Source organism: Pseudomonas frederiksbergensis, from assembly GCF_017114915.1.
Taxonomy (GTDB): Bacteria; Pseudomonadota; Gammaproteobacteria; order Pseudomonadales; family Pseudomonadaceae; genus Aquipseudomonas; species Aquipseudomonas frederiksbergensis_I.
This window is the reverse complement of sequence record NZ_JAAUOE010000036.1, coordinates 1-56604: the sequence shown is the minus strand read 5'-3', so window position 1 is coordinate 56604 and position 56604 is coordinate 1. Positions and strand designations below refer to the sequence as shown.

General features: G+C 59.9%; 52 protein-coding genes, 1 other RNA gene and 2 pseudogenes (1 of these 55 only partly in view). 36 read left to right on the top strand and 19 right to left on the bottom strand.

The window, feature by feature from the left end; all coding sequences use genetic code 11:
- The 3 genes in view from HCU66_RS21705 to HCU66_RS21695 are tightly spaced (at most 22 nt apart) and all read right to left on the bottom strand, a layout consistent with a single transcriptional unit that may run on beyond the window.
- Positions 1-356, bottom strand: the 5' portion of a protein-coding gene (locus tag HCU66_RS21705) for an amino acid ABC transporter permease (protein WP_205890501.1). It extends 295 nt beyond the left edge of the window; the window shows 356 of its 651 coding nt (coding positions 1-356); the start codon lies at positions 354-356; the stop codon falls past the left edge of the window.
- Positions 353-1021 (bottom strand): amino acid ABC transporter permease, encoded by a 669-nt coding sequence (locus HCU66_RS21700; RefSeq protein WP_205890500.1) that lies wholly within the window; start codon positions 1019-1021, stop codon positions 353-355. The genes HCU66_RS21705 and HCU66_RS21700 overlap by 4 nt, the downstream gene beginning before the upstream one ends.
- Positions 1022-1043: 22 nt before the next feature.
- Positions 1044-1829, bottom strand: a complete 786-nt coding sequence (locus HCU66_RS21695; RefSeq protein WP_205890499.1) for a transporter substrate-binding domain-containing protein — start codon at positions 1827-1829, stop codon at positions 1044-1046.
- A gap of 256 nt (positions 1830-2085) precedes the next feature.
- Here HCU66_RS21695 and HCU66_RS21690 point away from each other — a divergent pair, with 256 nt between their 5' ends.
- From HCU66_RS21690 to HCU66_RS21665, 6 genes are all read left to right on the top strand, one after another.
- Positions 2086-2793 carry a FadR/GntR family transcriptional regulator gene (locus HCU66_RS21690; protein WP_205890498.1) on the top strand — a complete coding sequence of 236 codons (708 nt, stop codon included), beginning with the start codon at positions 2086-2088 and terminating at the stop codon, positions 2791-2793.
- Positions 2794-2913: 120 nt separating this feature from the next.
- Positions 2914-3243, top strand: coding sequence for a thioredoxin TrxA (trxA, locus tag HCU66_RS21685; RefSeq protein WP_003206727.1), 330 nt, complete (start codon positions 2914-2916; stop codon positions 3241-3243).
- A gap of 247 nt (positions 3244-3490) precedes the next feature.
- The gene (gene rho / locus HCU66_RS21680) at positions 3491-4750 is read left to right on the top strand and encodes a transcription termination factor Rho (RefSeq protein WP_205890497.1); all 1260 of its coding nucleotides are present in this window, start codon (positions 3491-3493) and stop codon (positions 4748-4750) included.
- A 142-nt stretch (positions 4751-4892) separates the two neighbouring features.
- Entirely contained in the window at positions 4893-6359 is a 1467-nt protein-coding gene (ubiD, locus tag HCU66_RS21675; protein WP_205890496.1) for a 4-hydroxy-3-polyprenylbenzoate decarboxylase, read from the top strand.
- On the top strand, positions 6359-7327 hold the full coding sequence (locus HCU66_RS21670) for a CDP-6-deoxy-delta-3,4-glucoseen reductase (RefSeq protein WP_205890495.1): 969 nt from the start codon (positions 6359-6361) through the stop codon (positions 7325-7327). The genes ubiD and HCU66_RS21670 overlap by 1 nt, the downstream gene beginning before the upstream one ends.
- Before the next feature lie 185 nt (positions 7328-7512).
- On the top strand, positions 7513-8181 hold the full coding sequence (locus HCU66_RS21665) for a gamma-glutamylcyclotransferase (RefSeq protein ID WP_205890494.1): 669 nt from the start codon (positions 7513-7515) through the stop codon (positions 8179-8181).
- Here HCU66_RS21665 and glpT read toward each other — a convergent pair.
- A complete protein-coding gene (gene glpT, locus HCU66_RS21660) occupies positions 8157-9506 on the bottom strand; it encodes a glycerol-3-phosphate transporter (RefSeq protein ID WP_205890493.1) in 1350 nt (449 codons plus the stop codon). The genes HCU66_RS21665 and glpT overlap by 25 nt on opposite strands.
- Positions 9507-9710: 204 nt before the next feature.
- On the bottom strand, positions 9711-10688 hold the full coding sequence (locus HCU66_RS21655) for an NADPH:quinone oxidoreductase family protein (RefSeq protein WP_205890492.1): 978 nt from the start codon (positions 10686-10688) through the stop codon (positions 9711-9713).
- A gap of 150 nt (positions 10689-10838) precedes the next feature.
- On the opposite strand from HCU66_RS21655, the gene HCU66_RS21650 reads away from it, so the two are divergent.
- Positions 10839-11246, top strand: coding sequence for a flagellar basal body-associated FliL family protein (locus HCU66_RS21650; protein ID WP_205890491.1), 408 nt, complete (start codon positions 10839-10841; stop codon positions 11244-11246).
- 62 nt (positions 11247-11308) lie between these two features.
- Here HCU66_RS21650 and HCU66_RS21645 read toward each other — a convergent pair whose 3' ends face one another.
- The 4 genes from HCU66_RS21645 to HCU66_RS21630 form a co-directional block, all read right to left on the bottom strand.
- Complete coding sequence (locus HCU66_RS21645) at positions 11309-12427, bottom strand: ABC transporter permease (protein ID WP_205890490.1); 1119 nt, start codon at positions 12425-12427, stop codon at positions 11309-11311.
- Complete coding sequence (gene rbbA / locus HCU66_RS21640) at positions 12427-15150, bottom strand: ribosome-associated ATPase/putative transporter RbbA (RefSeq protein WP_205890489.1); 2724 nt, start codon at positions 15148-15150, stop codon at positions 12427-12429. The genes HCU66_RS21645 and rbbA overlap by 1 nt, the downstream gene beginning before the upstream one ends.
- On the bottom strand, positions 15147-16112 hold the full coding sequence (locus tag HCU66_RS21635; RefSeq protein WP_205890488.1) for an HlyD family secretion protein: 966 nt from the start codon (positions 16110-16112) through the stop codon (positions 15147-15149). Before HCU66_RS21635 ends, rbbA begins: the two co-directional genes overlap by 4 nt.
- Positions 16113-16241: 129 nt before the next feature.
- Entirely contained in the window at positions 16242-16691 is a 450-nt protein-coding gene (locus HCU66_RS21630; protein WP_205890487.1) for an EVE domain-containing protein, read from the bottom strand.
- Positions 16692-16891: 200 nt separating this feature from the next.
- Here HCU66_RS21630 and HCU66_RS21625 point away from each other — a divergent pair, with 200 nt between their 5' ends.
- A complete protein-coding gene (locus HCU66_RS21625; RefSeq protein ID WP_018927582.1) occupies positions 16892-17041 on the top strand; it encodes a hypothetical protein in 150 nt (49 codons plus the stop codon).
- Positions 17042-17076: 35 nt separating this feature from the next.
- On the opposite strand, the gene HCU66_RS21620 is transcribed toward HCU66_RS21625, so the two are convergent.
- The 4 genes from HCU66_RS21620 to HCU66_RS21605 all read right to left on the bottom strand — a co-directional run bounded on the left by HCU66_RS21620 (position 17077) and on the right by HCU66_RS21605 (position 18501).
- A complete protein-coding gene (locus tag HCU66_RS21620) occupies positions 17077-17682 on the bottom strand; it encodes a 5-formyltetrahydrofolate cyclo-ligase (RefSeq protein ID WP_205890486.1) in 606 nt (201 codons plus the stop codon).
- Between the two features lie 86 nt (positions 17683-17768).
- Positions 17769-17947, bottom strand: a non-coding RNA gene (gene ssrS / locus HCU66_RS21615) — 6S RNA.
- Between the two features lie 30 nt (positions 17948-17977).
- Entirely contained in the window at positions 17978-18295 is a 318-nt protein-coding gene (locus HCU66_RS21610; protein WP_090326411.1) for a cell division protein ZapA, read from the bottom strand.
- The gene (locus HCU66_RS21605) at positions 18292-18501 is read right to left on the bottom strand and encodes a TIGR02449 family protein (RefSeq protein ID WP_007940359.1); all 210 of its coding nucleotides are present in this window, start codon (positions 18499-18501) and stop codon (positions 18292-18294) included. The genes HCU66_RS21610 and HCU66_RS21605 overlap by 4 nt, the downstream gene beginning before the upstream one ends.
- A 128-nt stretch (positions 18502-18629) precedes the next feature.
- Between HCU66_RS21605 and HCU66_RS21600 the strand changes: the two genes are divergently transcribed.
- From HCU66_RS21600 to gcvP, 10 genes and pseudogenes are all read left to right on the top strand, one after another.
- A complete protein-coding gene (locus HCU66_RS21600) occupies positions 18630-19184 on the top strand; it encodes a YecA/YgfB family protein (protein WP_205890485.1) in 555 nt (184 codons plus the stop codon).
- A gap of 27 nt (positions 19185-19211) precedes the next feature.
- Positions 19212-20546 carry a Xaa-Pro aminopeptidase gene (gene pepP / locus HCU66_RS21595; RefSeq protein WP_030129073.1) on the top strand — a complete coding sequence of 445 codons (1335 nt, stop codon included), beginning with the start codon at positions 19212-19214 and terminating at the stop codon, positions 20544-20546.
- A complete protein-coding gene (gene ubiH / locus HCU66_RS21590) occupies positions 20543-21730 on the top strand; it encodes a 2-octaprenyl-6-methoxyphenyl hydroxylase (RefSeq protein ID WP_205890484.1) in 1188 nt (395 codons plus the stop codon). Before pepP ends, ubiH begins: the two co-directional genes overlap by 4 nt.
- A 10-nt stretch (positions 21731-21740) precedes the next feature.
- Positions 21741-21836: pseudogene (locus tag HCU66_RS27190) on the top strand (tetrameric acyl-CoA thioesterase); the annotation flags it as partial.
- Positions 21837-21845: 9 nt separating this feature from the next.
- The gene (locus HCU66_RS21585; RefSeq protein WP_205890505.1) at positions 21846-23063 is read left to right on the top strand and encodes a 2-octaprenyl-3-methyl-6-methoxy-1,4-benzoquinol hydroxylase; all 1218 of its coding nucleotides are present in this window, start codon (positions 21846-21848) and stop codon (positions 23061-23063) included.
- A 164-nt stretch (positions 23064-23227) separates the two neighbouring features.
- The gene (locus HCU66_RS21580; protein WP_123360961.1) at positions 23228-24232 is read left to right on the top strand and encodes an extracellular solute-binding protein; all 1005 of its coding nucleotides are present in this window, start codon (positions 23228-23230) and stop codon (positions 24230-24232) included.
- Positions 24233-24379: 147 nt separating this feature from the next.
- The gene (locus HCU66_RS21575; RefSeq protein ID WP_205890483.1) at positions 24380-25996 is read left to right on the top strand and encodes an ABC transporter permease; all 1617 of its coding nucleotides are present in this window, start codon (positions 24380-24382) and stop codon (positions 25994-25996) included.
- A 316-nt stretch (positions 25997-26312) separates the two neighbouring features.
- Entirely contained in the window at positions 26313-27413 is a 1101-nt protein-coding gene (gene gcvT, locus HCU66_RS21570; RefSeq protein WP_205890482.1) for a glycine cleavage system aminomethyltransferase GcvT, read from the top strand.
- Positions 27414-27463: 50 nt separating this feature from the next.
- Positions 27464-27847: a glycine cleavage system protein GcvH gene (gcvH, locus tag HCU66_RS21565; protein ID WP_205890481.1), complete on the top strand. Its 384-nt coding sequence runs from the start codon at positions 27464-27466 to the stop codon at positions 27845-27847.
- Positions 27848-27985: 138 nt separating this feature from the next.
- Positions 27986-30859 (top strand): aminomethyl-transferring glycine dehydrogenase, encoded by a 2874-nt coding sequence (gcvP, locus tag HCU66_RS21560; protein WP_205890480.1) that lies wholly within the window; start codon positions 27986-27988, stop codon positions 30857-30859.
- A gap of 182 nt (positions 30860-31041) precedes the next feature.
- Here gcvP and HCU66_RS21555 read toward each other — a convergent pair whose 3' ends face one another.
- From HCU66_RS21555 to HCU66_RS21545, 3 genes are all read right to left on the bottom strand, one after another.
- Positions 31042-31362 carry a DUF2388 domain-containing protein gene (locus HCU66_RS21555; protein ID WP_205890479.1) on the bottom strand — a complete coding sequence of 107 codons (321 nt, stop codon included), beginning with the start codon at positions 31360-31362 and terminating at the stop codon, positions 31042-31044.
- Between the two features lie 84 nt (positions 31363-31446).
- The gene (tfpB, locus tag HCU66_RS21550; protein WP_205890478.1) at positions 31447-33231 is read right to left on the bottom strand and encodes a type IV pilus assembly ATPase TfpB; all 1785 of its coding nucleotides are present in this window, start codon (positions 33229-33231) and stop codon (positions 31447-31449) included.
- Positions 33232-33321: 90 nt separating this feature from the next.
- Positions 33322-33660, bottom strand: coding sequence for a hypothetical protein (locus HCU66_RS21545; RefSeq protein WP_205890477.1), 339 nt, complete (start codon positions 33658-33660; stop codon positions 33322-33324).
- Positions 33661-33786: 126 nt separating this feature from the next.
- Between HCU66_RS21545 and HCU66_RS21540 the strand changes: the two genes are divergently transcribed.
- Positions 33787-34257 (top strand): Lrp/AsnC family transcriptional regulator, encoded by a 471-nt coding sequence (locus HCU66_RS21540; protein WP_018927598.1) that lies wholly within the window; start codon positions 33787-33789, stop codon positions 34255-34257.
- Between the two features lie 48 nt (positions 34258-34305).
- On the opposite strand, the gene HCU66_RS21535 is transcribed toward HCU66_RS21540, so the two are convergent.
- Positions 34306-35673, bottom strand: a complete 1368-nt coding sequence (locus tag HCU66_RS21535; protein ID WP_205890476.1) for a CYTH domain-containing protein — start codon at positions 35671-35673, stop codon at positions 34306-34308.
- 157 nt (positions 35674-35830) lie between these two features.
- On the opposite strand from HCU66_RS21535, the gene argE reads away from it, so the two are divergent.
- The 10 genes from argE (at position 35831) to HCU66_RS21485 (ending at position 46233) form a co-directional block, all read left to right on the top strand.
- The gene (gene argE / locus HCU66_RS21530) at positions 35831-36988 is read left to right on the top strand and encodes an acetylornithine deacetylase (protein WP_205890475.1); all 1158 of its coding nucleotides are present in this window, start codon (positions 35831-35833) and stop codon (positions 36986-36988) included.
- 136 nt (positions 36989-37124) lie between these two features.
- Positions 37125-38423, top strand: coding sequence for an amino-acid N-acetyltransferase (gene argA, locus HCU66_RS21525; RefSeq protein WP_205890474.1), 1299 nt, complete (start codon positions 37125-37127; stop codon positions 38421-38423).
- Positions 38424-39005: 582 nt separating this feature from the next.
- Positions 39006-40337 carry an OprD family porin gene (locus tag HCU66_RS21520; protein WP_205890473.1) on the top strand — a complete coding sequence of 444 codons (1332 nt, stop codon included), beginning with the start codon at positions 39006-39008 and terminating at the stop codon, positions 40335-40337.
- A 293-nt stretch (positions 40338-40630) separates the two neighbouring features.
- The gene (locus tag HCU66_RS21515) at positions 40631-41269 is read left to right on the top strand and encodes a peroxiredoxin (RefSeq protein WP_205890472.1); all 639 of its coding nucleotides are present in this window, start codon (positions 40631-40633) and stop codon (positions 41267-41269) included.
- A gap of 212 nt (positions 41270-41481) precedes the next feature.
- The gene (ssuE, locus tag HCU66_RS21510; RefSeq protein ID WP_205890471.1) at positions 41482-42075 is read left to right on the top strand and encodes an NADPH-dependent FMN reductase; all 594 of its coding nucleotides are present in this window, start codon (positions 41482-41484) and stop codon (positions 42073-42075) included.
- 101 nt (positions 42076-42176) lie between these two features.
- Positions 42177-43142 (top strand): sulfonate ABC transporter substrate-binding protein, encoded by a 966-nt coding sequence (locus HCU66_RS21505; RefSeq protein ID WP_205890470.1) that lies wholly within the window; start codon positions 42177-42179, stop codon positions 43140-43142.
- A gap of 25 nt (positions 43143-43167) precedes the next feature.
- A complete protein-coding gene (gene ssuD / locus HCU66_RS21500) occupies positions 43168-44316 on the top strand; it encodes an FMNH2-dependent alkanesulfonate monooxygenase (RefSeq protein ID WP_205890469.1) in 1149 nt (382 codons plus the stop codon).
- Positions 44317-44325: 9 nt separating this feature from the next.
- Positions 44326-45108, top strand: a complete 783-nt coding sequence (gene ssuC, locus HCU66_RS21495) for an aliphatic sulfonate ABC transporter permease SsuC (protein WP_205890468.1) — start codon at positions 44326-44328, stop codon at positions 45106-45108.
- Positions 45105-45911 (top strand): aliphatic sulfonates ABC transporter ATP-binding protein, encoded by an 807-nt coding sequence (gene ssuB / locus HCU66_RS21490; protein WP_205890467.1) that lies wholly within the window; start codon positions 45105-45107, stop codon positions 45909-45911. Before ssuC ends, ssuB begins: the two co-directional genes overlap by 4 nt.
- 106 nt (positions 45912-46017) lie before the next feature.
- Positions 46018-46233, top strand: coding sequence for a TOBE domain-containing protein (locus HCU66_RS21485; RefSeq protein WP_205890466.1), 216 nt, complete (start codon positions 46018-46020; stop codon positions 46231-46233).
- A gap of 153 nt (positions 46234-46386) precedes the next feature.
- On the opposite strand, the gene HCU66_RS21480 is transcribed toward HCU66_RS21485, so the two are convergent.
- Both HCU66_RS21480 and HCU66_RS21475 read right to left on the bottom strand, forming a co-directional pair.
- Positions 46387-47022 (bottom strand): TetR/AcrR family transcriptional regulator, encoded by a 636-nt coding sequence (locus HCU66_RS21480; protein ID WP_205890465.1) that lies wholly within the window; start codon positions 47020-47022, stop codon positions 46387-46389.
- 133 nt (positions 47023-47155) lie between these two features.
- Positions 47156-48532, bottom strand: a complete 1377-nt coding sequence (locus HCU66_RS21475) for a glutamine synthetase family protein (protein WP_205890464.1) — start codon at positions 48530-48532, stop codon at positions 47156-47158.
- A 278-nt stretch (positions 48533-48810) separates the two neighbouring features.
- Between HCU66_RS21475 and HCU66_RS21470 the strand changes: the two are divergent.
- From HCU66_RS21470 to HCU66_RS21440, 7 genes and pseudogenes are all read left to right on the top strand, one after another.
- A pseudogene (locus HCU66_RS21470) lies at positions 48811-49068 on the top strand (gamma-glutamyl-gamma-aminobutyrate hydrolase family protein); the annotation flags it as partial.
- Positions 49069-49162: 94 nt separating this feature from the next.
- Positions 49163-50521 (top strand): glutamine synthetase family protein, encoded by a 1359-nt coding sequence (locus HCU66_RS21465; protein WP_018928632.1) that lies wholly within the window; start codon positions 49163-49165, stop codon positions 50519-50521.
- Positions 50522-50553: 32 nt separating this feature from the next.
- Complete coding sequence (locus tag HCU66_RS21460) at positions 50554-51918, top strand: aspartate aminotransferase family protein (protein ID WP_205890462.1); 1365 nt, start codon at positions 50554-50556, stop codon at positions 51916-51918.
- 168 nt (positions 51919-52086) lie between these two features.
- The gene (locus HCU66_RS21455) at positions 52087-53196 is read left to right on the top strand and encodes a polyamine ABC transporter substrate-binding protein (RefSeq protein WP_205890461.1); all 1110 of its coding nucleotides are present in this window, start codon (positions 52087-52089) and stop codon (positions 53194-53196) included.
- A gap of 238 nt (positions 53197-53434) precedes the next feature.
- Positions 53435-54532, top strand: coding sequence for a polyamine ABC transporter substrate-binding protein (locus HCU66_RS21450; protein ID WP_205890460.1), 1098 nt, complete (start codon positions 53435-53437; stop codon positions 54530-54532).
- 61 nt (positions 54533-54593) lie between these two features.
- Positions 54594-55736, top strand: coding sequence for an ABC transporter ATP-binding protein (locus tag HCU66_RS21445; protein WP_205890459.1), 1143 nt, complete (start codon positions 54594-54596; stop codon positions 55734-55736).
- Between the two features lie 35 nt (positions 55737-55771).
- Positions 55772-56604 (top strand): ABC transporter permease subunit (locus HCU66_RS21440; RefSeq protein ID WP_205890504.1); only part of this gene is annotated, 833 nt, incomplete at its 3' end.

The window sequence follows — 56604 nt, the reverse complement described above, 5'->3', positions numbered from 1 at the left end:
GCTTCCCACTGGCCGTGGGGGATCGAGTCGACGCAACCGCGCCAGATCTCCGCCAGGTAGGCGCTGGTGAACAGCGTCAGGGCAATCGCCGCCGCCATCCAGGGTGAAATTTCCACGCCGGCCAGCGCCACGCCGAAGAACACCAGAAACAGCTGCATCAACAGCGGCGTGCCCTGGAACAGTTCGATGTAGGTGCGGGCGAAGTGGCTGGGCAGGGATTTTTTTGAAATCCGCATCACCATGATCAGCAAACCGATCACCCCGCCGCCGATAAACGCCACCAGCGACAACGCCAGGGTCCACTGCAGGCCGGTGAGCAGGTTGCGCAGGATGTCCCAGAAGGTGAAATCGCTCATTGGCTGCTCCTTACCAGGTAGCGCCGGCCTATCCAGTTCAGCAACTGGCGGATCAGCAGCGCCATGCACAGGTAGATCAGTGTGGTCAGGGCATAGGTTTCAAAGGCGCGGAAGTTGCGCGATTGAATGAAGTTGGCGGCGAAACTCAACTCTTCGGTGGCGATCTGCGAACAGACCGCCGAGCCAAGCATGACGATGATGATCTGGCTGCTCAGGGCCGGCCAGACCTTGCCCAGCGCCGGCAGCAGAACCACATGGCGGAACGCTTCGAAGCGGGACATCGCCAGGGCGGCCGCGGCTTCCAGCTGCCCGCGGGGGATCGCTTGAATGCCGGCGCGGATGATCTCGGTCGAATAGGCACCCAGGTTGATCACCATCGCCAGCACCGCCGCCTGCCATTCGGAAATCTGCAGGCCCAGCGACGGCAAACCGAAGAAGATGAAAAACAGCTGCACCAGAAAGGGCGTGTTGCGGATCAACTCCACGTAAACCCCGAAAATGCCGGCGAACGGGCGGATGTTCCACGCCCGCACCAGCGCCCCGACGATGCCTACGCCCACCCCGAGCAGCGCGCCGATGGCCGTCAGTTCAAGGGTGAACAGCGCACCGCGCAGCAGCAGATCGGTGTTTTCCACCACCGGCAAGAAATCGAACTGATAAGCCATGAGTCGTCTCCCGCGCGACCGATCAGAGATCGGCCGGCAGCGGTTCTTTGAGCCAGGTCCGGGAGTTCTTCTCCAGGGCGCCATCGGCCTTGGCGGTGGTAAGGATCTGGTTGACCTTGTCCAGTAACGCCGGCTCGTTCTTGTTCACGCCGACGTACACCGGCGAATCCTTGAGCTTCACTTTCAGGGCTGGCACGCGTTTCGGGTTTTTCTCACTGATGGCCACCATCACCACGTTGCCGCTGGCGATCAGGTCGACTTGCCCCGCGAGGTAGGCGGCAATGGTCGAGTTATTGTCTTCAAAGCGTTTGATGGTCGTGCCTTCGGGGGCGACTTTGGTCAACTCGATGTCTTCAATGGCGCCACGGGTGACGCTGATGGTTTTGCCCTTGAGATCATCCAGACCGCTGATGGCGGCCTCTGGCGGGCCGAACACGGCGAGGTAGAACGGCGCGTAGGCACGGGAAAAGTCGATGACTTTCTCGCGCTCGGGGTTCTTGCCGAGGCTGGAAATCACCAGGTCGACCTTGCCGGTGGTCAGGAACGGGATGCGGTTGGTGCTGTTGACCGGGGTCAGTTCGAGTTTGACCTTGAGTTGGTCGGCGAGCAGTTTGGCGGTGTCGATGTCCAGGCCGCGAGGTTTCATGTCCGGGCCGACCGAACCGAACGGCGGGAAGTCCTGGGGCACGGCAACTTTGAGGGTGCCGCGTTTGACCACATCCTCCAGACCGTCGGCGTGGGCGGGTGCCTGGCTCAGCATCAGGCTGGCAAACAGGGCGGCGAGGAGGGCGCTGTAACGCTGGGTCATGGCAAATCTCCGGATCGGCGGGAAGTGATTTCTGCGGATCGACACAGCACGGGCCATGCCAAGATTCGGTTTTGGGGGGCGCAGGCCACGGTTTTACTGGTGTCGTTCGGTCTTACTGGTCTGAACAGTCGGGTAGCATTTCGCACTCCGATGGCGCATCCGGGAAAATTGCCGAACCCCCATGGGGCACGACTTGCCGGACGTCGCGAATAGCTTTACAACTAGCCGCTCATTGGCCTGGTTCGTCTGAAAAACCATGAACTCGATCTCCCGCGCAGTACCCGAAGTGGCGCTGCAAGCCATCCGCAAACTGATCACCGAACAAGGTTTCGGGCCGGGGGATGCCTTGCCATCGCAACGGGACCTGGCGGTGCAATTGGGGGTCAGTCGGGCGTCGCTGCGCGAGGCGTTGTCATCCCTGAGTGCGTTGGGCGTGATCAGTATCCAGCCAGGCAAGGGCGTGTTCGTGCAGTCACCGGTCGATCTGCCCCGGGGCGATGCGGCGCCGGGCTGGCCGTTCGCGGCCCAGGCATCGCCGTTGGACATCTTTCAGTTGCGCTACGCGCTGGAGGGTTTTGCCGCCGGGCTGGCGGCCGTGACCCTGAGCACCGAGGATCTCGATGCCCTGGAAGACAACGTCGCCGCCATGCGCAACGAACTGCGTGCAGCCAACTTCGATGGGGCGGCGCGACTGGACTTCGAGTTTCACCGGCGCATCCTCCTGGCCAGCGGCAATCAGGCGATGCTGAGTATCCTGACGGCCAGCGCCGACATCTTTCTGGAGAGCCAGAAGCTACCGTTCATCCGGGCCGAACGGGCCATGGAAACCTGGCAGGAACACCGTAAAATCCTCCGCGCGCTGGCCCGCCGGGCCTCTGGTGCCGCGCAGAAGGCGATGCAGGAGCATGTGCGCAACGCCGCCCTGCGCACCGGAATTGCGTTCGTCGCTCCCGCCACCTCGTGACTTGAGCTATACCCAAATTCATGGGGCACCATAGCGAGACTCAATCATCTGCGGCTTCCTGAACGGGGGAAGGGCGGCTATGATGGGCCACGTTTTTTTGCTTACAACCTGGAGACTTCCATGAGCAGCGATCTTATCAAACACGTTAGCGACGCTAGCTTCGAGGCCGACGTACTCAAGGCCGAAGGCGCTGTACTGGTCGACTACTGGGCTGAATGGTGCGGCCCTTGCAAAATGATCGCTCCTGTTCTGGACGAAATTGCCGAGACCTACAAAGGCAAACTGACCGTTGCCAAGCTGAACATCGACGAGAACCAGGAAACCCCGGCCAAGCACGGCGTGCGTGGTATCCCGACGCTGATGCTGTTCAAGAACGGCAACGTCGAAGCCACCAAGGTCGGCGCGCTGTCGAAGTCGCAACTGGCCGCTTTCCTCGACGCCAACATCTAAGCGTTGTTATAAAGCGTCATGAAAAGGCCCCGCATATTGCGGGGCCTTTTCGTTATTGAGGGCTAGACGCTCTGAAACTCAGGTGGTACATTCGGCCCCGCACTGGTTTCTCCACTGCCCCCTGCTAGCCGTCGCCGACGCACTCCTTTTCGAATAAGTACGCGATCCTGTCGCCTTCTCCGCGGCGCGGCCTCATTAAGCCAAAAGCTTAATTTCCCCCCTCCATAAATGATTACGTCATTCCTATATGAATCTGACTGAACTCAAGCAAAAGCCGATCACCGAACTGCTCGAATTGGCCGAACAGATGGGCATAGAAAATATGGCCCGTTCGCGCAAGCAGGACGTGATTTTCTCCCTGCTCAAAAAGCACGCTAAAAGCGGCGAGGAAATCTCCGGTGATGGCGTGCTGGAGATTCTCCAGGACGGCTTCGGCTTCCTGCGCTCCGCTGATGCTTCCTATCTCGCCGGCCCGGACGACATCTACGTCTCGCCGAGCCAGATCCGCCGCTTCAACTTGCGCACCGGTGACACCATCGTCGGCAAGATCCGCCCTCCAAAGGAAGGCGAGCGGTATTTCGCGCTGCTCAAGGTCGACACGATCAACTTCGATCGTCCCGAGAACGCGAAAAACAAGATTCTCTTCGAGAACCTGACCCCGCTGTTCCCGACCGTGCGCATGAAGATGGAAGCCGGCAACGGTTCCACCGAAGACTTGACCGGTCGTGTCATCGACCTGTGCGCCCCGATCGGCAAAGGCCAGCGCGGCCTGATCGTTGCACCGCCGAAAGCCGGTAAAACGATCATGCTGCAGAACATTGCAGCGAACATCGCGCGTAACAACCCTGAAGTTCATCTGATCGTGCTGCTGATCGACGAACGTCCGGAAGAAGTGACCGAAATGCAGCGCACCGTGCGCGGTGAAGTGGTTGCCTCGACGTTCGACGAGCCGCCAACCCGCCACGTGCAGGTTGCCGAAATGGTGATCGAGAAGGCCAAGCGCCTGGTCGAACACAAGAAGGACGTGGTGATTCTGCTCGACTCCATCACCCGTCTGGCGCGTGCCTACAACACCGTGATCCCGAGCTCCGGCAAAGTGCTTACCGGTGGTGTCGATGCTCATGCCCTGGAGAAACCGAAGCGTTTCTTTGGCGCTGCGCGGAACATCGAGGAAGGCGGTTCGCTGACCATTATCGCTACCGCGCTGGTTGAAACCGGCTCGAAGATGGACGAAGTGATCTACGAAGAGTTCAAAGGCACCGGCAACATGGAACTGCCTCTGGATCGCAAGATCGCTGAAAAACGTGTGTTCCCGGCCATCAACATCAACCGTTCCGGTACTCGCCGCGAAGAGTTGCTGACCGCCGACGACGAACTGCAGCGTATGTGGATCCTGCGCAAGCTGCTGCACCCGATGGACGAAGTCTCTGCCATCGAGTTCCTGGTCGACAAGCTGAAACAGACCAAGACCAACGACGAGTTCTTCCTGTCGATGAAGCGCAAGTAAATCGCAGAAAGTCAGCAAAAGCCGGGGAAACCCGGCTTTTTGCTATCTGATTTTTGATCAACGGCAGTTCGTTGTTCTGAATAGAGGGGTTCGGCGCTAAACTGCCTGCCCCCGAACGCCACGGCCAATACGAGGCTCACGCATGCAGTATCGCGACTTGCGCGACTTTATCAGCGGCCTGGAAAAGCGCGGTGAACTCAAGCGCATCCAGGTTCCGGTGTCCCCAGTGCTCGAAATGACCGAGGTCTGCGATCGCACATTGCGCGCCAAGGGCCCGGCCCTGCTGTTCGAAAAACCTACCGGTTATGACATCCCTGTACTCGGCAATCTGTTCGGTACGCCTGAGCGCGTGGCGCTGGGCATGGGCGCGGAAGCGGTCAGCGAGCTGCGCGAAATCGGCAAGTTGCTGGCGTTCCTCAAAGAGCCCGAGCCGCCAAAGGGCCTGAAGGATGCCTGGTCCAAGCTGCCGATCTTTCGCAAGATCATCTCGATGGCGCCGAAAGTCGTCAAAGACGCGGTGTGCCAGGAAGTGGTCATCGAAGGCGACGATGTCGACCTCGCGATGTTACCGGTGCAGACCTGCTGGCCGGGAGACGTCGGCCCGCTGATCACCTGGGGTCTGACCGTCACCAAAGGTCCGAACAAGGATCGCCAGAACCTCGGCATTTACCGTCAACAGGTGATCGGCCGCAACAAGGTGATCATGCGCTGGTTGAGTCACCGTGGCGGCGCGCTGGATTACCGTGAGTGGTGCGAGAAACACCCCGGCCAGCCGTTCCCGGTGTCTGTGGCCCTGGGCGCTGATCCGGCCACCATCCTTGGTGCCGTGACGCCGGTGCCGGACAGTCTCTCCGAATACGCGTTTGCCGGTCTGTTGCGGGGCAACCGCACTGAGCTGGTGAAGTGCCGCGGCAATGACCTGCAAGTGCCGGCCACTGCCGAAATCATCCTCGAAGGCGTGATCCATCCGGGCGAAATGGCCGATGAAGGTCCGTACGGCGACCACACCGGTTACTACAATGAAGTCGACAGCTTCCCGGTGTTCACCGTCGAGCGCATCACCCATCGGATCAAGCCGATCTACCACAGCACCTACACCGGCCGTCCGCCGGATGAGCCGGCGATTCTCGGTGTGGCGCTGAATGAAGTGTTCGTGCCGATCCTGCAAAAGCAGTTCCCGGAGATCACTGACTTCTACCTGCCGCCCGAAGGCTGCTCGTACCGCATGGCCATCGTGACCATGAAGAAGTCGTATCCTGGGCATGCCAAGCGGGTAATGCTCGGTGTCTGGTCGTTTTTGCGACAGTTCATGTACACCAAGTTCGTTATCGTCACCGACGACGATATCAACGCACGGGACTGGAACGACGTGATCTGGGCCATCACCACGCGCATGGACCCCAAGCGTGACACGGTGATGATCGACAACACGCCGATCGACTACCTGGACTTCGCCTCGCCGGTCTCCGGCCTGGGTTCGAAGATGGGGCTCGATGCCACGCATAAATGGCCAGGCGAAACCACCCGTGAGTGGGGCCGGGTCATCGTCAAGGATGAAGCCGTTACCCAACGGATCGATGCCATCTGGAATCAGTTAGGAATAGATTGATGCGTGTAACCTTGCAGCCTTCCGGAGCAGTGCTTGAGATTCTGCCCGGCGAGCGGATTCTCGATGGCGCGCGGCGCCTGGGCTATGAATGCCCGCAAAGCTGTCGCAACGGCAATTGCCATGTGTGCGGCGCGCTGCTGGTGGAAGGGCGGGTCGAACAGGCTGGCGATGTGCGCGACCATGGCGAGTTCTACACTTGCATTGCAGAGCCGCTGGAAGACTGCATCGTGCTGTGGGATGGCGTGCTCGCGCTGGGAGAACTGCCGGTGCGCGGCATGTCGTGTCAGGTCATTGAATGCAGGGGCGTCGGCGGCGACACCTGGCGCGTGCGTCTGCGTGCGCCAGCGGGCAAACCGCCGCGCTACCACGCCGGCCAGTACCTGATGATCGAGCGTGAGAACGGCGAGAAGTCCGCTTTCTCCCTGGCCTCTGCTCCGCATTCCGGCCGCGACCTGGAAATTCATGTATTGGCGCGCGAAAGCAGTGCACTTAACCTGATTGAACAGCTTCAGCGCAACTCGATGGTGCGAATTGAAATGCCGTTCGGTGACACCCATCTGGCGGAACTGCCGAACGGTCCGCTGGTACTGATTGCCGCCGGTACCGGCATGGGCCAGATCCATAGCCTGATCGAACATTGCCGCGCCACGGGTTTCAAGCATCCAGTGCATCTGTATTGGGGCGTGCGCCGACCTGAAGACTTTTACGACATCGAACATTGGGATGAATGGGAGAAACTGCCCAATCTGTTCCTGCATAAAGTCGTCAGCGATCAATGCGGCTGGCAGGGGCGCTGCGGCATGTTGCATGAGGCGGTGTGTGAAGATTTCCCTGATCTGAAAGCGCTGCACGTCTATGCCAGCGGTTCTCCGGCCATGGTCTATGGCACGCTGGATGCGTTGGTTGAAGCGGGAATGGATGCCCATCAAATGCGCGCGGATGTATTCGCCTACGCGCCGCGATCTTGATCCGCGATCCTGATCGTTATAACTCTCTATATAGCCTATCGGTATTTATGAATTTATATAAATGCCGGTAGGTTATATCTCATGCCATGGCACTTAAATTGCCTTAAACGTTATGTGCCTTATTGTTACAGCGGTGCGTTCTATTAAGTAATTCTTCACTCGCGGGGAGCTGAACGCTATTCGCCATGAGCGCCATTGAATCTGCTTTTTTGAATCTGGCTTACCCTCCGCGGCTCGATCTGGGGCCGCAGCTTACGCACGAACAATTGCTCAGCTCGATGCAGTCGACCATGGCGCGCCACAAGGGTGGGCCGGTCTGGTTGTTCGCTTATGGTTCGCTGATCTGGCGCCCTGAATGTGCGGCGGTTGAGCGCGTGCGCGGTCGCGTGCATGGTTACCATCGCGGTTTGTACCTGTGGTCCCACGAGCATCGCGGCACGCCGGAAGTGCCGGGGCTGGTATTTGGCCTGGATCGCGGCGGCTCGTGCAGCGGCTTCGCTTATCGCTTGCCCGAAGAACAACTCGACGCTTCGCTTTATGCGCTGTGGCAGCGTGAAATGCCATTCCCGTCCTATCGTCCACACTGGCTCAACTGCCGTCTTGAAGACGGAAACCAGGTTCAGGCGTTGGGATTCGTGTTGGAGCGGCACCTGCCCAGCTATGCCGGCAACTTGCCGGATCATGTGCTGAGCCAGGTGTTCGAAAACGCTTGCGGGCGTTACGGCACCACTCGCGAATATGTCGAGCAGACCGCCCACGCCCTGCGTAGCCACGCCATGCCAGACCGGAATCTGGAGGCGCGGCTCAAACGCTGCAAATCAAAGGCTGATCAGGCGAGCGCTTCGCGGCCCTGACTGGCGACTTGCTTGTGCCACAGAGTCGGCGCAAGGAAGGCCATTGCCAGCAGGCATGCGCCCACCAACAGCACGAAACCGCCATCCCAGCCGAAATGGTCCACGGTGTAGCCCATTGCTGCACTGGCAGCGACTGAACCACCCAGATAACCGAACAGACCCGTGAAGCCCGCTGCAGTACCGGCGGCTTTTTTCGGCGCCAGTTCCAGCGCTTGCAGGCCGATCAGCATCACCGGGCCGTAGATCAGGAAGCCGATGGAGAACAGCGCGATCATGTCGACAGTCGGGTTGCCGGCCGGGTTGAGCCAGTACACGAGGGTCGCCACCGTCACCAAGGCCATGAACACCATGCCGGTCAGGCCACGGTTGCCCCGGAAGATCTTGTCCGACATCCAGCCGCACAGCAGCGTGCCCGGGATCCCTGCCCATTCGTAGAAGAAATAGGCCCACGAGGTTTTATCCACGGTGAAGCCTTTGGCTTCCTTGAGGTAGGTCGGTGCCCAGTCCAGCACGCCATAACGCAATAGATAGACGAACACGTTGGCCATGGCGATGTACCAGAGCATCTTGTTGCGCAACACATACTTGACGAAGATGTCCTTGGCGCTGAATTCCTCTTCGTGGCTGGCGTCGTAGCCTTCCGGGTAATCGTTCTTGTACTTTTCAATCGGCGGCAGGCCTACCGATTGCGGGGTGTCGCGCATGGTGACGAAGGCAAACGCCGCCACCGCCAGAGCCACCGCCGCTGGCACGTAGAACGCGGCGTGCCAGTCGTTGAACAGCCCCATGCCGAGCAGGAACAACGGGCCGATCAGCCCGCCGCCGACGTTGTGTGCCACGTTCCACACGGACACCACGCCACCGCGCTCTTTCTGCGACCACCAGTGCACCATGGTCCGGCCACTCGGCGGCCAGCCCATGCCCTGGGCCCAGCCGTTGATGAACAGCAGGATGAACATCATGGTCACGCTGGACGTTGCCCACGGCGCGAAACCGAATATGAACATCACGCCGGCCGACACCAGCAGGCCGAAGGGCAGGAAGTAGCGCGGGTTGGAGCGGTCGGACACCAGGCCCATGAGGAACTTCGACAGGCCGTAGGCAATCGCGATCGCCGACATCGCCAGGCCCAGCTGACCACGGGTGTAACCCTCTTCGATCAGGTACGGCATGGCCAGGGAGAAGTTCTTGCGCAGCAGGTAGTAACCCGCATAGCCAATGAAAATCCCGGCGAAGATCTGCCAGCGAAGGCGTCGATAGGTACTGTCTATTTTTTCTTCAGGCAATGGAGCCTGATGTGCGGCAGGACGAAAGAAAGCAAACATTCAAGAGCTCCAGATTTCTTGTTTTGACTGCGGATGCGAATGTTACAGTTTCGTTACCGAAAATAGCACCGCTTCACATCGGCAAAACAGCGGAAATGTTGGAGATTGCATGTTCCTTTATGAACATGTCGCTCAGATATAAATGAAGGTCGGTATAGAGATGACGGAGCCGGGTCGCAGGATCGCGACCCGACTGGAAAACCATCAGCGAACCTGCACAACAACCTTCCCGACCGCCTTGCGCTGGCCGAGATCATTGATCGCCTGTGCCGCATTGCTCAGCGGATAAACCTGCGATACCAGCGGCTTCAACTTGCCCTCGGCAAACCAGCCAAACAGTTGTTGGAAGTTCGCCGCGTTGTCCTGTGGCTGGCGTTGGGCGAAGGAGCCCCAGAACACGCCGATCACCGCTGCACCTTTGAGCAGCGCCAGGTTCACTGGCAATTCTGGAATGCGTCCACTGGCGAAACCGACCACCAGAAGACGACCGTTCCAGGCGATGGCGCGGATGGCCTGGTCGAACAGGTCGCCACCCACCGGGTCGTAGATCACATCGGCGCCCTGGCCGTCGGTCAGGCGTTTGATTTCGTCCTTGAGGCTGGTTTCGCTGTAGTTGATCAGCTCATCGGCGCCGGCAGCCTTGGCCACCGCGAGTTTTTCCGCGCTACTGGCGGCAGCGATCACCCGGGCGCCCATGGCTTTGCCGATTTCCACTGCAGCGAGGCCGACGCCGCCGGACGCGCCGAGTACCAGCAAGGTTTCGCCGGGCTGCAGGTTGCCCCGTTGCTTGAGGGCGTGCATCGAAGTGCCATAGGTCATGCTGAAGGCGGCGGCGGTGTTGAAGTCCATCGATGGCGGGATCGGCAGCACGTTGTAGCCCGGCACCGCGACCTGTTCGGCGAAACTGCCCCAGCCCGTCAGGGCCATGACCCGGTCACCGACCTTGAGGTGGCTGACCTTTTCGCCCACCGCGCTGACCACGCCGGCCGCTTCACCACCCGGTGAAAACGGGAAGGGCGGTTTGAACTGGTATTTACCCTCGATGATCAGTGTGTCCGGGAAATTCACCCCAGCCGCGTGCACGTCCAGCAGGATTTCATTCTTCTTCGCGACAGGACTGGCGACGTCTTCCAGCACCAGCGATTCGGCAGGGCCGAAGGCTTTGCACAGCACGGCTTTCATCAGGGCTATTCCTTTGGGAGTGATGGCCGATAAGTGTAGGTGTGTGAGTCAACGGGTCAACGAGCATGCCCGGCCCTGATAGTCAGCCATAAGCTTGTGCTTGAGCGGCGGGTCGTTATGCTAGGCCGCAAACCGGATAAGGAGCGAATTGTGAAAGCGTGGATCATGTTGTTGCTGGCCCTGTCTCTGCCTGTGGCAGCGATGGCCGAAGAAGCTAAAGAAGGTGAAGCCCCGAAGGTCAACTACATCACCCTGAGCCCGCCGTTCGTGGGCAACTATGGGCTCGACGGCACGCCGAAGTTCAAAGTCTACAAGGCCGATGTGGCGTTGCGGGTGACCGGTGACGAGGCGACCAAGGCGGTCAAGGCCAATGAGCCATTGATCCGTAATCAACTGGTTGCGTTGTTTGCCCAGCAGACCACTGAAACCATGAACAACGTCGAAGCCAAGGAAAAGCTGCGTCAGGAAGCCTTGAAGCAGACCCAGCAAGTGATGAATGACGAAACCGGCAAACCGGTGGTTGAGGATCTGTTGTTCAACAACCTGATCATTCAATAAGCCTTTTGCTGTCCGGGCGGGCCTCATTGCGGGCTGGCCCGCGAAGGGCGCGACTCGGTCCTTCAGGACGCCAGGCTCTTGCGAAACCGCATCAGCGCAACGGTGAAGAACAGCAGGCCAATGGCGCTTAAGGCCAGCAAGTCTGGCCAGACCACACTGATGCCGGCGTCGCGAAACAATATCGCGGCGCTGAGGCTGACGAAGTGCGTTGATGGCGAGCCCTGCATCACCCATTGCAGCCATTGCGGCATGCTGTCCAGGGGCGTACTGCCCCCGGAAAGCAGCAACATCGGGATAATCACCGGAATCGCCAACAAGCCGAACTGCGGTGTCGAGCGGGCGAGGGTCGCGAGGAATATTCCCAGCGCCGTGCTGGCGAACAGATAAACCGCCGTTACCAGCAAGAAAAAGCTCAGGGAACCGGCCAGCGGTACGCCGAGGGCGCCTTTGACAATCACTTCCAGCGACACCCAGGTGCACAGCACCACCACCAGCATGTTGCTCCAGACTTTCGCCAACATGATTTCCAGTGCCGTCAGCGGCAGTACCAGCAAATGGTCGAGGGTGCCGTGCTCGCGTTCACGCAGTAGCGCTGTGCCCGTCAGGATGATGGCCAGGATCGTGATGTTGTTGACGATCTGAATAACCGCCAGGAACCAGCCACCCTCCAGGTTGGTATTGAACAGCGCTCGTGTCGTCAGCAGCACGGGTGTCTGGCTCGCCGCATCGCCCTGGCCACTGTAGGTCAGCAGCTCGCGCTGGAAAATCCGCCCGATATAGCCTGCGCCCATGAACGCCTGGCTCATGGCGGTGGCGTCAACGTTGACCTGCACCGCTGGCTGGTGGCCGCCCAGCAGATCGGCCTGAAAATTGGCTGGAACATTGATCACGAAGGTGTACCGCCCGCTGTCCAGCACCTCGTCCAGTTGGCCATAAGGCAGCGGCACCGGCGGTTGAAATTCCGGCGGCCGCAGGACTTGGGCCAGTTGGCGTGACATGGGGCTGTGATCTTCGTCGACCATGGCCACGCTGGCGTTGTGCACACCGATCACTGAGCCTGCGGCCGGCATGTAGATCGCCACTGTAAAGGCGTAGAACAGGAACAGCAGCAATACACTGTCATGTTGCAGGCTCGTGAGTTCCTTGAGGCCAAGACGCAGGATGTGCGCAAGCTTATGCATCAGACCTCCTGCTTTTTCAGCATGGCCAGGCTGAGCCCGGTGAACCCGAGAAAGAACCCGAACAGCGCCAGGCATTGCGGCCACAACTGCCGGATATCCAGCGCCTTGGTAAAGGTGCCGACAGCGATATCGAGAAAGTAGCCCGCCGGAAACAGCATCCCCATGACCGCGGCCGCACCGTCAAGGGACGACCGTGGCACGATCAAACCGGAAAACTGGATGGTCGGCAAACTGGTGATGATCATGGTGCCGAGAATGGCGGCGATCTGGGTTCGGGTGAACGCCGAAATCAACATCCCCATGCTGGTGGTCGCCAGCACGTAGAGCAGCCCGCCGAAGGCCAGGGTCAATGCGCTGCCCTTGAAGGGTACGCCGAACAGCCAGCGGTTCATGGCCGCCAGCACGGCGAGATTGATCAGACTGACGGCCAGATACGGCACCTGTTTACCTAACAGGAACTCCAGGCGGGTCAGCGGTGTGGCGTAGAAGTTGGTGATCGAGCCCAGTTCCTTCTCCCGCACGATGCCCAGCGCAGTCAGCATGGCCGGGATGAACGCCAGGACCAGTGCCATCACTCCGGGGCCGATGGCATTGACGCTGACGACATCCTGGTTGTAGCGGAAACGAGTTTCCAGTTTGGCTGGCGCTTGCCGGGGCGGCGCGGGACTGGACTGATCCGCCAATTGCTCCAGGTTGGCCTGGTGTACCGCTTCCACATAATTGCGGCTGGTTTCGGCGCGAAACGGCATACCGCCGTCGAACCAGGCCGCCACCGTGGGTTGGCGACCGGCGAACAGATCTCGACCGAATCCAGGGGGAATCTCCAGCGCCAGTTTGATTTCCGAGCGCTGCAATCGTCGATGCAACTGCGCCGGATCGCCTATCGGGGCCTGCTCCTCGAAGTAGCGGGAGCCGCGGAAGGCCTCCAGATAAGCCCGGCTCTGCGCGGTCTGGTCCTGGTCGTAAACCGCGAAGGCGAGTTTCTCCACATCCAGGGAAATGCCGTAGCCGAAAATCACCATCATGAGCATTGCCCCGAGCAGAGCGAAGGCCAGGCGTACTCTATCGCGCAGCAGTTCCTTGCCTTCACGACTCGCCAGTGCCCGCAGCCGCCCAAAACTGAAGCGGCGGTCTTTCATCGATGTGGCGGGTGCGAGCGTTGTGTCGCCGGGCACTGGTGGCGCTGCTGTTGCGACCGGGCTCTGGGCCTGTTCCAGGCAGGTGACGAATGCGGCCTCAAGTGTCTGGCCATTGAACTGTTGTTGCAGTGCTGCCGGCGTGTCACAGGCCAGTACCTTGCCTGCGTGCATCAATGAGATGCGGTCGCAGCGCTGGGCTTCGTTCATGAAATGGGTGGACAGGAAGATTGTCACGTCCTGTTCGCGGGACAGTTCGATCAGCAGTCGCCAGAAATCGTCCCGCGCCGCCGGGTCAACGCCGGAGGTGGGTTCGTCGAGGATCAGCACTTCCGGGCGGTGCAACACGGCTACCGCCAGGGATAGCCGCTGACGCAGACCCAGCGGCAATGCACCGGACGGCTGATGGGCGACGCTGGCCAGGTTGAAACGCTGGATCAGTTCGTCGATGCGCTGAGCGCTGTCGGCTTTGGGCAGATCGAACAGTCGCGCGTGCAAGTCCAGGTTCTGCCGCACGCTGAGTTCGCCATAGAGCGAGAAACTCTGAGACATGAAACCGACGCGCTTGCGGGTGGCCAGATCCTTGGCGTTCACCGGGTTGCCCAGCAGCGTGGCACTGCCTTCGCTGGCCGGGATCAGCCCGGTGAGCACTTTCATGGTGGTGGTTTTGCCGCACCCATTGGAGCCTAGAAACCCGAAGATCTCGCCGCGGCCAATGGCGAAGCTGACCTTGTCCACCGCCGTGAAGTCGCCGAAACGCAGGGTCAGATCATGGGCTTGGATGGCGATATTGGCCGTAGCGTTGGTTCGGGGAGGGATCACTAGCGGCTGGTTGTCGTGGCCGGTGTCGCCCTGAAAGTGGGTGAAGGCTTCGTCGAGTTTGCCGCTGGGGATTGCCGCCCCCAGATCGCGGCTCAAGCCGGCGGCGATCAGTTTGCCGCCGTCGAGCATCAGGCAGTGTTCGAACTGCTCGGCCTCTTCCATATACGCGGTGGCGACCAGTAGCGTCAGTTGCGGGCGTTGGTGCCGAACGTCATCAATCAACTCCCAGAAATGCCGTCGGGACAAGGGATCGACGCCCGTGGTCGGCTCATCGAGGATCAACAAATCCGGTTCATGGATTAACGCGCAACAGAGGCCGAGCTTTTGTTTCATTCCGCCCGACAGCTTGCCGGCCGGGCGCTCGGCAAACCGCAGTAGATCGGTGGCCAGCAGCAGGCTGTGCATGCGCTGATCGCTTTCGGCCCCGGACAGCCCGAACAGTGTGGCGAAGAAGTGAATGTTCTCGCGGATCGACAGATCAGGGTACAGGTTGCCGCCCAGGCCTTGAGGCATGAACGCGATGCGCGAGTAGAGGCTGTTGCGGTGGCGCCGGTCCTGGATCGAGCCACCAAGCACTTCCAGTTGACCCTCCTGTAGCGTCTTCACACCGGCGATCAATCCCAGCAGGCTGGATTTACCGGCGCCATCCGGGCCAATCAATCCGCACCGGGTACCGGTGGGCAGACTGAACGTGATGTCGGTCAGCGCATGCTGTTCGCCGTAGCGGTGCTGAAGACGGGTGGCGTGCAGTGCCAGGCCGGTCATTGAAGATTGGCCGGCCAGTCAATGGGAGCGGTGCGCACGTAGCCATTGCCGGGCATCCCCGGTTTGGCCTGGGGCACGGCGCTGGGGTGGGTCAAGTGTAGCTTGACCCGAAACACCAGTTTCTGACGTTCGTCGCGGGTCTCGACTTCTTTGGGTGTGAACTGCGATTTGGCCGCCACGAAGCTGATTTTTGCCGGCAATGGCTGGTCGGGCAGGGCGTCCAGCAGGATCCGCGCTTCATCGCCGACCGCCAGGCGTCCGGCGACGGACGCTGCAAGGTAGAGATTCATGTATTGGTCGTTCGGGTCAATCAGCAGCAACACTCGCCCACCGGCGCCGAGCACTTCTCCGGGTTCGGCCATGCGAAGCTGAATGATCCCGTCGATGGGAGCCCGCAAGCTGCTGTCGTCGATTTCGCTGGTTAACTGAGCCACTTGCGCCTGTGCCGCGCCAATGGCTGCGCCGACGGCGGACACCTGAGCGCGGGCCGCAGTAACAGCTGCGTTGGCGGTGTCGAAGCGTGACTGCTGTTGGTCGATGATCTGGCCGCTGGCGAAACCGCGATTGAACAACGCCTGGGAGCGTTTGAGCTCTTGCTGGGCAAGCAGTTGCTCGCTCTGGCGCAGTTTCACATTGGCCTGGGCGGCGGAAAGATTTTCCCGGACGCGTATCACTTCGGCTTCAGCCTGGTTGCGCTGGGCTTCGAGGGTTCGGGTGTCCATGCGGGCCAACAGTTGACCCTGGGTGACCTTGTCGCCTTCGTTCACCAGCACTTCAGCCAATCGACCGGGTGTTTTGCTGGCGATCTGCACTTCTGTGGCTTCAAGTCGACCATTGCCCACATACAACCCTTCGGGCAGTCGGTTAACGGTCGACCGCCAATAACCAAACCCCCCGGCGGTCAGTAGCAAAGCCCCCAGTAAAAAAACGAAGAAAAGCGAAGAACGGCTGTGCGTCGACATGTCGGCATCCTGCGTCTATTGCGTCCCAGTCTGACAGGAAAGCGCTTGAGCACTTTGATGTCAGTCAACTGAGTGGCAAGCCTGACCGGTTGGCAAGGTAAGCCAGAGTGACCGGCGGTTGTGCACTATTTAACGCAAATCAAGCACCGCTGCCCATTGTTCGGCTGTCACCGGCATCACCGACAGCCGCGAGCCCTTCTGGACCAGTGGCATTTCGGCCAGCACTGTTTGCTGTTTCAGATAATCGAGCTTCAGCACCCTGGAAAACGTCTCGACGTGAGCGACATCGATCGCGCTCCAGGCGTTTTTCTCGGCGGTGGCCTTCGGGTCGAAGTAATGACTCTCGGGCTCCAGCGCCGTCGGGTCCGGATACGCCGCCTCGACAATCTTGCCGATTCCGGCAATTCCCGGCTCCGGGCAACTGGAGTGATAGAAGAAAAACTCGTCGCCCACCGCCATCGCCCGTAAAAAGTTGCGCGCCTGATAGTTGCGAACCCCGTCCCAGCGCGCTCGGCCAAGCTTCTCCAGGTCTCTGATCGAGAGCTCGTCAGGTTCGGATTTCATCAGCCAATAGGCCATGGTTTTGCTCCTTGCGAGGTGAGTGGGCAAGCGGTCGGGCAATTTTATGACAAACCGACAGTCGGTTGACGCCAGCGTTTGCGTGTCGGTTCACGTTGTCGCAAAATGCCGGCCTTCTTAGCTTGACGCTGCTGCACGGCCTACACCTACAACGGAAACCGCTGCTGTCATCGTGTTGATGTGCCTTTGGGGGGCAATCGATGAAACGCAAACCGGATTTACTATGGATTTTGGTTATTTTATTCGGCCTTGGTGTCGTGACCACCGGCTATGCCCAAAGCCTGTGGAACAACAAACCCGATGCTCCCGTCGAGATCGCGCAGCAACAGCCGTCAGCCTTCAAGCGCTGAACCTGTCGCTTGGACGCCGCTGATGTCAGTGGCGTCTAGCCCGCGAAATACCACGCCTTGTCCGTGACCGTTCCCTGCAGCGGTACATCCCAGCTCGCCTGAGCCAATCGTTGAACCTTCTGACATTCGTGGGCCAGGCCCAGCAGGGTCGGCTTACGCCAGTTATTGCGGCGCGCCAGATACGCCAGGCTTCGGTCGTAGAAGCCGCCGCCCATCCCCAGGCGTCCGCCGACATCGTCGAATCCCACCAACGGCAACAACACCAGATCCAGCGCCCAGACCTTGCGTTGCCGGGCAACGTTGTAGCGGGGTTCAGGAATACGGAAACGGTTGGGTTTGAATCTTTCGCCGGGACGGATCCGCTGGAACACCATTTTGGTTTGCGGCCAGGCACTGAGCACCGGCAAATACGTCGCCTTGCCCCGACGTTGCGCGGCACGCATCAGCAGGCGCGGATCGATTTCACCGTCGGCGGGCAGGTACAGGGAGATGTGTTTCGCGCGGCGGAACTGCGGGTGTTGGGCCAATTGCTTATACAGCCCGCGAGCCGCCTCGCGCTGCTGACTGGGCGTCAGTGCGCGGCGGGCCTTGCGCAGCATGCGTCGAAGTTGCGGTCGGGGCAGCAGCGCAGGTTCGGTCATGGATTCAGGCTTCGGAAGTGCGAGTACTGAAAGCGTACCCGTAAAAACACCGATGCCGGTATAAAAACCGGCATCGGATTGAAATCAGGCTCCCCGGATGAACCGCTGTCGACTTAGCCCTTGAACCCGAAAGTTCAAGGTGGAAGATGCAGTAGGCTTTAAGGCTTTCCGTCTAGCGGACATGCACACCAGCCCAACGTGCAACCTCCAGGGTAGTGCGAATCGGCTCAGGGACGTCGTCAACTGGCAAGCACCCCAGGGAGTGATGCGAGTATAACTCAAGCGGCCCGGCGAATCAGCCCTTGGTGACATCCGGATCGGTCGACAGCACCAGATCGACGCGGTCCAGCAGGTCGCGAACCTGCTCTCGGGTCGAGCTGCTGGCCTGCACATCCGGGCGTTCTTCCTTGTGCAGAAGATCGTGCGTGATATTCAGCGCGGCCATCACGGCAATTCGATCGGCGCCGATGACTTTGCCGCTGCTGCGGATTTCGCGCATCTTGCCGTCCAGGTAACGGGCAGCGCTCACCAGGTTGCTGCGCTCTTCCTGGGGGCAGATGATCGAATATTCTTTGTCGAGGATCTGCACGGTAACGCTATTGCTTGAACTCATGAGTCTTGCTCCAGGGCCTTGAGGCGCGAAATCATCGATTCGACCTTACGCCGGGCGATTTCATTTTTTTCAATGAGGTGCGCGCGTTCCTCGCGCCAGGTTTTTTCTTGAGCTAGTAAGAGTGCGTTTTGACTCTTTAGTTGCTCGACTCGGGTAATCAGCAGCTCGAGTCTGGCCATCAGCGCTTGCAGGTCGGTGTCTTCCATTGTGTCCACTGAATTTGTGACTGATGGGTGGTAACAGCCGGACAGCCTTTAATAGTCTTGGCGAGTCTGTCGATGTAGGATACAAGGCCTTCATTCTAGACATAGCGCCGTCTGGCGCCTAGCTGCCCATGCCCATTAAGAATTCTCCGTACCAAGCTTTTGCCACCCTGTTGAGCACCAGCGGCCATCCCGTCTCGCCTGCCGAACTGCACGGCCTGTTGCTCGGTCGCAGTTGCGCCGGTGCCGGCTTCGAAGCCGACAGCTGGTTGGCAGACGCCGCCGAGCTACTCGAAGGCGAGCCGCAAGACAACGTTCGCAACGCCTTGATCGGCCTGCAAGAGATGGTCAAGGGCGAGCTCACCAGCGACGACATGACCGTTGTTCTGCTGCTGCCGAGCGACGACGCGCCGCTCACCGAGCGTGCGGCTGCACTGGGCCAGTGGTGCCAGGGCTTCCTCACCGGCTTCGGTTTGACCCGCCGCGAGTATGCCTTGAGCTCTGAAGCCACCGAAGTGCTGCAGGATCTGGCCGCCATTTCTCAGGTGCAAGACGCCCTGGAAGAGTCCGACGACGGCGAAAGCGACTACATGGAAGTCATGGAGTACCTGCGGGTCGCGCCGCTGCTGCTGTTCACCGAAACCAAGAAAACCGACGAAGCAGCCGCCAAACCGTCGTTGCATTAATCGCGAGCCAGGAAAAGCCATCTGCCCATGATTCATATCCCGAAATCGGAATACAGCCGTCGCCGCAAGGCGCTGATGGCGCAGATGGAACCCAACAGCATCGCCATTCTGCCCGCCGCTGCGGTTGCCATTCGCAACCGTGACGTCGAGCACGTTTACCGTCAGGACAGCGACTTCCAGTACCTCAGCGGCTTTCCCGAACCTCAGGCCGTCATCGTTTTGATGCCCGGCCGTGAGCACGGTGAATACGTGCTGTTTTGCCGGGAACGTAATGCCGAACGGGAATTGTGGGACGGCTTGCGCGCTGGCCAGGAAGGCGCTATCCGTGACTTTGGCGCCGACGACGCATTCCCCATCACCGATATCGACGACATCCTGCCGGGCCTGATCGAAGGCCGCGACCGGGTGTATTCGGCCATGGGCAGCAACCCGGAGTTCGATCGGCATCTGATGGACTGGATCAACGTGATCCGCTCCAAAGCGCACCTCGGCGCCCAGCCGCCGAATGAATTCGTTGCCCTGGATCATCTGCTTCACGACATGCGCCTGTATAAATCGGCGGCAGAAGTGAAAGTGATGCGCGAAGCCGCACGGATTTCCGCCCAGGCCCATATTCGGGCGATGCAGGCCAGCCGTGCCGGTTTGCATGAATTCAGCCTCGAAGCCGAACTCGATTACGAGTTCCGCAAGGGCGGGGCGAAGATGCCGGCCTACGGTTCGATCGTCGCCGCCGGGCGCAACAGCTGCATCCTGCATTACCAGCAGAATGATGCGGTGCTCAAGGACGGCGATCTGGTGCTGATCGACGCCGGATGCGAGATCGACTGCTACGCCAGCGATATCACCCGCACCTGGCCGGTCAACGGCAAATATTCACCGGAACAGAAGGCGATCTACGAGCTGGTGCTGGCTTCCCAGGAAGCGGCGTTTGCCGAGATCGCGCCGAACAAACACTGGAACCAGGCGCACGAGGCCACGGTTCGGGTCATTACCGCGGGCCTTGTGAAGTTGGGTCTGTTGCAGGGTGATGTCGACGAACTGATCGCCAGCGAAGCCTACAAGGCGTTTTACATGCACCGCGCCGGCCACTGGCTGGGCATGGATGTGCATGACGTCGGCGAGTACAAGGTCGGCGGCGAATGGCGCGTGCTGGAGGTCGGCATGGCGCTGACGGTCGAGCCGGGCATTTACATTGCCGCGGACAACCAGAGCGTGGCGAAGAAATGGCGCGGCATTGGCGTGCGCATCGAGGACGACGTGGTGGTGACCAAAACCGGTTGTGAAATCCTGACCAACGGCGTGCCGAAAACGGTCGCCGAGATCGAGGCCTTGATGGCCGCCGCGCGGACACAAGCGGCATGAGTCGAGTCAATCTGGCAATCATCGGCGGTGGCCTGGTCGGCGCCAGCCTGGCGTTGGCTTTACAGGCCGGGGCCAAGGCCCGTGGCTGGAAGATCGTGCTGATCGAACCGTTTGCCCCCGGCCACACGTACCAACCGAGCTATGACGCCCGTTCTTCGGCGCTGTCGTTCGGCGCCCGGCAGATTTATCAGCGGTTGGGCGTGTGGCAGGCAATCTCCCGCCGCGCCGAGCCGATCAAGCAGATTCATGTCTCCGACCGTGGACGTTTTTCCACCGCGCGGTTGTCGGCGATGGAAGAGGGCGTTCCGGCGTTGGGTTATGTGGTGGAAAACGCCTGGCTCGGCCAATGCCTCTGGCAAAGTCTGGACACGGACGTGGTCAGTTGGCGGTGCCCGGCGCAAGTCACCGGCATGGAACCGTTGACCGACGGCTATCGCCTGACGCTCGACGATGAAACCCTGCTGGATTGCGACCTCGCAGTGTTGGCTGATGGTGGTCGTTCGGGCCTGCGTGAACAACTGGGGGTCGGCATCAAGAAACGCCCGTACAACCAGAGCGCGCTGATCGCCAACATCACCCCGAGCGAAGCGCACAACGGCATGGCCTTCGAACGCTTCACCGACGACGGCCCGATGGCCTTGTTGCCGCTGCCGGAAAACCGCTGCGCTCTGGTCTGGACCCGTCTTGGCCTGGATGCGCAACGGCTGGCGGCCCTTGATGAACGCAGCTTTCTCAGCGAGTTGCAGGGTGTGTTCGGTTATCGCCTCGGCACATTGAAACAAGTCGGCGTGCGGAACTTGTATCCGCTGTCGCTGATTGAAGCCGAGGAGCAAGTTCGTCCGCATCTGGTGATCCTCGGCAACGCCGCCCACAGTCTGCACCCGATTGCCGGGCAAGGGTTCAATCTGTCCCTGCGCGATGCCCAGGCCTTGGCCGACACGTTGTTGGGCAGCGAGGCCGCGCTCGGTGACTTCACTACCTTGCAGGCTTACCGCGAGCATCAGCGAATGGATCAGAACCTGACCGTGGGTTTCTCCGATCAGGTCACCCGGTTGTTCGGCAGCACCCAGCCACTGGTTTCCCTGGGCCGCAACATCGGTCTGCTCGGCCTTGATCTGCTGCCCCCGGCCAAGCGCTGGTTTGCCCGGCAGGCCATGGGGTTGGGGACGCGTCCCGATGTTTAAGCGAGCGCACCTGCAAGTTGTTATTCACGACGGCGCGGGCACTTTGGTGGCGCGGGTCGAAAAAAACCTTTATGTGCGGCTCAGGCCGCAAGCGAGACAGGCTTAAAGCATGGAAATGCGCGCAGATCTGCTGATTGTCGGGGCCGGAATGGTCGGCAGCGCCCTGGCGCTGGCGTTACAGAACAGCGGGCTCGAAGTCCTGCTGCTGGATGGCAGCCCCCTGAGCGTCAAACCCTTCGATGGGCAGGCACCGTTCGAACCACGGGTGAGCGCCTTGTCGGCGGCCAGTCAGCGCATACTCGAACGCCTGGGCGTCTGGGACGGCATCGTCAGCCGGCGCAACAGCCCCTACACCGACATGCACGTCTGGGACGGCAGCGGCACCGGGCAGATCCATTTCTCGGCGACCAGTGTGCATGCCGACGTGCTTGGGCATATCGTCGAGAATCGCGTGGTTCAGGACGCCTTGCTCGACCGGCTGCACGACTGCGACCTCGGGATGCTGGCCAATGCACGGCTGGAGCAGATGCGCCGCTCTGGTGACGACTGGCTGCTGACTCTGGCCGATGGCCGCACGTTGCGGGCGCCTTTGGTGATCGCGGCGGATGGCGCCAACTCGGCGGTGCGGCGTCTGACCGGCGTTGCGACCCGCGAGTGGGATTACATGCACCACGCAATCGTCACCAGTGTGCGCAGCTCAAAACCTCATCAAATGACTGCCTGGCAGCGCTTTACCGACAATGGTCCACTGGCGTTTCTGCCGCTGGAACGCAATGGCGAGCACGATTGGTGTTCGATCGTCTGGTCGACCACCCCAAGCGAAGCCGAACGCCTGATGGCGCTGGACGACGAAGGCTTCTGCAAGGAGCTGGAACGGGCCTTCGAAGGCTGCCTCGGCACGGTCCTCAGCGCCGACCCGCGTTTGTGCGTGCCGCTGCGTCAACGCCATGCCAAGCGTTATGTGGCTGAAGGCCTGGCGCTGATCGGCGATGCGGCCCACACGATCCATCCGTTGGCCGGGCAGGGCGTAAACCTCGGTTTCCTCGATGCCGCGGTGTTGGCCGAAGTGCTGCTGCAAGCGGCCGCGCGCGGCGAGCGGTTGGCGGACGTGAAAGTGCTCAGTCGTTACGAGCGTCGGCGCATGCCCCACAATCTGGCGTTGATGGCGGCGATGGAAGGGTTCGAGCGTTTGTTCCAGGCCGACCCGTTGCCGGTGCGCTGGTTGCGCAATACAGGGTTGAAGATGGTTGACCAGATGCCTGAAGCCAAAGCGTTGTTCGTGCGCGAAGCGCTTGGGTTGATCGGGGATCTGCCGGCATTGGCCAAGGCCTGAGGTATTCATTGACGCTGATGGCCTCATCGCGAGCAGGCCGGCACATTCACCGCAAATGTCCATCGTGCAACATCTGGTAACGCCTCCACCCACTGTTCGATTGAGAAGCTAAATGTGAGTCCTTATCATTTGTCCTCACTTCCCTGATTCGAGAGACCGCTTCCATGTTGGCACCCAAGCGTCTACTGACTGCACTGGCCCTGACCCTGATCGGCAGTACTGCCGCCCAGGCCGCCGACGAGGTGGTGGTTTACTCCTCGCGGATCGATGAGCTGATCAAACCGGTCTTCGATGCCTACACCCAGAAAACCGGCGTGCAGGTGAAGTTCATCACCGACAAGGAAGCGCCGCTGATGCAGCGGATCAAGGCCGAGGGCGAAAACGCCACTGCCGACCTGCTGCTGACCGTCGATGCCGGCAACCTCTGGCAGGCCGAGCAGATGGGCATCCTCCAGCCGTTCACGTCCAAGGTGATCGACGCCAACATCCCGCTGCAATACCGCGCGTCCTCCCATGCCTGGACCGGCCTGAGCCTGCGGGCGCGGACCATCGCCTACTCCACCGACCGGGTAAAACCCGGTGAGCTGACCACCTACGAGGCGCTGGCCGACAAACAGTGGGAAGGCCGCCTGTGCCTGCGCACGGCGAAGAAGGTCTACAACCAGTCGCTGACCGCTACCATGATCGAAGTCCATGGCGCCGAGAAAACCGAGAAGATCCTCAAGGGCTGGGTCAACAATCTGTCCACCGATGTGTTCTCCGACGACATCGCCGTGCTCGAGGCAATCAACGCCGGTCAGTGCGACGTCGGCATCGTCAACACTTACTACTACGGTCGTCTGCACAAGCAGAAGCCGGACCTGCCAGTAAAACTGTTCTGGCCGAATCAGGGCGACCGTGGCGTGCACGTCAACCTGTCGGGCATTGGCCTGACCAAACATGCGCCGCACCCGGAAGCCGCCAAGGCGCTGGTGGAGTGGATGACCACGCCTGAAGCGCAGAAGATTTTCGCCGACGTGAACCAGGAGTTCCCGGCCAACCCTGCTGTCCAGCCTTCAGCTGAAGTCGCGAGCTGGGGCAAGTTTGTCGCCGATACCTTGCCGGTGGAGATCGCGGGCAAGCGTCAGGCTGAAGCGATCCGGATGATGGATCGGGCTGGCTGGAACTGAGTCTGTCGATATACTGCGCTGGCCCGATCGTTCCCACGCACTGTGGGAATGCATCCACCGACGCTCCGCGTCGAGGCGTGACGCAGAGCGTCACAAGAGGTGTGCCCACGCAGAGCGTGGGCACAATCATTTAAACGAGAACTTTCCTTGGCCCACCCCGCCCAACGCCGCTGGTATCCCCTGGTCTTCGCCATTGCTGCGCTGGTCCTGCTGCCGCTGAGCGTCCTGCTTCTTTCCTGGCAAACCATCGATCAGCAGATCTGGTCCCACCTGTGGGATACACAGATGCCGCGGCTGCTGGGCAATACCCTCACTCTGGTCATCGGCGTTGGCATCGGCGTAACGCTGCTGGGCGTCAGCCTGGCCTGGCTCACCAGCCTCTGCGAATTCCCCGGGCGGCGTTGGCTGGATTGGGCGTTGATGCTGCCGTTCGCGATTCCTGCCTACGTGCTGGCGTTCGTCTTCGTCGGCCTGCTGGATTTCGCCGGCCCGGTGCAAACCTTCCTGCGCGAGTGGTTTGGCAACGGTCTGAGGCTGCCGCGAGTGCGCTCCACCGGCGGCGTGATTCTGGTGTTGGTGCTGGTCTTCTATCCCTACGTTTACCTGTTGGCGCGCACCGCATTCCTGGCCCAGGGCAAAGGCCTGATGGAAGCGGCGCGAGTCCTCGGGCAATCCCCGTGGCAGGCGTTCTGGCGGGTTGCGTTGCCCATGGCGCGTCCGGCGATCGGCGCGGGGGTGGCGTTGGCGCTGATGGAGACCCTGGCGGATTTCGGTGCGGTGTCGGTGTTCAACTTCGATACGTTCACCACCGCTATCTACAAGACCTGGTATGGCTTTTTCAGTCTCTCCACTGCCGCGCAACTGGCCAGCCTGTTGCTGTTGGTGGTGATGGTCGTGTTGTATGGCGAGCGCCGCGCTCGGGGAGCCAATCGGGCGAGCAATGAACGGCCACGGGTCAAGGCGTTGTATCACCTGCGCGGGATTAAGGCGCTGGCGGCCATGAGCTGGTGTGGTCTGGTGTTCGCCTGCGCTTTCGTCATTCCCGTGCTGCAACTGGTGGTGTGGTTCTGGCAACGCGGGCGCTTCGATCTGGACGAGCGTTATGCCGGGTTGATCGTGCACACCCTGTACCTGGGCGGCATGGCGGCACTGATCACCGTCAGCGTCGCGCTGGTACTGGCCTTTGCCCGTCGATTGGCTCCGACCCGGGCCATCCGTTCCGGCATCAGCCTGGCTAACCTCGGCTATGCCTTGCCGGGCTCGGTATTGGCGGTGTCGATCATGCTGGCGTTCAGTTACCTGGATCGCGAACTGGTGATTCCGCTGTCGGGCTGGCTTGGCGGCGCGGGCAAACCATTACTGCTGGGCAGTCTGTCGGCGTTGTTGCTGGCCTATCTGGTGCGATTCATTGCCGTGGCTTATGGGCCGCTGGAAAGCAGCCTGGCGCGAATACGGCCTTCTTTGCCCGAAGCGGCACGTAGCCTTGGCGTCAGTGGGCCACGACTGTTTTTCAAAGTGTATCTGCCGCTGCTGCTGCCGGGCACGTTGAGCGCTGCGTTGCTGGTGTTCGTCGACGTGCTCAAGGAAATGCCCGCGACCCTGCTGATGCGCCCGTTCGGATGGGACACGCTGGCAGTGCGGATCTTTGAAATGACCAGCGAAGGCGAGTGGGCCAGAGCCTCGTTACCGGCATTGACCCTGGTGTTGGTCGGGCTGTTACCGGTCATCGGATTGATCAGAAGGTCGGCACATCGAAACACTTAGGCGTCCTGTCTCACGAATCACTGTCCCGTTTTGACAGCGCCTATTATTGCCATGCTGCGTTGCCGCTCCTCGCCATAGCGAGCTATGACTCGTCGCGGCGCCTTGCCTGACAATAACAGTCACTCGTCAAACGCGGGACGGATTCGCGAGACAGGACGCTGTGCCAGTCCTACACCTTGCGGCTACAATGCGCGGCATTCGGTGCGGTCCGTCTTCGAGACCGGGTTGCTGAAATCGGCTGAAAGCCTTTGTTTCAAGGCATTTCACCCCGTTCAACGCCTGTCCGCACCTTCGCCACGCCCGGAAGGAGAAACCCATGGGACAGCGTACGCCTCTGTATGACCTTCATCTCGCCCTCGGCGCGAAGATGGTCGATTTTGGCGGTTGGGATATGCCCTTGCATTACGGCTCGCAGGTCGAGGAACACCATCAGGTGCGCCGCGATTGCGGGGTTTTCGATGTATCCCACATGACCGTGATTGATGTTGGCGGCCCCCAAGCCAAGGCCTGGCTTCAATATTTACTGGCCAATGACGTCGAACGTCTGCACAGCCCCGGCCGTGCCTTGTACAGCGCCATGCTCAACAAGCACGGCGGCATCGTCGACGACATGATCGTCTACCGTCTCGAGGACGGCTATCGGCTGGTGGTCAACGCCTCCACCCGCAATCAGGATCTGGCCTGGATGCAGGCTCATCTCGCCGACTTCAATGCGCAGCTCAACGAGAATGTGCAGCTCAACGAGCGCTCCGAGCTGGCGATGCTGGCCATTCAAGGGCCTCATGCCCGGCACAAGATTGCCGAACTGGTGACCCAGTCCCGCGGCACGCTGATCCAGCAACTCAAACCTTTCGAAGGTCAGGCCGACGGTGACTGGTTCATCGCGCGCACCGGTTATACCGGCGAGGACGGTCTTGAGATCGTGCTGCCGGCCGAGCAGGCGCCGGGCTTCTTCAACGATCTGGTGGGCGCTGGTATTTCCCCGATTGGCCTCGGGGCGCGCGATACCTTGCGGGTTGAAGCCGGCATGAACCTCTATGGTCAGGACATCGATCAAGACGTTTCGCCATTGGCCTCCAACATGGCCTGGAGCATTGCCTGGGAACCGGCTACGCGCCAGTTCATCGGCCGCACGGCCCTGGAAGCCGAGCAGGCCGCTGGCGTGCAGCACAAACTGGTCGGTCTGGTCCTTGAAGAGCGTGGTGTTTTGCGTGCTCATCAGGTGGTCCGCATCGCTGATGTTGGCGAAGGGGAGATCACCAGTGGTAGTTTCTCTCCTACGCTTAGCAAGTCGATTGCACTGGCGCGCGTACCGGCGGCCACCGCCGACCGCGCCGAAGTGGAAATCCGTGGCAAGTGGTACCCGGTTCGAGTGGTCAAACCGACCTTCGTACGCCACGGCAAAACCTTGATCTAACCTTTTTTGGCGGGCAATGACCGCCGACATTTTTCTTGAGGACACAGAACATGAGCGAAATCCCTGTCGACCTGCGTTATGCCGAAAGTCACGAATGGGCCCGTCTAGACCATGATGGCGGCGTGAAAGTGGGTATTTCAGACCATGCTCAGGAAGCCTTGGGTGACGTAGTGTTCGTTGAGCTGCCGGAAATCGGCAAAGTGTTCGCTGCCGGCGAGGCGGCGGGTGTCGTCGAGTCAGTCAAGGCCGCGTCCGATATCTACTCGCCCGTCTCCGGTACAGTCATTGCCGTCAACGAAGAGTTGGCCAATAGCCCGGAACTGGTCAACAGTGCGCCCTATGACAGCTGGTTCTTCAAACTCGAGCCAAGCGATACCTCGGAACTGAACAACCTGCTCGACCCGGTGGGCTACAAGGCCGCCATCGGCGAGTAATCCTCGCCAGGCAGGAGCTGCCTTCGGCAGCTCCTGCCTCGTTTACCGACTCCTTCTTCATGGCTCCCCGACATCGACTGCTATGCTGGTTTGACCGCATTGCATCGACGCCGAGCGCCAGTCAAGAGAGAGCCCGTCATGTCCCAGTTGCCGTCCTTGAGCCAGTTACGCGACCCCAATACCTTCCTGCGCCGCCACTTGGGCCCCGATGCCGCCGAGCAGCAGGCAATGCTCGACAGCCTCGGCCTTGGCAGCCGCGTCGAGTTGATCGAGCAGACGGTGCCGCCGGGAATCCGCCTCAACCGGCCGCTGGACTTGCCGCCGGCCCTCGACGAAGAAGCCGCGCTGGCCAAACTGCGCAGCTATGCCGAGCAGAACCAGGTCTGGACCAGCCTCATCGGCATGGGCTATCACGGCACCCTCACGCCGGCCGTCATCCTGCGCAACGTGCTGGAAAATCCCGGTTGGTACACCGCCTACACGCCTTATCAACCGGAGATTGCCCAAGGTCGGCTCGAAGCGTTGCTGAATTTCCAGCAGATGACCATCGACCTGACCGGCCTGGAACTGGCCAACGCTTCGTTGCTGGATGAAGCCACGGCAGCAGCCGAGGCCATGGCGCTGGCCAAGCGCGTGGCAAAGTCCAAAAGCAATCTGTTCTTCATCGACGAAAACTGCCATCCGCAGACGATTTCCGTGGTGCAGACCCGGGCCGAAGGGTTCGGTTTCGAGCTGATCGTCGACGCTGTGGATAACTTGAAACAGCACCAGGTGTTCGGCGCGTTGCTGCAATATCCCGACACCCATGGCGAAATTCGCGATCTGCGTCCTCTGATCGATCACTTGCATGCCCAACAAGCTCTGGCTTGCGTCGCCACCGACCTGCTCAGCCTGTTGTTGCTGACTCCGCCGGGAGAGTTGGGCGCCGATGTGGTGTTCGGTTCATCCCAGCGCTTCGGCGTGCCCATGGGTTACGGTGGCCCCCACGCAGCGTTTTTTGCCAGCCGCGATGAATACAAGCGGGCGATTCCCGGGCGGATCATCGGCGTATCGAAAGATGCTCGCGGCAACGTGGCCTTGCGCATGGCCCTGCAAACCCGCGAGCAACATATTCGCCGGGAGAAGGCCAACTCCAATATCTGCACCGCCCAGGTGTTGCTGGCCAATATCGCCAGTTTCTATGCGGTCTATCACGGTCCGGAAGGGCTCAAAAATATTGCCCAGCGTGTCCATCGGCTGACCTGCATCCTCGCCGCCGGCCTGGAGCGCCACGGCATTACACGTGTGAACCCACACTTCTTCGACACCCTGACCCTGGAGGTCGGTGGCACTCAGACCGCGATCATCGAAAGTGCCCAGGCGGCGCAGATCAACTTGCGCATTCTCGGGCGCGGGCGGTTGGGCCTGAGCCTCGACGAAACCAGTGACGAAACCACCGTGGCGAAGCTGTTCGATGTGTTTCTCGGTGCCGACCATGGGCTCAACGTCGACGAACTGGACGCTGAAGCCTTGGTATCCGGTATTCCTGCAGGGTTGCAGCGCAGTACGCCCTATCTGCGTCATCCGGTGTTCAACGCTCATCACAGCGAAACCGAAATGCTGCGTTACTTGAAGCAGCTGGAAAACAAAGACCTGGCGCTCAATCAGTCGATGATCCCGCTGGGCTCTTGCACCATGAAGCTCAACGCCACCAGCGAGATGATCCCCATCACCTGGCCGCAGTTCGCCAACCTGCACCCGTTCGTGCCGAAAGAGCAGGTGGTGGGTTATTCGTTGATGATCGAGGAGCTGGAACGCTGGCTCTGCGCGATCACCGGTTTCGATGCGATCTGCATGCAGCCCAACTCGGGCGCTCAAGGCGAGTACGCCGGGTTGCTGGCGATCCGCAAATATCACGCGAGCCGCCATCAGGGCGCGCGGGATATCTGTCTGATCCCGTCTTCGGCCCACGGCACCAATCCGGCCTCGGCGCAAATGGCCGGGATGCGAGTGGTGATCGTCGAGTGCGACGAGGCGGGTAACGTTGATCTGGATGACCTGAAAGCCAAAGCCGCAGAGGCGGGGGACCATCTCGCCTGCCTGATGGCGACGTATCCTTCGACCCACGGGGTCTACGAAGAGGGCATCAGCCAGATCTGTGAAGTTATCCACAGCCATGGCGGTCAGGTGTACATGGATGGCGCCAACCTCAACGCGCAGGTCGGATTGGCGCGCCCGGCAGACATCGGTGCCGACGTGTCGCACATGAACCTGCACAAAACCTTCTGCATTCCCCATGGAGGAGGCGGGCCGGGGATGGGGCCAATCGGGGTTCGGGCGCACCTGGCGCCGTTTGTCGCCAATCACCCGGTGGTGCCGATCGAAGGTCCGCTGCCGGAGAACGGCGCAGTGAGCGCGGCCCCTTGGGGCAGTGCAAGCATTCTGCCCATCAGCTGGATGTACATCGCCATGATGGGACCGCAACTGGCGGATGCGAGTGAGGTGGCGATCCTTGCCGCGAATTACCTGGCGCAGCATTTGTCCGGGGCGTTTCCGGTGCTCTACACCGGGCGCAACGATCGGGTAGCCCACGAATGCATCCTCGACTTGCGACCTCTCAAGACGCTGACCGGGATCAGCGAAGAAGACGTGGCCAAACGGCTGATGGACTACGGTTTCCATGCGCCGACCATGTCGTTCCCGGTACCGGGAACATTGATGGTCGAGCCGACCGAGAGCGAGTCGAAGGCGGAGCTGGACCGTTTTATCGACGCGATGCTGAGCATTCGCGCGGAAATCAACGAAGTGCAGAACGGCAACTGGCCGGCGGAGGACAACCCGCTGAAGCGCTCGCCGCACACCCTGGCCGACATCACTGGCGTCTGGGAGCGACCGTACAGCATCGAGCAGGCGGTGACGCCGGATGCCCACACCAAGGCCCATAAGTACTGGCCGGTGGTAAACCGTGTGGACAATGTCTATGGCGACCGCAACCTGTTTTGCGCGTGTGTGCCGGTGGACGAATACCGCTGATAGGGGCGCGCTGATCGTTCCCACGCTTTGCGTGGGAATGCGTCCCGGGACGCTTCGCGTCCCAAGAGCGGGCGCAGAGCGTCCATGGCGGCGCTACCACGCGGAGCGTGGGAGCGATCATCGACAAATACGGGGCAAAAAAATGCCGCTCATGTGAGCGGCATTCAGTTAAGCAACGAACCTTATTTCGAGGCGATGGCATTCTTCGCCAGGATAGCGTTCGCCAACTCCATGTCCGTGGCTTGCAGGCCAGGGTTGTTGGCGCGGACTTTCTGCATCGCAGCTTCCAGGTACGGCCCGCGAATGGCGCCGTCACTGGCGACAAAGCTGCCGGCGTCGTCCTGGGCGGCGACGACCAGCTTGTGATCCCTGGAGGTCAGGTAGGACGAACCGGTGGTGGCACCGGAAGTAAGGACGCTCTGCCAAAAGCTGTCATCAGCCATCGCCGAACCGACTGGAAGGGACAACACGGCGAAGGTAGCGACAGCAAGTTTGAGACGCATAAAAGGTGACTCCACTGGGTTTTAACTGCGGGCTTTGATTGCCAATAACCCAATCGAGTTCCGTGACGTTAGTCGGCATCAGGTCTACTTCTGCTCACTCTGCGGCGTCACTCGCAACACCTCTTCGATCGTGGTCAACCCCGCCGCCACTTTCTGCGCCCCCGACAACCGCAAACTGCGCATGCCTTCCTTGAAGGCCTGACGCCGGACTGCCAGCAAATCGGTGTCGGGGTTGATCAGGGTTTTGATGCCGTCAGTCAGCTGCATGATTTCGTAAACCCCGGCGCGGCCGCGATAGCCGGTTTCGCGACATTCCAGGCAACCGATGGCGCGCTGGGCATTGCCCGGCAGTGGCGCTTGCCAGGGTCGAGTCAGGGTTTGCCAGTCGTCCTCGCCCAAGGTCAGCGGCGCCTTGCAATGCGGGCACAGGGTTCGGACCAGACGCTGAGCCATGACCCCGAGCACCGTGGCCTTGATCAGGTAATGCGGCACGCCGAGTTCCAGCAGGCGGCTGATAGCGCTCGGGGCATCGTTGGTGTGCAACGTCGACAACACCAGGTGGCCGGTGAGTGCCGCCTGAATCGCCATCTCGGCGGTTTCGAGGTCGCGGATCTCGCCGATCATGATGATGTCCGGGTCTTGCCGCATCAGCGCACGCACGCCGGCAGCGAAGGTCAGGTCGATGTTGTGCTGGACCTGCATCTGATTGAACGCCGGCTCAACCATTTCGATCGGGTCTTCAATGGTGCAGAGGTTGACCTCCGGCGTCGCCAGTTTCTTGAGGGTGGTGTACAGCGTGGTGGTCTTGCCCGAACCGGTCGGCCCGGTCACCAGAATGATGCCATTGGGTTGGCGGGTCATGTCTTGCCAGCGGCGCAGGTCATCGGCGGAAAATCCCAACTGATCGAAGTCCTTGAGCAGCACTTCCGGGTCGAAGATCCGCATGACCATTTTTTCGCCGAACGCCGTCGGTAATGTCGACAACCGCAACTCGACTTCGCCGCCATCCGGGGTTTTGGTTTTGACTCGACCGTCCTGGGGTTTGCGCTTTTCCGCGACGTTCATCCGCCCCAGGCTTTTCAGGCGGCTGACGATGGCCATGGTCACCTGCGGCGGGAATTGATAGACGTTGTGCAGCACGCCGTCGATGCGAAAGCGCACCGTGCCTTGCTCGCGCCGGGGTTCGATGTGGATATCGCTGGCCCGTTGCTGGAACGCGTACTGGAACAACCAATCGACGATGTTGACGATGTGCGCATCGTTGGCGTCTGGCTCCTGGTCGCTGGCGCCGAGGTTGAGCAACTGTTCGAAGTTGCCCAGGGTGCTTATTTGCTGATCGGCGTTGGTGGCGCCAGTGACCGATTTGGCCAGGCGGAAAAACTCCACGCTGAAGCGCTGGATGTCCACCGGGTTGGCCACCACGCGCTTGATAGGTAGCTTCAGCACGTGGGTCAGGTCGGCCTCCCAACTGCTGACGAAGGGCTGGGCGCTGGCCACGGTGACGGCGTCGCGGTCGATGGACACCGCCAGAATCTTGTGGCGTTGGGCGAAGGCATAGGACATCAACGGCGTAATGGCCGCGACATTGATTTTCAGCGGGTCGATGCGCAAATAAGGCTGGCCGGCCTGCTGAGACATCCAGAGCGTCAGGCTTTCCAGATCGAGGTGTTTGCCGGGACGGCTGAGGTCGTCCAGGTGCTGGCTGGCGATGAATTCCAGCGGGTGCTGTTGACCATTTATGGCGTGACGGCGGCGGGCGTTGAGTGCGTGTTCGGCTGAATCCTGGCTGATAAAGCCTTGGGCGACCAGTTCACGCAGCAAATCGTTAAGGTCCAGCCAGCGGTCCTGAGTGGCGAGTTGAACGGACATGCGGGCTCCTTATGAACAACCGTTCGCAAAGGATAGCCGCGCACCCGCAGACCGTTGGGCCACTACCCGACCAACACGTGTCGGGTTTTTTCAGCCTGTCGCGTGAGCAGGCTCTTGCCACGCAGAATCAGCCGCTTGCAGGTTCACCGAGCAGACGCTGATCAGGTTACGTAATTTTTCCGCGATCACTTGAGCACGGTGCCAGCTCAGGCCGTCCATGACGATATCGACCGACAGCAGATCGTCCATACGCTGCACGTTGACCTGCTGCGGCGTCAGAAACTGCAAGGCGAACAGGTTGAGCGCGCGGCACAGCAGATCCGGCTCGGCCTCGGCCAGCAGTTGGTATTGAACGCGGCAGTGGGCGTTGCCGACGTTCCAGACATCGGCGCGGGCGGGTGGGGTGTTCACGGCTTCTAAATGCGGCATGGTCGGTCTCCAAAATCACTGGAGGAATTTTTACATTCGGTGCCGGGTATTTCTTATCTATGATTGGGCTTATTGACCATTTATCGAATTGATCAATTCGATCTAGTACCCACAATAGGTTTTTCTATGCACAGCGAGCTGGATGGCTACGACCGCAAGATTCTCGCGTTGCTGCAAGAGGACGCTTCGCTCTCCAGCGCGCAGATCGCCGAACAGGTGGGGCTCTCGCAGTCGCCCTGCTGGCGGCGGATTCAGCGGATGAAGGAGGAGGGGATCATTCGTGGTCAGGTGACGTTGCTTGACCGCAAGAAAATCGGCCTCAACACGCAAATCTTCGCCGAGATCAAACTCAACGCCCACGGGCGCTCGAACTTCACCGAGTTCACCGAGGCGATCCGCGGCTTTCCCGAAGTGCTGGAATGTTATGTGCTGATGGGATCGGTGGATTTCCTGTTGCGGATCGTCACGGCGGACATCGAGGCTTATGAGCGCTTCTTCTTCGAGAAGCTGTCGATGGTGCCGGGGATACAGGAGGTCAACTCGATCGTGGCGTTGTCGGAAATCAAATCCACCACGAGTTTACCGGTGTTGCGCTGACACTGATCGTTCCCACGCGGGAGCGTGGGAACGATCATCATCGCGGTATTACATGCGCAATAGCATTTTCCAGGCACGGTTCTGATACACCGCAATCGCCTGCTGCTTACGCGCATCCAGCGACTCATCGGTAATCGGCTCGTTAGCTAGCAGGGCAAGCTGTTTCAGCTCACCGTACAGGCGATCCATTTCCGGGATGTCCAGCACGCCACGGGCATGGTGCAGCCAGACCTGGATGCGCTCGATGCGCGGCAGTTGCTCGGCCAGGTCTTCCGGCTGTTGCTGGTAACGCTGTAATTGCAGCGAGTTGGCTTCTTCGCCCAGCAGGCGTGGCAGCCAGCTACTCAGTTGGGCGGCGCCCTGACGATTGCCGCGGGTGTTGCGATCGGCAGCCCAGGTGCGGGCCAGCAACCAGCGCGAAGTGTTCAGCGAGAACAGGCCCCAGCGCGGGTCTTCCAGCTCTTCGAGGAACTGCTCCGGCGCGGCTTTGCGCACGTCTTCGTCGTCCAGGCCGGCTTGTACCAGCGGACGCCAGTCTTCCAGCAAGGCATCCAGCGCGACCCGCAGATCGTGAGTCGACTGACGCGGTGCGGCCTGACCGAGGCTGCTGATCAGCGCACGCATTTCAGCGAGGTTTTCGACCCAGTCCTGCAGCAGGCGCCAGTGGCCATTGAAGCGATATTGCTCGGCCAGGCGCTGGCTGCTGCCCAGCAAATGCCAGCACAGGGCGGCGAACGCATCGTCCAGTGGCATTTCGGCGCTGATCTGCGGTGCCGGCAAGCTCAGCGAGTAGCTGTTGGCATCGAACAAGCGATAACCGCGCTCGGCCTTGCTGATGTCACACGGCATTAGCGCCAGGGTCGCAGCCAGTTCGGCGGCCAGTTCCAGCAGCGCGGCCGGTTCGCCTTCGTGCAGTTCCAGTTCCAGCTCGCAGATTTCTTCTTTCTGTTTGCCGACTACCACGTGGCCCAGGTCCAGCGCGGCTTCGATGACCACTTTGGTCTTGCCACGACCCCAGGCGATTTCCGCGCGTTCACGCACGAAATCGGTGGTGAAGATGGCTTTCAGGGTTTTCTTGTCCAGCTCGGCCAGCTGCTCGGGCCAGCATTCGCCGTCGAGCTTCTTCACATCGAGTTTGGCTTTGGGCAGGGGCCAGTCGTACTCGTGACGCTCGGACAGACCGGCGACGCTCTGTCCACGGGTCTTGAGGGTCTGAATCACTTCGTCGCCATCGCGGCGCAGGCGCAGGGCAACCTTGGCGCGGGCCAGGTCGCGCTCGGGCGTGTCGAAGTACTGGTTCATCAACTCACGGCGTTCCCAGCCACTTTTGTTGCGTTTTTTCAGTAACGGGTGCTCGCGCAGGGCGGCGAGGGTTTCGCGGCTGACGCGGAGTTTGATTTCGGTTTCTTTCTGCATGGCCGGAAAATCCAGGATCGGGAGCGCAGCCGGGGGAATGTGTGGCTGCCAAGGTCGTGCAGTGTACAGGACTCATACGTCCTACGTGCCGCGACGGTTTATTCCTGTCGCCGGATGGTTCTATGATGGACTTCAATTCGGGAGTTGGGAGTCAGCGATGCCTTTGCCGTCCATGAAAGATCAGTTCGCTGCGCTGATCGCCGCGCCGTCTGTCAGCTGTACCCAACCTCGCCTGGATCAAACCAATCGACCGGTCATCGACTTGCTGGCGACCTGGCTCGGGGATCTGGGTTTTGCCTGCGACATCCAGCAGGTCAGCCCCGGCAAATTCAACCTGCTGGCCAGTTTTGGCTCTGGCCCCGGTGGTCTGGTGCTGGCCGGTCACAGCGATACGGTGCCGTACGACGAGGCGCTGTGGCAGACCGACCCGTTGAAGTTGACGGAGGTGGACGGCCGCTGGGTCGGCTTGGGCAGTTGTGACATGAAGGGCTTTTTCGCCCTGGTCATCGAAGCCGTCAAACCCTTGCTCGATCAACCGTTCAAGCAGCCATTACTGATCCTCGCCACCTGCGATGAAGAAAGCTCGATGTCTGGTGCTCGCGCGCTGGCCGAAGCCGGGCGGCCATTGGGTCGCGCGGCGATAATCGGCGAGCCGACCGGGTTGAAACCGATCCGGATGCACAAAGGCGTGATGATGGAGCGCATCGACATCCTCGGCCAGAGCGGCCACTCCTCGGACCCGAGCCTGGGCCACAGCGCCCTCGAAGCCATGCACGATGCCATCGGCGAACTGCGCGGCTTGCGTCTGGCGTGGCAGCGGGAATTTCGTAATCCGCAGTTCAGCGTACCGCAGCCGACGATGAACTTCGGCTGCATTCACGGTGGCGACAACCCCAATCGCATCTGCGGCCAGTGCTCCCTGGAGTTTGACTTGCGTCCGCTGCCGGGCATGGATCCCAACGCCCTGCGCGCGGCGATTTTGCAGAAGCTCAACCCCATTGCCGAGCGGCATCAGGTGAAGATCGATTACGCGCCGCTGTTCCCCGAAGTGCCGCCGTTCGAGCAGGCCGAGGACTCGGAGTTGGTGAGAGTCGCCGAAAAGCTCACCGGCCATCGCGCCGAAGCAGTGGCGTTCGGCACAGAAGCGCCTTATCTTCAGCGTCTTGGCTGCGAAACATTGGTATTGGGCCCCGGTGACATCGCCTGTGCCCACCAGCCGGGGGAATACCTCGAAATGTCACGTTTGCAGCCTACCGTGCATCTATTACGTCAACTGATCGAACATTACTGCCTGACGCCGGCATCGCTCGTATAAATTGCCCGTGTCACAACCCGTATTTATGAGGAGAGCGCGCGTGTCGCCAAGCCTGTTCCGACGATAACCATCAGCCCGCTGTGCGTTTACTGCGTTACTCTTTTTCTCGGCTGCTATTTATTACAGGCCCAGGTTCATGCCCGAATACGTCAATTGGCTTCGTCACGCTTCGCCTTACATCAACGCCCACCGCGATTGCACCTTCGTCGTCATGCTGCCCGGCGACGGCGTGGAGCACCCGAACTTCGGCAATATCGTCCACGACCTGGTGCTGCTGCACAGCCTGGGCGTGCGACTGGTGCTGGTTCACGGTTCGCGTCCGCAAATTGAAACCCGCCTCGCTGCTCGCGGCCTGACCCCGCACTACCACCACGGCATGCGCATCACCGATGCAGCGACGCTGGAGTGCGTGATCGATGCGGTCGGCCAACTGCGCATCGCCATCGAAGCGCGGTTGTCCATGGACATGGCCTCGTCGCCGATGCAAGGCTCGCGCCTGCGGGTGGCCGGCGGCAATCTGGTCACCGCACGGCCGATCGGCGTGCTCGAAGGTGTCGACTATCACCACACCGGCGAAGTGCGCCGGGTCGACCGCAAGGGCATCAATCGCCTGTTGGACGAACGCTCCATCGTGCTGCTGTCGCCGTTGGGTTACTCGCCGACGGGCGAGATCTTCAACCTCGCGTGCGAAGACGTCGCGACCCGCGCCGCCATCGACCTGGGCGCGGACAAGCTGCTGCTGTTTGGCGCCGAACTCGGTCTGCTGGATGAAAATGGTCGTCTGGTTCGCGAATTGCGTCCGCAACAAGTACCGGCGCATCTGCAACGCCTGGGCAGCAACTATCAGGCCGAGTTGCTGGATGCGGCCGCTGAGGCCTGCCGGGGCGGGGTGGCGCGCAGCCATATCGTCAGCTATGCCGAAGATGGCGCGCTGCTGACCGAACTGTTCACCCGTGACGGTGGCGGTACGCTGGTGGCCCAGGAGCAATTCGAAGTGGTGCGCGAGGCGGCCATCGAGGACGTCGGCGGTTTGCTGGATTTGATCAGCCCGCTGGAAGAGCAGGGCATTCTGGTACGTCGTTCCCGCGAGGTGCTGGAGCGTGAGATCGAGCAGTTCAGCGTGGTCGAGCGTGAAGGCATGATCATCGCTTGCGCGGCGTTGTATCAGATTGCCGATTCGGAGGCGGGGGAGTTGGCGTGTCTGGCGGTGAACCCGGAGTACCGCCACGGCGGTCGCGGCGATGAGCTGCTGGAGCGCATCGAAACCCGCGCCCGGGCACAGGGGCTGAAAACCTTGTTCGTGCTGACTACCCGGACCGCTCACTGGTTCCGCGAGCGGGGTTTCGTGCCGAGCAGCGTCGAGCGGCTGCCGTCGGCGCGGGCGTCGCTGTACAACTACCAGCGTAATTCGAAGATCTTCGAAAAGGCCCTCTGACTGAGTGGCTGTGGGCTTGATCGTTCCCACGCAGAGCATGGGAACGATCATCACTCGGCCACAAATTTGGCGCTGACATACGGCGAATAACCCGGCAGCACCGTCTCGACCTCTCCCTTTCGGCCCCAATGCTTCAGCCCGCCTGGTCGAAAAATAAAATATTAGCGATACACAAACTGTAACAAATTGACTAGATAGTGCGCGTTTGGCCATGATGGCGTCGCTTTTTCGAAAGTGGTTGACGTGTAAGGGGATGCGTCAACGCTAATTGATCTAAAAAAATTCTAACAAATACCGTTTAGGAATTAGCTTATGAGCCGATACCTCTGCGATCCGGTTCGGATCGTTGACATCAAGCTATATTCCTAAATGGTATTAAAAAGAACGAAATAATTCTTTTTGGGCTTATGAGAAAATCATTACCCTGCAGGGACCAAATCACTGCGGTTAGACCTTGGTCGTAGACACACATGGTTACGATTGACTTGTCAGTCACGGTCCGGTGCTAATCGCGCATCTGTGGATCTTGGGCGTTAGACCCGAGACCAAAGAACACAAAAATTAGAACGAGAGGAGCGAAACATGAAGAAGTCCACCTTGGCCCTGGCAGTGGCCGTAGGGGTTTTGGCGCAGCAGGCAGGCGCCGCCGGTTTCATTGAAGACAGCAAGGCTACATTGGGGCTGCGTAACTTCTACATCAACACGGATAACCGTAATGGGGCCGGTGCGAACAAGAACGAAGAATGGGGCCAAGGCTTCGATCTGCGCTTCACTTCCGGTTACACCCAAGGCACTGTCGGCTTCGGTCTCGATGCCATCGGCCTGCTGGGCGTGCGCCTGGATTCGGGCGGCGGTACTAACGGCGCAACTTCGACTTCTTACGGTGGTACTGTTTTCCCAAGCAAATCCAACGGCGAAGCGGTTGATAACTTCTCCAGCCTGGGCCTGACTGCCAAAGCCAAGATCTCCCAGACCGAACTGAAGTTGGGCACCCTGCAGCCAAAACTGCCAGTGATCGTGACCAACGACGGTCGTCTGCTGCCGCAAACCTTCCAGGGCGGTCAGATCACCTCGAACGAAATCAAAGACCTGACACTGGTCGGCGGTCAGATCGAGCACGCCAAGGGCCGTAACTCCAGCAACAACGAAGAACTGTCGATTGCTGGTGCGAACGCTCACACTGCTGCTGGTCGTGACAGCAACAAGTTCATCTACGGCGGCGGTGACTACAAAATCACCAAAGACCTGACTGCCCAGTACTACTACGGCAACCTGGAAGACTTCTACAAGCAACACTTCCTGGGCCTGGTTCACAACTGGTCGATCGGTCCGGGCGTGTTGAAATCTGATTTCCGTTATTTCAACAGTTCCGATGACGGTCTGAATGGTAATACCCCGGCTTATTACAGCAACGGTAACTACGACAGCACCTCCAACGGTAAGGGTAAAGTTGACAACAACCTTTACAGCGGCCTGTTCCTGTATAGCGTTGCCGGTCACACCTTCGGTGGCGGTTATCAGGTCAGCAACGGCAGCAGCGACTTCCCTTACCTGAACCAGGGTGACGGCGCCTCGGCTTACATAACTACCGACAGCCAGATCGCCAAGTTCGCCCGTGCCGGCGAACGTACCTGGCAAGCCCGCTACTCGTACGACTTCGCCAAAGTCGGCGTGCCTGGCTTGACCGCTGGTATGGTTTACCTGCATGGCGACAATATCGACACTACCTCGCCAGCAAGTACCGACAGCTCCGAGTGGGAACGCGACCTGACCCTGGCGTACGTCGTGCAAGAAGGTACGCTGAAAAACCTGGGCTTCACCTGGAAAAACGCCACATGGCGCACCGACATCCCAGGTCAGCGCGACCAGGACGAAAACCGTCTGATCGTCAGCTATTCGATCCCGCTGTTGTAATAGCGATCGCATAACCGATGTAAAAAAGCCCCGCCCGGCATCACGCCGGGCGGGGCTTTTACGTTTTCAAGGCGGGCTCACCCCCGTAAACCCTCCTTGAAATTTCCCTCTTTTGCAGCAACTCAAGGCCTTCTCGAACCTTGTGGTCGATGTTCGTCCCGATGGCTGTTCTGGTCCAGTGAACAGATCTTTAATATTCATTTTAAATCTAAATAAATCGATATTTATTCTTTTTAATTAAATAAGAACGCAGGCACAGTTGAGCTCAACAAGCACTCACCAGGAGCAGCACCATGAGCCTCAGACTGGGCGATATCGCCCCCGACTTCGAGCAGGATTCCAGTGCCGGCACTATTCGTTTCCACCAATGGCTGGGCGATAGTTGGGGCGTGTTGTTTTCCCATCCGGCGGACTTCACCCCGGTATGCACCACCGAGTTGGGCTTTACCGCCAGGCTCAAGGAAGATTTCGCCCAGCGCGGCGTCAAAGCCATTGCCCTGTCCGTGGACCCGGTGGATTCGCACCACAAGTGGATCGAGGACATCAACGAAACCCAGAACGCCATCGTCAACTTCCCGATCCTTGCCGATGCGGACCGTAAAGTGTCCGACCTGTACGACCTGATCCACCCGAATGCCAACGACACCCTGACCGTGCGTTCGCTGTTCGTGATCGACCCGAACAAGAAGATTCGTCTGACCATCACTTACCCGGCGAGTACCGGCCGTAACTTCAATGAGATTCTACGGGTGATCGATTCGCTGCAGCTCACCGACAACTACAAGGTGGCCACCCCGGCCAACTGGCAGGATGGTGATGAGGTGGTGATCGTGCCATCGCTCAAGGATGAAGATGAAATCCAGCGACGTTTTCCCAAGGGGTATCGCGCGGTTAAACCGTATCTGCGTCTGACGCCGCAGCCCAATCGGTAAGAGCGAGGCTTGTGTGTATCCATAAAGCAGGGGATTTCAGGCCGTTTCGACGGCCTGTTTTTTACCCGGAAAAAGACAATTTTCATATTCATTTAGAGCATAAACAAATGAATAAATATGATTTATGGATATATAAATCATCTGTTAATGTCACTCCATCGACGCGAGATCGCAAGCCGCGAATCACCAACACTGTTCAAGGAATTGTCTGAATGCTGGTCGTCTCACTGGGTGGCAGCCCCAGCCTGCGCTCCCGTTCCGGGGTATTGCTGGAGCGCTCCCAACGCTGGTTGCAAGAGCAAGGTGTGGAAGTGGTGAGTTACCAGGTACGGGACTTCCCGGCCGAAGACTTGCTGCATGCCCGTTTCGACAGCCCGAAGGTGATCGACCTGTTGCAACAGATTGAAAACGCCGATGGCTTGCTGATTGCCACGCCGGTTTACAAAGCGTCGTTTTCCGGCGCGCTGAAAACCGTATTAGACCTGCTGCCCGAGCGCGCCCTGAGCCACAAGGTGGTTCTGCCGATGGCCACCGGCGGCAGCATCGCCCACATGCTGGCGGTGGATTACGCGCTCAAGCCGGTGTTGTCGGCGCTGAAGGCCCAGGAAATGCTCCACGGGATTTTCGCCGTAGACAGCCAGATCGCTTACGGCGAAGGCAGCACCCAGGCGCAGCTGGCCCCCGAGCTTGCACAACGACTGAACGAATCGCTGGAGTTGTTTTTCAGCGCCATGGCGCGACGGCCCAAGCCGCTCGATCCGAACCTGTTGAACGAACGTTTGTTGAGTGCTCGCTGGAGCATTTAAGCCAGCACTTAAGCCACACCTGAATTTGAAGTACTCACCTTACTCAGCCGCTAACGGCCAAGCAGGTGCAGCCAAAACCCAACTGCAAAAAGGAGAGCGCCATGCGCCCTGTCATTTTGCGTCGTGGTCTGGTCGCTCTGTTTGCTGCGGCTGTGTCCTTCGGCGCCATTACTCAAGCTCAGGCCGAGACTCTACGAATCGGCTATCAGAAATACGGCACCCTGGTGCTGCTCAAAGCCAAAGGCACGCTGGAAAAACGCCTCGCCGCCCAAGGCGTGGACGTGCAATGGACGGAATTCCCCGGCGGCCCGCAACTGCTCGAAGGCCTGAACGTCGGCTCCATCGACTTTGGTGTCACCGGTGAAACGCCGCCAGTGTTCGCCCAAGCGGCGGGTGCTGATTTGCTCTACGTCGCCTATGAGCCGCCAGCGCCCCACAGTGAAGCGATCCTGGTGCCGAAGGGCTCGCCGATCAAATCGGTGGCCGAGCTCAAGGGTAAAAAAGTCGTCCTGAACAAAGGCTCCAACGTGCACTACCTGTTGGTGCGTGCGCTGGAAGACGCCGGCCTCAAATACACCGACATCCAGACCGTATTCCTGCCGCCCGCCGATGCCCGCGCTGCATTCGAGCGTGGCAGTGTCGATGCCTGGGTTATCTGGGACCCGTACCAGGCCGCCGCCGAACAGCAATTGCAAGCGCGCACCCTGCGCGACGGCCAGGGCATCGTCGACAACCACCAGTTCTACCTGGCGACCAAGCCTTACGCGCAGAAAAATCCTGAAGTGATCAAGACCCTGGTGGAAGAAGTGCGCGCGGTTGGCGAATGGTCCAAGGCCAACCCCGAAGACGTAACAACGCAGGTTTCGCCACTGCTCGGCCTGCCAGCGGACATCACCCTGACCTCGGTGAAACGCCAGGGCTACGGCGCGTTGTTCCTGACCCCTGAGGTGGTCGCCGCCCAACAGAAAATCGCCGACAGCTTCTACCAGCTCAAGCTGATTCCCAAGCCCCTGAGCATCAAAGACGTGATCTGGACGCCACCGGCGGCCGTGGCCAAAGCGCCGTAATTCGACTTTCCAAGGAGACCACTCCATGAGCCTCAATATCTTCTGGTTCCTGCCTACCCACGGCGACGGCCATTACCTTGGTACCGCCGAAGGCGCTCGCGCCGTCGACCACGGTTATCTGCAACAAGTCGCGCAAGCGGCGGATCGTCTGGGCTTCGGCGGGGTGCTGATTCCCACCGGGCGCTCCTGCGAAGATTCGTGGCTGGTGGCCGCATCGCTGATCCCGGTGACCCAGCGTTTGAAATTCCTTGTCGCCCTGCGCCCCGGGATCATTTCCCCGACGGTGGCGGCGCGTCAGGCCGCGACCCTGGATCGTCTGTCCGGCGGTCGTGCGCTGTTCAACCTGGTCACCGGTGGCGACCCGGAAGAATTGGCCGGCGACGGTTTGTTCCTCAGTCACGAAGAACGCTATCAGGCTTCGGTGGAGTTCACTCGCATCTGGCGCCGGGTGCTGGAAGGTGAAACCGTCGATTACGACGGCCGGCACATCAGCGTGAAGGGCGCCAAGTTGCTCTATCCGCCGATCCAGCAACCGCGTCCGCCGCTGTACTTCGGTGGCTCGTCGGAAGCGGCGCAAGACCTCGCGGCAGAGCAGGTCGAAATGGTCCTGACCTGGGGCGAGCCACCGGCCGCCGTTGCCGAGAAGATTGAACAAGTGCGTGCCAAAGCCGCGAAGCTTGGTCGAACCGTGCGCTTCGGTATTCGCCTGCATGTGATCGTTCGTGAAACCAACGCCGAGGCGTGGCAGGCCGCGGATCGACTGATCTCTCATCTGGACGATGACACCATCGCCCGTGCCCAGGCTTCTCTGGCGCGTTTCGATTCGGTCGGCCAGCAACGCATGGCCGCTTTGCATGGCGGCAGTCGCGACAACCTGGAAGTCAGTCCCAACCTCTGGGCCGGTGTCGGTCTGGTGCGCGGCGGGGCCGGTACGGCGCTGGTCGGCGACGGTCCGACCGTGGCCGCTCGGGTGAAGGAATACGCCGATCTGGGCATCGACACGTTCATCTTCTCCGGTTATCCACACCTGGAAGAGTCCTACCGGGTGGCCGAGTTGCTGTTCCCGCACCTGGACGTCGAGCGTCCTGAACTGCCGAAAAGCGCCGGTTACGTCAGCCCATTCGGCGAGATGGTGGCCAACGACATTCTTCCCAAAGCCGCGTCCCAGAGCTGAGGCGCTGCCATGAAGAAAATTACCCACAACCTCGCGCCTTGGGCATTGCCGGTCCTGTTGCTGGCGGTATGGCAGTTGTCGGTGTCGGCGGGCTGGTTGTCGACGCGGATTCTGCCGGCGCCGAGCGCGGTGATCGAAGCTGGTGTGAGCCTGTTCCGTAGCGGTGAAATCTGGACTCACCTGGCCATCAGCGGCTGGCGCGCGGCACTCGGTTTCGCCATCGGTGGCGGCATCGGCCTGACCCTGGGCTTCATCACAGGTCTGTCGAAATGGGGCGAGCGCCTGCTCGACAGTTCGGTGCAGATGATCCGCAACGTGCCGCACCTGGCGCTGATTCCACTGGTGATCCTGTGGTTCGGCATTGATGAGTCGGCGAAGATTTTCCTGGTGGCGTTGGGCACGTTGTTCCCGATCTACCTCAACACTTACCACGGCATTCGCAATGTCGATCCGGCGCTGGTGGAAATGTCCCGCAGTTATGGCCTGTCCGGTTTCAGCCTGTTCCGGCAGGTGATCCTGCCGGGTGCGCTGCCTTCGATTCTGGTCGGTGTGCGTTTTGCCCTGGGTTTCATGTGGCTGACCCTGATCGTCGCTGAAACCATCTCCGCCAGCGCCGGCATCGGTTACCTGGCGATGAATGCTCGGGAGTTCTTGCAGACTGACGTGGTGGTGCTGGCGATTCTGTTGTACGCCGTGCTCGGCAAACTCGCGGATCTCGCGGCCCGAGGACTTGAGCGCGTGTGGCTGCGCTGGCATCCGGCCTATCAGGTTGCCAGGGGAGGTGCCGCATGACGGCTCAACAACCTCCACGCCTGCTGCGCGGTATTCCGCTGGCAGTGCGCAAGCTGCAAAAGACCTTCGGTTCGCGGCAAGTGCTGCGTGAAATCGACCTGCACATTCCGGCCGGGCAGTTTGTAGCGGTGGTCGGGCGTAGCGGTTGCGGCAAAAGTACCTTGCTGCGTTTGCTCGCCGGTCTCGACAAGCCCACGGCTGGCCAGTTGCTTGGCGGTTCCGCGCCGCTGAGTGACGCTCGGGAGGACACCCGACTGATGTTCCAGGAAGCGCGTCTGCTGCCGTGGAAAAAGGTCATCGACAACGTCGGTCTCGGGCTCAGGGGCAACTGGCGGCCGCAAGCACTGGAAGCCCTTGAGGCGGTCGGCCTGGCGGATCGCGCCAACGAATGGCCGGCAGCCTTGTCCGGCGGGCAGAAGCAACGCGTGGCCCTGGCTCGCGCGCTAATCCATCAACCGCGCCTGCTGTTGCTCGACGAACCCCTGGGCGCACTGGATGCCTTGACCCGGATCGAGATGCAGCAACTGATCGAACGGCTCTGGCAACAGCATGGCTTCACCGTGTTGCTGGTGACCCATGACGTCAGCGAAGCGGTGACGATTGCCGATCGGGTAATCCTGATTGAAGAAGGCGAAGTCGGTCTCGACCTGGCGGTGGAACTGCCGCGTCCTCGGGTCCGCGGCTCCCATCGGCTGGCGGCGCTGGAAACCGAAGTGCTCAACCGCGTGCTGTCGCTACCCGGCCAACCGCCGGAACCGGAACCTGTTTCACCCTTGCCTGCGCAGCTGCGCTGGGCGCAATGAAGCAGCTGCGAGCTTCAAGCTTCAAGCTGCAAGTAAAAGCGCTCTGCTTCTGCTTGCGGCTTGTCGCTTGCCACTTGCCGCTCATTTCGATCCTAGGAGAAATGCTATGACTATCAAAGCCATCAACGTTCGTAACCAGTTCAAAGGCACGATCAAGGAAATCGTACTCGGCGATGTCCTTTCGGAAATCGACGTGCAGACTGCATCCGGTATCGTCACCTCGGTGATCACCACCCGCTCGGTGAAAGAGCTGGAATTGGTGGTCGGCAGCGAAGTGATCGCTTTTGTGAAATCCACCGAGGTGTCGATCGCCAAGTTGTAAGCGCGTGCGCCAACGACAACCCCGGAGGGCGTGAGCCCTGATCGCCTGATCGTTCCCTCGCTCTGCGTGGGAACGCAGCCCGGGACGCTCTGCGTCCCAAAAGCCGAACGCGGAGCGTCCGAAGAGGCATTCCCACGCGGAGCGTGGGAACGATCAAAGCGCGGCGCGCTTGGGCAGGTACGGCGGCAGATACAGCCCAAGGTAGGCATCAAACACCCGCATCCCTTCTTCAGCCATGCGCGGCGTGATCTGCCCATGCTGCTGCACCGAGCGCGCGTACACTCGATCTCCCAGCTCCATGGCCAGGGCAAATACATCGACGTCCGTCGGCAGCTTCGGCAGTTCGAAGTGGTGGGCGAACAGCTTGTGCATCAGGTCGCCGAGTTCGATGTCGTGCTGACGGTCGGCCTGGGTGACTTCAGTCAGGCCGTGCTGGGCGAGGATCAACTGGCGGGCGGCGGCGTCTTCGTCGTAGATGGCGAGCATGCGCTGTTCCACCAGTCGCGACAGGTCGCGCCAACCGTTGAGGGCATTGTGGTCGATGGGCGCTTGCAGACAGGCGCGAAACGCGGCGTGGACGTCGGCGGTCAGGGCTTCGAGCAGGGCCGGGACGCTGGCGAAAAAGTGGTAGACGGAGGAGGGCGGGATCTCGGCGCGTTCAGCGACACTGTAGATCGACAGACTGGCCACGCCCTCGGCGGCCAGCAGCGTGCGGGCGGCATCGAGTATCGAGTCGATCCGGGCCTGGCTGCGTGCGCGGGGTTTGCGTGGGGTAGCGAGTCGGGTCATTGAAGTCTCCTGCGGGGCAGCGGGCATTGTACGCAGAGCGCAGAGATGGTCCATACCCCAAAGGCTGTGTGTTCGGGCATAAAAAACGCCGCGGGCTGTAAGGCCGGCGGCGTTGTTTTTTTATAGCGACCGCTTACACGGTATGCAGGTACCAGTTGTACTCGAGGTCGGAGATGGAGTGTTCGAACTCCTCCAGCTCGCTCTCTTTACAGGCGACGAAGATATCGATGTATTTCGGATCGATGTACTTGGCCATGACTTCGCTGTCGTCCAGCTCGCGCAGTGCATCGCGCAGGTTGTTCGGCAGGCTTTGCTCGTTCTGCTCGTAGCTGTTGCCTTCCACGGGCGCGCCCGGTTCGATCTTGTTGACCAGACCGTGGTGCACGCCCGCCAGCACCGAAGCCATCAGCAGGTACGGGTTGGCGTCGGCGCCGGCAACGCGGTGTTCCAGGCGGACTGCGTCAGAGGAGCCAGTCGGCACCCGCAGTGCAACGGTGCGGTTGTCCAGGCCCCAGGAGGGCGAGTTCGGTACATAAAACTGCGCGCCGAATCGACGGTAGGAGTTGACGTTCGGGCAGAGGAAAGCCATCTGCGCCGGCAGGGTCTCGAGCACACCGCCGATCGCGTGACGCAGTGCGGCGTTCTGCTCGGGATCCTCGCTGGCAAAAATGTTTTTGCCATCTTTATCAAGAATCGAGATGTGGACGTGCAGACCGTTACCCGCCTGGCCTGGATAAGGCTTGGCCATGAAGGTGGTGTCCATCTCATGGTCGTAGGCGATGTTTTTGATCAGACGCTTGAGCAGGACCGCATAGTCGCAGGCCTTTATAGGGTCGGCCACATGATGCAGGTTCACTTCGAACTGCGCCGGGGCGCTTTCCTTGACGATCGCGTCGGCAGGGATGCCTTGCTCTTTCGCACCTTCCAGAATGTCTTGGAGGCAGTCGACATATTCGTCCAGATCGTCGATCAGGTAGACCTGGGTCGAGTGCGGACGTTTGCCGGAGATCGGCGAGCGCGGCGGTTGCGGGCGACCGTTCACGTTTTCCTGGTCGATCAGGTAGAACTCCAGTTCGAACGCGGCGCAGATGGTCAGGCCCATCTCATCGAACTTGGTCACCACTTGACGCAGCACTTCGCGCGGATCGGCGAAGAACGGGTCACCTTCGAGTTCGTGCATGGTCATCAGCAATTGCGCGGTCGGGCGCTTCTGCCAGGGCTCATTGCACAGGGTGTCGGGGATTGGATAGCAGATTCGGTCAGCATCGCCGATGTCCAGACCCAGGCCGGTGCTTTCCACCGTCGAGCCATTGATATCCAGAGCAAATAGAGAGGCCGGCAGGTTGATGCCTTTCTCGTAAACCTTGTGGAGGCTGGTGCGTTCGATGCGCTTGCCGCGCACCACACCATTCATATCCGCAATCAGAAGGTCAACGTACAGAACCTCAGGATGTTCCTTAAGGAACGCGTTCGCTTCGTTAAGCTGAACGGCACGCGGGGGTACCGACATGATGCAACACCTTTGTTGTTAAAAATATCAATCATTGATCTCTTCGGATTCCAGTCAACCCGAACGGCATGCCGAAGTCAAGCGAGGCCTTTTTTGCCCTGAAAAAGCGCTGCTGTGGCTTTTTTGAGGCACTTTGGGGCGTTTTTTTGCCTTCTGACGCCTTGGCCCCCGCGGGCTTGAGCGGGCCGTGTTGTATTTTTTACGGGGGTGTTGTGTAAAAAAATGAACAAGGCTAAGCTCGATTTAAACCCATAACAGCAATAATACCGGGGTGCTTCATGTCTCGCCTGCCGTTAATCGGCGTCACCGCCTGCTCAAAACAGGTCGGTCTGCATGCTTATCACATCAGTGGCGACAAATACGTACGCGCCATGGCTTCAGCTGCCAAAGGCCTGCCGTTGATTCTTCCATCCCTGGCGGATCGACTGGCGCCGTCCGATATTCTGGACGCTCTGGACGGCATTCTTTTTACAGGCTCTCCTTCTAATATAGAACCGTTTCACTACAACGGCCCGGCCAGCGCGTCGGGTACTGCCGATGCCTGCCGCAAGCGCGCATTACAACGCGACGCCGATGCGTCAAATAACGCCTGACTTACAAGAGTCAGGAAACTCAGCCTAAGAGGCATTTATGAGTAACAACCTCGACCAGCTCACCGATTGGTTGAAAGACCACAAGATCACAGAAGTCGAATGCATGATTGGCGACCTGACCGGCATCACCCGGGGCAAGATCTCGCCGACCAACAAGTTCATCGCCGAAAAAGGCATGCGCCTGCCCGAAAGCGTTTTGTTGCAGACCGTGACCGGCGACTATGTCGAAGACGACATCTATTACGAACTGCTCGACCCGGCCGACATCGACATGGTTTGCCGCCCCGACCAGAACGCTGTGTTTCTGGTGCCCTGGGCCATCGAGCCCACCGCCATCGTGATCCACGACACCTACGACAAGCAGGGCAACCCGATCGAGCTGTCGCCGCGCAACGTGCTCAAGAAGGTGCTGAAACTCTACGCCGACCACGGCTGGCAGCCGATCGTGGCGCCGGAAATGGAGTTCTACCTCACCAAGCGCAGTGATGACCCGGACTACCCGTTGCAACCGCCGATTGGCCGTTCCGGTCGTCCGGAAACCGGTCGCCAGTCCTTCTCCATTGAAGCGGCGAACGAATTCGACCCGTTGTTCGAAGACGTCTACGACTGGTGCGAACTGCAGGAGCTGGACCTCGACACGCTGATCCACGAGGACGGCACCGCGCAGATGGAAATCAACTTCCGTCATGGCGATGCCCTGTCCCTGGCCGACCAGATCCTGGTGTTCAAGCGCACCATGCGCGAAGCCGCGCTCAAGCACAACGTAGCCGCGACCTTCATGGCCAAACCGATGACCGGCGAGCCGGGCAGTGCCATGCACTTGCACCAGAGCATCATTGACATCGAAACCGGCAAAAACGTCTTCTCCAATGAAGACGGAACCATGAGCCAACTGTTCCTCCATCACATCGGCGGTTTGCAGAAATTCATCCCTGAACTGCTGCCGCTGTTCGCCCCCAACGTCAACTCGTTCCGCCGCTTCCTGCCCGATACCTCGGCACCGGTGAACGTGGAGTGGGGCGAAGAGAACCGCACCGTGGGCTTGCGGGTGCCGGATGCCGGGCCGCAGAACCGTCGGGTGGAAAACCGTCTGCCGGGCGCCGATGCCAACCCTTACCTGGCCATCGCCGCCAGCCTGTTGTGTGGCCTGATCGGCATGCTCGAAGGGCATAACCCGAGTGCTCCGGTCGTGGGTCGTGGTTACGAGCGGCGCAACCTGCGCCTGCCACTGACGATTGAAGACGCGCTGGACCGCATGGAAAACAGCAAGACCATCGAAAAGTACCTGGGCAAGAAATTCATCACGGGCTACGTCGCGGTCAAGCGGGCCGAGCATGAAAACTTCAAGCGCGTGATCAGTTCGTGGGAGCGGGAGTTCCTGCTTTTTGCCGTCTGATACGCCTTCACTGGAATCCAAGGAGAATTCGCATGACCAGCAACAACCCGCAAACCCGTGAGTGGCAAATCCTGAGCAGCGAGCACCACCTGGCCCCGTTCAGTGACTTCAAGCAGCTGAAAGAGAAAGGCCCGCGGATCATCACCAACGCCAAGGGCGTTTACCTCTGGGACAGCGAAGGCAACAAGATCCTCGACGGCATGGCCGGTCTGTGGTGCGTCGCGATCGGCTACGGTCGCGATGAGCTGGCCGATGCCGCCAGCAAACAGATGCGCGAGCTGCCTTATTACAACCTGTTCTTCCAGACCGCTCACCCGCCGGTGCTGGAGCTGGCCAAGGTCATCGCTGAAATCGCGCCTGAAGGCATGAATCATGTGTTCTTCACCGGTTCCGGCTCCGAAGGCAACGACACCATGCTGCGGATGGTTCGTCACTACTGGGCGATCAAGGGCCAGCCGAAGAAGAAGGTCATCATCAGTCGCAAGAACGGCTATCACGGCTCCACCGTGGCCGGCGCGAGCCTGGGCGGCATGACCTATATGCACGAACAGGGCGACTTGCCGATCCCGGGCATCGTTCACATTGCCCAGCCGTACTGGTTCGGTGAAGGCGGCGACATGACGCCGGATGAGTTTGGCATCTGGGCGGCCAATCAGCTGGAAGAGAAGATTCTGGAAGTTGGCGTCGACAACGTCGGCGCCTTTATTGCCGAGCCGATCCAGGGCGCTGGCGGCGTGATCATTCCGCCAGATACCTACTGGCCGCGGATCAAGGAAATCCTCGCCAAGTACGACATTCTGTTCGTGGCCGACGAGGTGATCTGCGGTTTCGGTCGTACCGGTGAGTGGTTCGGTACCGATTTCTACGACCTCAAACCCCACATGATGACCATCGCCAAAGGCCTGACGTCCGGTTACATCCCGATGGGTGGCCTGATCGTGCGTGACGATGTGGTCGAGGTACTCAACGAAGGCGGTGATTTCAACCACGGTTTTACCTATTCCGGGCACCCGGTGGCCGCTGCGGTGGCGCTGGAAAACATCCGTATCCTGCGCGATGAAAAAATTGTCGAGCACGTGCGGGCAGAAACGGCACCTTATTTGCAAAAGCGTCTACGGGAACTGAACGATCACCCGTTGGTGGGGGAAGTGCGTGGGGTCGGTCTGTTGGGGGCTATCGAGCTGGTTCAGGACAAGGCCACTCGCAAACGTTACGAAGGCAAGGGCGTTGGCATGATCTGCCGGCAGTTCTGCTTCGACAACGGCCTGATCATGCGTGCGGTCGGCGACACCATGATCATTGCTCCGCCACTGGTGATTACACCGGCTGAAATCGACGAGTTGGTGACCAAGGCACGCAAGTGCCTGGACCTGACCCTGAGTGCGTTGCAGGGCTAAGTGCTAGGCTCTGAGCGAGGTGCAATGTTTGCACTTCGCTCAGTGCAAACAAAGGATGGGGCTTTCCTTGAAAGCCTGCCTTGGATCTTGCCAGACTAACGGTTGTTCGGACGCCCCGGTAACAGGCCGCCGAGCACGTGCTTAAAAAGAAAAACTGGAGCATTACCCATGAAGGCATTAGGTATGAAGATAACTGGCAAGACCCTCCTCGCCATGTCCCTGATGGGCGTGATGGCGGGCGCCGTTCAGGCCGACGACAAAGTGCTGCACGTGTACAACTGGTCCGACTACATTGCTCCGGACACCGTCGCGAACTTCGAAAAAGAGTCCGGGATCAAGGTGGTGTACGACGTTTTCGACAGCAACGAAACCCTGGAAGCCAAGTTGTTGGCAGGTAAGTCCGGCTACGACATCGTCGTGCCGTCGAACAACTTCCTCGCCAAGCAAATCAAGGCCGGGGTTTACCGGGAGTTGGACAAGTCCAAGCTGTCCAACTACGGCAACCTGAACAAATCACTGCTTAAAGCGGTTTCCGTCAGCGACCCGGACAACAAACACGCTTTCCCTTACATGTGGGGCTCGATCGGTATCGGTTACAACCCCGCGAAGGTCAAGGCAGCGCTGGGTGTCGATACGATCGATTCCTGGGACGTCCTGTTCAAGCCTGAAAACATTGCCAAGCTCAAGGGCTGCGGTGTGAGCTTCCTGGATTCGCCTACCGAAATGCTGCCGGTCGCCCTGCATTACCTGGGTCTGCCAACCGACAGCCAGAAGAAAGAAGACATCAAGAAAGCCGAAGAGCTGTTCCTGAAGATCCGTCCTTCCGTGACCTACTTCCACTCGTCGAAGTACATTTCGGACCTGGCCAACGGCAACATCTGCGTAGCCGTCGGCTATTCGGGTGACATCCAGCAAGCCAAGTCCCGCGCGGAAGAAGCTGGTGACAAGGTGAAAGTCAGCTATGCCATTCCAAAAGAAGGCGCTGGCACCTTCTACGACATGGTCGCAATCCCCAAGGATGCGGAGAACGTCGAAGGGGCCTACAAGTTCATGAACTACCTGTTGCAACCAAAAGTGATGGCTGAGATCACCAACGCTGTGCGCTTCCCTAACGGTAATGCTGAAGCGACCCAGTACGTGAGCAAGGACATCACTTCGGATCCGGGCATCTATCCGACTCCTGAAGTACAGGCCAAGTTGTATGCGATCGCTGATTTGCCGGCCGCCACCCAGCGTGACCTGACTCGCAGCTGGACCAAGATCAAATCCGGTAAGTAAGTAATAAACCTGTAGCCACTGCCGAAGGCTGCGTTGAGGTCTGAAGGACCTCCGCTTTTCGACAGCACAACTGCTTCGCAGTTGAACGCAGCCTGCGGCAGCTGCTACAGGAATCTTTATAAAGTTTGCTGGAACGGTTTTTCGAGGGTAAGTTGCGCGCCGGTTTTGTTGTCAGGCCGCCATGGCTGTCATGTAACGCGGGGCAACTTGGGCCCAACTCATTTTAGAGGACCTCCACTTGCCTGTTTTTTCTTTGTTGCGCAATGCCCTGCTGATCGGCACTGGGCTGACACTTGCTGTCAGTGTTCAGGCCGCCGGCACAGTGCATATTTATAATTGGTCGGACTACATCGGTGAGACCACCCTGGCCGACTTCCAGAAAGAGACCGGCATCAAGCCGGTGTATGACGTATTCGATTCCAATGAAACCCTGGAAGGCAAGTTGCTGGCCGGGCGCACCGGTTATGACGTGGTCGTGCCGTCCAACCACTTCCTGGGCAAACAGATCAAGGCTGGGGCTTTTCAGAAGCTCGACAAGTCGAAGCTGACCCACTATTCCAACCTTGACCCGGTGCTGCTCAAGCGCCTGGAGAAGAACGATCCGGGCAACCAGTACGCCGTGCCGTACCTGTGGGGCACCAACGGCATCGGCTACAACGTCGAGAAAGTCAAAGCCGCGCTGGGGGTCGACAAGATCGACTCGTGGGCCGTGCTGTTCGAGCCGGAAAACATCAAGAAACTTTCCGGTTGCGGTGTAGCGTTCCTCGACTCGGCGGATGAAATGCTTCCGGCCATGCTGAACTATATGGGCCTGTCGCCGAACAGCGAGGATCCTGAAGATTACAAGAAAGCCGAAGCCAAACTGTTGGCAATCCGGCCTTACGTGACCTACTTCAACTCGTCCAAATACGTCTCCGATCTGGCCAATGGCGAGATCTGCGTGGCCGCCGGTTTCTCCGGCGATGTGTTCCAGGCCAAGGCCCGGGCGACCGAAGCCGGCAAGGGCATCGACATTGCTTATGTGATTCCCAAAGAGGGCGGCAACCTCTGGTTCGACATGCTGGCCATTCCCCGGGACGCCACCAATATCAAAGAGGCTCATGCCTTCATCAACTATCTGCTCAAGCCTGAGGTGATCGCCAAGGTCAGTGATTCCGTCGGCTACGCCAACCCCAACCCGAAGGCGGGCGAACTGATGGATCAGGCCGTACGCACGGATGAGGCGGTCTATCCGACGCAGGCTGTTGTCGACAAGCTGTATGTCAACTCAGAGTTGCCACCCAAGATTCAACGACTCATGACGCGCAGCTGGACCAAGATCAAGTCAGGCAAATAGCGTCAACCTATCCAGGTTCGCCACGTTAAGCGAACTGCACATTCTGTTGGGAGTTTCGTAAATGGCAGTTGCCTCCGGCGCCTATAAGAAAGCCCTCGAGGGCGACCAGTCACCTAAACAGGTGCTGGTCAAAATCGACCGGGTCACCAAAAAGTTCGACGAGACGATTGCCGTGGACGACGTGTCCCTGGAAATCAAGAAAGGCGAAATCTTCGCCTTGCTCGGCGGCTCGGGTTCGGGCAAATCCACCTTGCTGCGGATGCTGGCAGGGTTCGAACGGCCCACGGAGGGGCGCATTTTCCTCGATGGCGTAGACATCACTGACATGCCGCCGTACGAACGGCCGATCAACATGATGTTCCAGTCCTACGCTTTGTTCCCGCACATGACCGTGGCGCAGAACATCGCCTTCGGCCTCAAGCAGGACAAGATCCCTGCGGCCGAGGTCGATGCCCGCGTGGCCGAAATGCTCAAGCTGGTGCAGATGAGTCAGTACGCCAAGCGCAAACCCCATCAATTGTCCGGCGGTCAGCGTCAGCGTGTGGCCTTGGCGCGTTCGTTGGCCAAGCGGCCGAAGCTGTTGTTGCTCGACGAACCGATGGGCGCGCTGGACAAGAAGCTGCGCTCGCAAATGCAGCTGGAACTGGTCGAGATCATCGAGCGCGTGGGCGTGACCTGCGTGATGGTGACCCACGATCAGGAAGAGGCCATGACCATGGCCGAGCGCATCGCGATCATGCACCTGGGCTGGATCGCCCAGATCGGCAGCCCGATCGACATCTACGAAACCCCAACCAGCCGCCTGGTCTGCGAGTTCATCGGCAACGTCAACATCTTCGAAGGCGAAGTGGTGGACGACGCCGAGGGCCACGCGCTGATCACCTGCAAGGACCTGGACCGCAACATCTACGTGGGCCACGGCATCAGCACCTCGGTGCAGGACAAGTCCGTCACCTACGCGATCCGTCCGGAAAAACTGCTGGTGACCGCCGACATGCCGACCTGCGAACACAACTGGTCCAGCGGCAAGGTGCACGACATCGCGTACCTGGGCGGCCACTCGGTGTTCTACGTCGAACTGCCGAGCGGCAAGCTGGTGCAGTCCTTCGTCGCCAACGCCGAACGCCGTGGCCAGCGCCCGACCTGGGGTGACCAGGTTTACGTGTGGTGGGAAGACGACAGCGGCGTGGTACTTCGCTCATGAACATGCGCAAACTCAAACGCCGGCTCAATCGAATACTGCCCGGTGGCCGTCAGCTGGTCATCGGGGTTCCGTTCATCTGGCTGTTCCTGTTCTTCATGCTGCCGTTCTTCATCGTCCTGAAGATCAGCTTCGCCGAAGCCGACGTGGCCATTCCGCCGTACACCGAAATCTACACCTTCGTTGACCAGAAACTGCAGGTGCTGCTCAACCTGGCCAACTACGCGATGCTGGGCGACGACGAGTTGTACATCGCCGCCTACCTCGGCTCGCTGAGGATGGCGCTGTTCAGCACCATCCTCTGCCTGATGATCGGCTACCCGATGGCCTATGGCATTGCCACCGCCCGCAAAGAGCTGCAAACGGTGCTGGTGCTGCTGATTATGATGCCGACCTGGACCGCGATCCTGATCCGCGTGTATGCGTGGATGGGCATCCTCAGCAACAACGGTCTGCTCAATGGTTTTCTGATGACCATGGGGTGGATCGACGAGCCGCTGCAGATCCTCAATACCAACCTCGCCGTCTATATCGGGGTCGTTTACTCCTATCTGCCATTCATGATCCTGCCGCTGTACGCCAACCTGGTCAAACACGACACCAGCCTGCTGGAAGCCGCATCGGACCTGGGTTCGAGCAACTTCAACAGTTTCTGGAAGATCACCGTGCCGCTGTCGAAAAACGGCATCATCGCCGGCTGCATGCTGGTGTTCATCCCGGTGGTGGGGGAGTTCGTGATCCCGGAACTGCTCGGCGGTCCGGAAACCCTGATGATCGGTAAAGTGCTCTGGCAAGAGTTCTTCAACAACCGTGACTGGCCGGTGGCGTCAGCGCTGGCGGTGGTGATGCTGGCGATCCTGATTGTGCCGAT

What these genes read in the sequence shown, in the direction of transcription:
- HCU66_RS21700 (WP_205890500.1), bottom strand. Translation starts at nt 1,021, where the DNA reads ATGGCTTATCAGTTCGATTTCTTGCCGGTGGTGGAAAACACCGATCTG.
- HCU66_RS21695 (WP_205890499.1), bottom strand. Translation starts at nt 1,829, where the DNA reads ATGACCCAGCGTTACAGCGCCCTCCTCGCCGCCCTGTTTGCCAGCCTG.
- HCU66_RS21690 (WP_205890498.1), top strand. Translation starts at nt 2,086, where the DNA reads ATGAACTCGATCTCCCGCGCAGTACCCGAAGTGGCGCTGCAAGCCATC.
- trxA (WP_003206727.1), top strand. Translation starts at nt 2,914, where the DNA reads ATGAGCAGCGATCTTATCAAACACGTTAGCGACGCTAGCTTCGAGGCC.
- rho (WP_205890497.1), top strand. Translation starts at nt 3,491, where the DNA reads ATGAATCTGACTGAACTCAAGCAAAAGCCGATCACCGAACTGCTCGAA.
- ubiD (WP_205890496.1), top strand. Translation starts at nt 4,893, where the DNA reads ATGCAGTATCGCGACTTGCGCGACTTTATCAGCGGCCTGGAAAAGCGC.
- HCU66_RS21670 (WP_205890495.1), top strand. Translation starts at nt 6,359, where the DNA reads ATGCGTGTAACCTTGCAGCCTTCCGGAGCAGTGCTTGAGATTCTGCCC.
- HCU66_RS21665 (WP_205890494.1), top strand. Translation starts at nt 7,513, where the DNA reads ATGAGCGCCATTGAATCTGCTTTTTTGAATCTGGCTTACCCTCCGCGG.
- glpT (WP_205890493.1), bottom strand. Translation starts at nt 9,506, where the DNA reads ATGTTTGCTTTCTTTCGTCCTGCCGCACATCAGGCTCCATTGCCTGAA.
- HCU66_RS21655 (WP_205890492.1), bottom strand. Translation starts at nt 10,688, where the DNA reads ATGAAAGCCGTGCTGTGCAAAGCCTTCGGCCCTGCCGAATCGCTGGTG.
- HCU66_RS21645 (WP_205890490.1), bottom strand. Translation starts at nt 12,427, where the DNA reads ATGCATAAGCTTGCGCACATCCTGCGTCTTGGCCTCAAGGAACTCACG.
- rbbA (WP_205890489.1), bottom strand. Translation starts at nt 15,150, where the DNA reads ATGACCGGCCTGGCACTGCACGCCACCCGTCTTCAGCACCGCTACGGC.
- HCU66_RS21635 (WP_205890488.1), bottom strand. Translation starts at nt 16,112, where the DNA reads ATGTCGACGCACAGCCGTTCTTCGCTTTTCTTCGTTTTTTTACTGGGG.
- HCU66_RS21630 (WP_205890487.1), bottom strand. Translation starts at nt 16,691, where the DNA reads ATGGCCTATTGGCTGATGAAATCCGAACCTGACGAGCTCTCGATCAGA.
- HCU66_RS21625 (WP_018927582.1), top strand. Translation starts at nt 16,892, where the DNA reads ATGAAACGCAAACCGGATTTACTATGGATTTTGGTTATTTTATTCGGC.
- HCU66_RS21620 (WP_205890486.1), bottom strand. Translation starts at nt 17,682, where the DNA reads ATGACCGAACCTGCGCTGCTGCCCCGACCGCAACTTCGACGCATGCTG.
- HCU66_RS21610 (WP_090326411.1), bottom strand. Translation starts at nt 18,295, where the DNA reads ATGAGTTCAAGCAATAGCGTTACCGTGCAGATCCTCGACAAAGAATAT.
- HCU66_RS21605 (WP_007940359.1), bottom strand. Translation starts at nt 18,501, where the DNA reads ATGGAAGACACCGACCTGCAAGCGCTGATGGCCAGACTCGAGCTGCTG.
- HCU66_RS21600 (WP_205890485.1), top strand. Translation starts at nt 18,630, where the DNA reads ATGCCCATTAAGAATTCTCCGTACCAAGCTTTTGCCACCCTGTTGAGC.
- pepP (WP_030129073.1), top strand. Translation starts at nt 19,212, where the DNA reads ATGATTCATATCCCGAAATCGGAATACAGCCGTCGCCGCAAGGCGCTG.
- ubiH (WP_205890484.1), top strand. Translation starts at nt 20,543, where the DNA reads ATGAGTCGAGTCAATCTGGCAATCATCGGCGGTGGCCTGGTCGGCGCC.
- HCU66_RS21585 (WP_205890505.1), top strand. Translation starts at nt 21,846, where the DNA reads ATGCGCGCAGATCTGCTGATTGTCGGGGCCGGAATGGTCGGCAGCGCC.
- HCU66_RS21580 (WP_123360961.1), top strand. Translation starts at nt 23,228, where the DNA reads ATGTTGGCACCCAAGCGTCTACTGACTGCACTGGCCCTGACCCTGATC.
- gcvT (WP_205890482.1), top strand. Translation starts at nt 26,313, where the DNA reads ATGGGACAGCGTACGCCTCTGTATGACCTTCATCTCGCCCTCGGCGCG.
- gcvH (WP_205890481.1), top strand. Translation starts at nt 27,464, where the DNA reads ATGAGCGAAATCCCTGTCGACCTGCGTTATGCCGAAAGTCACGAATGG.
- gcvP (WP_205890480.1), top strand. Translation starts at nt 27,986, where the DNA reads ATGTCCCAGTTGCCGTCCTTGAGCCAGTTACGCGACCCCAATACCTTC.
- HCU66_RS21555 (WP_205890479.1), bottom strand. Translation starts at nt 31,362, where the DNA reads ATGCGTCTCAAACTTGCTGTCGCTACCTTCGCCGTGTTGTCCCTTCCA.
- tfpB (WP_205890478.1), bottom strand. Translation starts at nt 33,231, where the DNA reads ATGTCCGTTCAACTCGCCACTCAGGACCGCTGGCTGGACCTTAACGAT.
- HCU66_RS21545 (WP_205890477.1), bottom strand. Translation starts at nt 33,660, where the DNA reads ATGCCGCATTTAGAAGCCGTGAACACCCCACCCGCCCGCGCCGATGTC.
- HCU66_RS21540 (WP_018927598.1), top strand. Translation starts at nt 33,787, where the DNA reads ATGCACAGCGAGCTGGATGGCTACGACCGCAAGATTCTCGCGTTGCTG.
- HCU66_RS21535 (WP_205890476.1), bottom strand. Translation starts at nt 35,673, where the DNA reads ATGCAGAAAGAAACCGAAATCAAACTCCGCGTCAGCCGCGAAACCCTC.
- argE (WP_205890475.1), top strand. Translation starts at nt 35,831, where the DNA reads ATGCCTTTGCCGTCCATGAAAGATCAGTTCGCTGCGCTGATCGCCGCG.
- argA (WP_205890474.1), top strand. Translation starts at nt 37,125, where the DNA reads ATGCCCGAATACGTCAATTGGCTTCGTCACGCTTCGCCTTACATCAAC.
- HCU66_RS21520 (WP_205890473.1), top strand. Translation starts at nt 39,006, where the DNA reads ATGAAGAAGTCCACCTTGGCCCTGGCAGTGGCCGTAGGGGTTTTGGCG.
- HCU66_RS21515 (WP_205890472.1), top strand. Translation starts at nt 40,631, where the DNA reads ATGAGCCTCAGACTGGGCGATATCGCCCCCGACTTCGAGCAGGATTCC.
- ssuE (WP_205890471.1), top strand. Translation starts at nt 41,482, where the DNA reads ATGCTGGTCGTCTCACTGGGTGGCAGCCCCAGCCTGCGCTCCCGTTCC.
- HCU66_RS21505 (WP_205890470.1), top strand. Translation starts at nt 42,177, where the DNA reads ATGCGCCCTGTCATTTTGCGTCGTGGTCTGGTCGCTCTGTTTGCTGCG.
- ssuD (WP_205890469.1), top strand. Translation starts at nt 43,168, where the DNA reads ATGAGCCTCAATATCTTCTGGTTCCTGCCTACCCACGGCGACGGCCAT.
- ssuC (WP_205890468.1), top strand. Translation starts at nt 44,326, where the DNA reads ATGAAGAAAATTACCCACAACCTCGCGCCTTGGGCATTGCCGGTCCTG.
- ssuB (WP_205890467.1), top strand. Translation starts at nt 45,105, where the DNA reads ATGACGGCTCAACAACCTCCACGCCTGCTGCGCGGTATTCCGCTGGCA.
- HCU66_RS21485 (WP_205890466.1), top strand. Translation starts at nt 46,018, where the DNA reads ATGACTATCAAAGCCATCAACGTTCGTAACCAGTTCAAAGGCACGATC.
- HCU66_RS21480 (WP_205890465.1), bottom strand. Translation starts at nt 47,022, where the DNA reads ATGACCCGACTCGCTACCCCACGCAAACCCCGCGCACGCAGCCAGGCC.
- HCU66_RS21475 (WP_205890464.1), bottom strand. Translation starts at nt 48,532, where the DNA reads ATGTCGGTACCCCCGCGTGCCGTTCAGCTTAACGAAGCGAACGCGTTC.
- HCU66_RS21465 (WP_018928632.1), top strand. Translation starts at nt 49,163, where the DNA reads ATGAGTAACAACCTCGACCAGCTCACCGATTGGTTGAAAGACCACAAG.
- HCU66_RS21460 (WP_205890462.1), top strand. Translation starts at nt 50,554, where the DNA reads ATGACCAGCAACAACCCGCAAACCCGTGAGTGGCAAATCCTGAGCAGC.
- HCU66_RS21455 (WP_205890461.1), top strand. Translation starts at nt 52,087, where the DNA reads ATGAAGGCATTAGGTATGAAGATAACTGGCAAGACCCTCCTCGCCATG.
- HCU66_RS21445 (WP_205890459.1), top strand. Translation starts at nt 54,594, where the DNA reads ATGGCAGTTGCCTCCGGCGCCTATAAGAAAGCCCTCGAGGGCGACCAG.